At 64.7% G+C, this 57,002-nt stretch carries 53 protein-coding genes and 2 pseudogenes (2 of these 55 running past the window's edge); 36 read left to right on the forward strand and 19 right to left on the reverse strand.

Annotation, left to right across the window (positions count from 1 at the left end; translation table 11 throughout):
- The 4 genes from AC066Y_RS02040 to AC066Y_RS02055 all read left to right on the forward strand — a co-directional run.
- Positions 1-11, forward strand: the 3' portion of a protein-coding gene (locus tag AC066Y_RS02040) for a response regulator (RefSeq protein ID WP_050425909.1). 727 nt of this gene lie to the left of the window's left edge; only the last 11 of its 738 coding nucleotides appear in the window; the start codon falls outside the window, past its left edge; it ends in the stop codon at positions 9-11.
- Positions 12-222: 211 nt separating this feature from the next.
- The gene (gene polA / locus AC066Y_RS02045; protein WP_478272424.1) at positions 223-3,276 is read left to right on the forward strand and encodes a DNA polymerase I; all 3,054 of its coding nucleotides are present in this window, start codon (positions 223-225) and stop codon (positions 3,274-3,276) included.
- Positions 3,277-3,321: 45 nt separating this feature from the next.
- Positions 3,322-3,954 (forward strand): LysE family translocator, encoded by a 633-nt coding sequence (locus tag AC066Y_RS02050; protein ID WP_478272425.1) that lies wholly within the window; start codon positions 3,322-3,324, stop codon positions 3,952-3,954.
- Between the two features lie 80 nt (positions 3,955-4,034).
- Positions 4,035-4,670 (forward strand): LysE family translocator, encoded by a 636-nt coding sequence (locus tag AC066Y_RS02055; RefSeq protein WP_478272426.1) that lies wholly within the window; start codon positions 4,035-4,037, stop codon positions 4,668-4,670.
- Between the two features lie 247 nt (positions 4,671-4,917).
- On the opposite strand, the gene AC066Y_RS02060 is transcribed toward AC066Y_RS02055, so the two are convergent.
- Positions 4,918-5,544 (reverse strand): glutathione S-transferase family protein, encoded by a 627-nt coding sequence (locus tag AC066Y_RS02060; protein ID WP_092122897.1) that lies wholly within the window; start codon positions 5,542-5,544, stop codon positions 4,918-4,920.
- 213 nt (positions 5,545-5,757) lie between these two features.
- Between AC066Y_RS02060 and pyrE the strand changes: the two genes are divergently transcribed.
- Positions 5,758-6,321: an orotate phosphoribosyltransferase gene (gene pyrE / locus AC066Y_RS02065; protein ID WP_173639249.1), complete on the forward strand. Its 564-nt coding sequence runs from the start codon at positions 5,758-5,760 to the stop codon at positions 6,319-6,321.
- A gap of 314 nt (positions 6,322-6,635) precedes the next feature.
- Positions 6,636-7,433, forward strand: a complete 798-nt coding sequence (locus AC066Y_RS02070; protein ID WP_478272427.1) for a DUF2865 domain-containing protein — start codon at positions 6,636-6,638, stop codon at positions 7,431-7,433.
- Between the two features lie 19 nt (positions 7,434-7,452).
- Here AC066Y_RS02070 and AC066Y_RS02075 read toward each other — a convergent pair whose 3' ends face one another.
- Complete coding sequence (locus AC066Y_RS02075; RefSeq protein WP_212317066.1) at positions 7,453-7,884, reverse strand: hypothetical protein; 432 nt, start codon at positions 7,882-7,884, stop codon at positions 7,453-7,455.
- 195 nt (positions 7,885-8,079) lie between these two features.
- Between AC066Y_RS02075 and AC066Y_RS02080 the strand changes: the two genes are divergently transcribed.
- Positions 8,080-8,373 carry a GIY-YIG nuclease family protein gene (locus tag AC066Y_RS02080; protein WP_478272428.1) on the forward strand — a complete coding sequence of 98 codons (294 nt, stop codon included), beginning with the start codon at positions 8,080-8,082 and terminating at the stop codon, positions 8,371-8,373.
- A gap of 277 nt (positions 8,374-8,650) precedes the next feature.
- Here the strand turns inward: AC066Y_RS02080 and AC066Y_RS02085 are convergent, their stop codons facing one another.
- The gene (locus AC066Y_RS02085) at positions 8,651-8,884 is read right to left on the reverse strand and encodes a hypothetical protein (protein ID WP_478272429.1); all 234 of its coding nucleotides are present in this window, start codon (positions 8,882-8,884) and stop codon (positions 8,651-8,653) included.
- 205 nt (positions 8,885-9,089) lie between these two features.
- Between AC066Y_RS02085 and AC066Y_RS02090 the strand changes: the two genes are divergently transcribed.
- The 4 genes from AC066Y_RS02090 (at position 9,090) to rocF (ending at position 13,730) form a co-directional block, all read left to right on the forward strand.
- Complete coding sequence (locus AC066Y_RS02090) at positions 9,090-11,636, forward strand: glycogen/starch/alpha-glucan phosphorylase (protein WP_478272430.1); 2,547 nt, start codon at positions 9,090-9,092, stop codon at positions 11,634-11,636.
- A gap of 19 nt (positions 11,637-11,655) precedes the next feature.
- Positions 11,656-11,871, forward strand: a complete 216-nt coding sequence (locus AC066Y_RS02095) for a hypothetical protein (RefSeq protein ID WP_478272431.1) — start codon at positions 11,656-11,658, stop codon at positions 11,869-11,871.
- Positions 11,826-12,644, forward strand: coding sequence for an acyl-CoA thioesterase (locus AC066Y_RS02100; protein ID WP_478272432.1), 819 nt, complete (start codon positions 11,826-11,828; stop codon positions 12,642-12,644). The genes AC066Y_RS02095 and AC066Y_RS02100 overlap by 46 nt, the downstream gene beginning before the upstream one ends.
- A 108-nt stretch (positions 12,645-12,752) precedes the next feature.
- Entirely contained in the window at positions 12,753-13,730 is a 978-nt protein-coding gene (rocF, locus tag AC066Y_RS02105) for an arginase (RefSeq protein WP_478272433.1), read from the forward strand.
- A gap of 215 nt (positions 13,731-13,945) precedes the next feature.
- On the opposite strand, the gene AC066Y_RS02110 is transcribed toward rocF, so the two are convergent.
- Entirely contained in the window at positions 13,946-15,562 is a 1,617-nt protein-coding gene (locus tag AC066Y_RS02110) for a phosphoenolpyruvate carboxykinase (protein WP_478272434.1), read from the reverse strand.
- A gap of 396 nt (positions 15,563-15,958) precedes the next feature.
- Here AC066Y_RS02110 and AC066Y_RS02115 point away from each other — a divergent pair, with 396 nt between their 5' ends.
- Entirely contained in the window at positions 15,959-16,216 is a 258-nt protein-coding gene (locus tag AC066Y_RS02115; RefSeq protein WP_478272435.1) for a hypothetical protein, read from the forward strand.
- A gap of 225 nt (positions 16,217-16,441) precedes the next feature.
- On the opposite strand, the gene AC066Y_RS02120 is transcribed toward AC066Y_RS02115, so the two are convergent.
- Positions 16,442-17,176, reverse strand: a complete 735-nt coding sequence (locus AC066Y_RS02120; RefSeq protein WP_478272436.1) for a HugZ family pyridoxamine 5'-phosphate oxidase — start codon at positions 17,174-17,176, stop codon at positions 16,442-16,444.
- 238 nt (positions 17,177-17,414) lie between these two features.
- On the opposite strand from AC066Y_RS02120, the gene AC066Y_RS02125 reads away from it, so the two are divergent.
- The 5 genes from AC066Y_RS02125 (at position 17,415) to AC066Y_RS02145 (ending at position 21,411) form a co-directional block, all read left to right on the forward strand.
- Positions 17,415-18,116, forward strand: a complete 702-nt coding sequence (locus tag AC066Y_RS02125; protein ID WP_016843287.1) for a response regulator transcription factor — start codon at positions 17,415-17,417, stop codon at positions 18,114-18,116.
- 110 nt (positions 18,117-18,226) lie between these two features.
- The gene (locus tag AC066Y_RS02130; RefSeq protein ID WP_478272437.1) at positions 18,227-20,035 is read left to right on the forward strand and encodes a stimulus-sensing domain-containing protein; all 1,809 of its coding nucleotides are present in this window, start codon (positions 18,227-18,229) and stop codon (positions 20,033-20,035) included.
- Complete coding sequence (locus AC066Y_RS02135; RefSeq protein ID WP_478272438.1) at positions 20,032-20,472, forward strand: HPr kinase/phosphorylase; 441 nt, start codon at positions 20,032-20,034, stop codon at positions 20,470-20,472. Before AC066Y_RS02130 ends, AC066Y_RS02135 begins: the two co-directional genes overlap by 4 nt.
- Positions 20,473-20,686: 214 nt before the next feature.
- On the forward strand, positions 20,687-21,088 hold the full coding sequence (locus AC066Y_RS02140; RefSeq protein WP_021076632.1) for a PTS sugar transporter subunit IIA: 402 nt from the start codon (positions 20,687-20,689) through the stop codon (positions 21,086-21,088).
- Positions 21,085-21,411, forward strand: a complete 327-nt coding sequence (locus tag AC066Y_RS02145) for an HPr family phosphocarrier protein (RefSeq protein ID WP_456658933.1) — start codon at positions 21,085-21,087, stop codon at positions 21,409-21,411. Before AC066Y_RS02140 ends, AC066Y_RS02145 begins: the two co-directional genes overlap by 4 nt.
- 162 nt (positions 21,412-21,573) lie before the next feature.
- On the opposite strand, the gene AC066Y_RS02150 is transcribed toward AC066Y_RS02145, so the two are convergent.
- The 3 genes and pseudogenes from AC066Y_RS02150 to AC066Y_RS02160 all read right to left on the reverse strand — a co-directional run.
- Complete coding sequence (locus AC066Y_RS02150; RefSeq protein ID WP_478272439.1) at positions 21,574-23,187, reverse strand: glycosyltransferase family 39 protein; 1,614 nt, start codon at positions 23,185-23,187, stop codon at positions 21,574-21,576.
- Between the two features lie 174 nt (positions 23,188-23,361).
- Positions 23,362-24,129: a M15 family metallopeptidase gene (locus tag AC066Y_RS02155; protein ID WP_478272575.1), complete on the reverse strand. Its 768-nt coding sequence runs from the start codon at positions 24,127-24,129 to the stop codon at positions 23,362-23,364.
- A gap of 15 nt (positions 24,130-24,144) precedes the next feature.
- Positions 24,145-25,227 (reverse strand): annotated as a pseudogene (locus AC066Y_RS02160) (caspase family protein); the annotation flags it as partial.
- Between the two features lie 162 nt (positions 25,228-25,389).
- Between AC066Y_RS02160 and lepA the strand changes: the two are divergent.
- Entirely contained in the window at positions 25,390-27,201 is a 1,812-nt protein-coding gene (gene lepA, locus AC066Y_RS02165; RefSeq protein ID WP_478272440.1) for a translation elongation factor 4, read from the forward strand.
- Between the two features lie 206 nt (positions 27,202-27,407).
- Positions 27,408-27,737, forward strand: a complete 330-nt coding sequence (locus AC066Y_RS02170) for a hypothetical protein (protein WP_478272441.1) — start codon at positions 27,408-27,410, stop codon at positions 27,735-27,737.
- Between the two features lie 71 nt (positions 27,738-27,808).
- Here the strand turns inward: AC066Y_RS02170 and AC066Y_RS02175 are convergent, their stop codons facing one another.
- On the reverse strand, positions 27,809-28,255 hold the full coding sequence (locus AC066Y_RS02175) for a methyltransferase family protein (protein WP_478272442.1): 447 nt from the start codon (positions 28,253-28,255) through the stop codon (positions 27,809-27,811).
- A 276-nt stretch (positions 28,256-28,531) separates the two neighbouring features.
- Between AC066Y_RS02175 and AC066Y_RS02180 the strand changes: the two genes are divergently transcribed.
- The gene (locus tag AC066Y_RS02180; RefSeq protein ID WP_478272443.1) at positions 28,532-29,758 is read left to right on the forward strand and encodes an MFS transporter; all 1,227 of its coding nucleotides are present in this window, start codon (positions 28,532-28,534) and stop codon (positions 29,756-29,758) included.
- A gap of 144 nt (positions 29,759-29,902) precedes the next feature.
- Entirely contained in the window at positions 29,903-31,075 is a 1,173-nt protein-coding gene (locus AC066Y_RS02185) for an acyl-CoA dehydrogenase family protein (RefSeq protein ID WP_478272444.1), read from the forward strand.
- Positions 31,076-31,135: 60 nt separating this feature from the next.
- Here AC066Y_RS02185 and AC066Y_RS02190 read toward each other — a convergent pair whose 3' ends face one another.
- From AC066Y_RS02190 to AC066Y_RS02205, 4 genes are all read right to left on the reverse strand, one after another.
- Positions 31,136-31,660: a DUF2867 domain-containing protein gene (locus AC066Y_RS02190; protein WP_478272445.1), complete on the reverse strand. Its 525-nt coding sequence runs from the start codon at positions 31,658-31,660 to the stop codon at positions 31,136-31,138.
- Positions 31,661-32,087: 427 nt separating this feature from the next.
- Positions 32,088-32,519 (reverse strand): DUF2721 domain-containing protein, encoded by a 432-nt coding sequence (locus AC066Y_RS02195; RefSeq protein ID WP_478272446.1) that lies wholly within the window; start codon positions 32,517-32,519, stop codon positions 32,088-32,090.
- A gap of 418 nt (positions 32,520-32,937) precedes the next feature.
- Positions 32,938-34,365 (reverse strand): DUF1254 domain-containing protein, encoded by a 1,428-nt coding sequence (locus tag AC066Y_RS02200; protein ID WP_478272447.1) that lies wholly within the window; start codon positions 34,363-34,365, stop codon positions 32,938-32,940.
- 127 nt (positions 34,366-34,492) lie between these two features.
- Positions 34,493-34,903 (reverse strand): cupin domain-containing protein, encoded by a 411-nt coding sequence (locus AC066Y_RS02205; protein ID WP_478272448.1) that lies wholly within the window; start codon positions 34,901-34,903, stop codon positions 34,493-34,495.
- A gap of 285 nt (positions 34,904-35,188) precedes the next feature.
- Here AC066Y_RS02205 and AC066Y_RS02210 point away from each other — a divergent pair, with 285 nt between their 5' ends.
- Positions 35,189-37,156 carry a methyl-accepting chemotaxis protein gene (locus tag AC066Y_RS02210; protein WP_478272449.1) on the forward strand — a complete coding sequence of 656 codons (1,968 nt, stop codon included), beginning with the start codon at positions 35,189-35,191 and terminating at the stop codon, positions 37,154-37,156.
- A gap of 60 nt (positions 37,157-37,216) precedes the next feature.
- Here AC066Y_RS02210 and AC066Y_RS02215 read toward each other — a convergent pair whose 3' ends face one another.
- The gene (locus AC066Y_RS02215) at positions 37,217-37,543 is read right to left on the reverse strand and encodes a hypothetical protein (protein WP_478272450.1); all 327 of its coding nucleotides are present in this window, start codon (positions 37,541-37,543) and stop codon (positions 37,217-37,219) included.
- An 11-nt stretch (positions 37,544-37,554) separates the two neighbouring features.
- Positions 37,555-37,917, reverse strand: a complete 363-nt coding sequence (locus AC066Y_RS02220; RefSeq protein WP_478272451.1) for an RDD family protein — start codon at positions 37,915-37,917, stop codon at positions 37,555-37,557.
- A 132-nt stretch (positions 37,918-38,049) separates the two neighbouring features.
- On the opposite strand from AC066Y_RS02220, the gene AC066Y_RS02225 reads away from it, so the two are divergent.
- Positions 38,050-38,496: a DUF1801 domain-containing protein gene (locus tag AC066Y_RS02225; protein WP_478272452.1), complete on the forward strand. Its 447-nt coding sequence runs from the start codon at positions 38,050-38,052 to the stop codon at positions 38,494-38,496.
- A 237-nt stretch (positions 38,497-38,733) separates the two neighbouring features.
- Here the strand turns inward: AC066Y_RS02225 and AC066Y_RS02230 are convergent, their stop codons facing one another.
- Both AC066Y_RS02230 and AC066Y_RS02235 read right to left on the reverse strand, forming a co-directional pair.
- Positions 38,734-40,842 carry a putative bifunctional diguanylate cyclase/phosphodiesterase gene (locus AC066Y_RS02230; protein WP_478272576.1) on the reverse strand — a complete coding sequence of 703 codons (2,109 nt, stop codon included), beginning with the start codon at positions 40,840-40,842 and terminating at the stop codon, positions 38,734-38,736.
- A gap of 407 nt (positions 40,843-41,249) precedes the next feature.
- Entirely contained in the window at positions 41,250-41,450 is a 201-nt protein-coding gene (locus AC066Y_RS02235) for a hypothetical protein (protein ID WP_478272453.1), read from the reverse strand.
- Positions 41,451-41,671: 221 nt separating this feature from the next.
- Between AC066Y_RS02235 and mepA the strand changes: the two genes are divergently transcribed.
- The 6 genes from mepA to AC066Y_RS02265 all read left to right on the forward strand — a co-directional run bounded on the left by mepA (position 41,672) and on the right by AC066Y_RS02265 (position 46,907).
- On the forward strand, positions 41,672-42,619 hold the full coding sequence (gene mepA, locus AC066Y_RS02240) for a penicillin-insensitive murein endopeptidase (protein ID WP_478272454.1): 948 nt from the start codon (positions 41,672-41,674) through the stop codon (positions 42,617-42,619).
- Positions 42,620-42,767: 148 nt separating this feature from the next.
- Positions 42,768-43,277, forward strand: coding sequence for a hypothetical protein (locus AC066Y_RS02245; protein WP_478272455.1), 510 nt, complete (start codon positions 42,768-42,770; stop codon positions 43,275-43,277).
- 188 nt (positions 43,278-43,465) lie between these two features.
- Positions 43,466-44,251 carry a molybdate ABC transporter substrate-binding protein gene (modA, locus tag AC066Y_RS02250; protein ID WP_478272456.1) on the forward strand — a complete coding sequence of 262 codons (786 nt, stop codon included), beginning with the start codon at positions 43,466-43,468 and terminating at the stop codon, positions 44,249-44,251.
- 2 nt (positions 44,252-44,253) lie between these two features.
- Entirely contained in the window at positions 44,254-44,949 is a 696-nt protein-coding gene (gene modB / locus AC066Y_RS02255; protein ID WP_478272457.1) for a molybdate ABC transporter permease subunit, read from the forward strand.
- A gap of 2 nt (positions 44,950-44,951) precedes the next feature.
- Complete coding sequence (gene modC / locus AC066Y_RS02260) at positions 44,952-45,623, forward strand: molybdenum ABC transporter ATP-binding protein (RefSeq protein WP_478272458.1); 672 nt, start codon at positions 44,952-44,954, stop codon at positions 45,621-45,623.
- Positions 45,624-45,737: 114 nt separating this feature from the next.
- On the forward strand, positions 45,738-46,907 hold the full coding sequence (locus AC066Y_RS02265; RefSeq protein ID WP_478272459.1) for a hypothetical protein: 1,170 nt from the start codon (positions 45,738-45,740) through the stop codon (positions 46,905-46,907).
- 9 nt (positions 46,908-46,916) lie between these two features.
- Here the strand turns inward: AC066Y_RS02265 and AC066Y_RS02270 are convergent, their stop codons facing one another.
- Entirely contained in the window at positions 46,917-48,710 is a 1,794-nt protein-coding gene (locus AC066Y_RS02270) for a potassium/proton antiporter (RefSeq protein ID WP_478272460.1), read from the reverse strand.
- 221 nt (positions 48,711-48,931) lie between these two features.
- Here AC066Y_RS02270 and AC066Y_RS02275 point away from each other — a divergent pair, with 221 nt between their 5' ends.
- Positions 48,932-50,248, forward strand: a complete 1,317-nt coding sequence (locus tag AC066Y_RS02275) for a mechanosensitive ion channel family protein (protein ID WP_478272461.1) — start codon at positions 48,932-48,934, stop codon at positions 50,246-50,248.
- A 169-nt stretch (positions 50,249-50,417) separates the two neighbouring features.
- Positions 50,418-51,242: a type I methionyl aminopeptidase gene (gene map, locus AC066Y_RS02280; protein WP_092122802.1), complete on the forward strand. Its 825-nt coding sequence runs from the start codon at positions 50,418-50,420 to the stop codon at positions 51,240-51,242.
- A gap of 12 nt (positions 51,243-51,254) precedes the next feature.
- Here the strand turns inward: map and AC066Y_RS02285 are convergent, their stop codons facing one another.
- The gene (locus AC066Y_RS02285) at positions 51,255-51,974 is read right to left on the reverse strand and encodes a DNA-3-methyladenine glycosylase I (protein WP_478272462.1); all 720 of its coding nucleotides are present in this window, start codon (positions 51,972-51,974) and stop codon (positions 51,255-51,257) included.
- 124 nt (positions 51,975-52,098) lie between these two features.
- On the opposite strand from AC066Y_RS02285, the gene radC reads away from it, so the two are divergent.
- From radC to AC066Y_RS02310, 5 genes and pseudogenes are all read left to right on the forward strand, one after another.
- Positions 52,099-52,812 (forward strand): RadC family protein, encoded by a 714-nt coding sequence (radC, locus tag AC066Y_RS02290; RefSeq protein ID WP_478272463.1) that lies wholly within the window; start codon positions 52,099-52,101, stop codon positions 52,810-52,812.
- A gap of 442 nt (positions 52,813-53,254) precedes the next feature.
- Complete coding sequence (locus AC066Y_RS02295; RefSeq protein WP_478272464.1) at positions 53,255-54,649, forward strand: alkaline phosphatase family protein; 1,395 nt, start codon at positions 53,255-53,257, stop codon at positions 54,647-54,649.
- Between the two features lie 22 nt (positions 54,650-54,671).
- Positions 54,672-55,184: a molybdate ABC transporter substrate-binding protein gene (locus tag AC066Y_RS02300; protein ID WP_478272465.1), complete on the forward strand. Its 513-nt coding sequence runs from the start codon at positions 54,672-54,674 to the stop codon at positions 55,182-55,184.
- Positions 55,185-55,450: 266 nt separating this feature from the next.
- Positions 55,451-55,615, forward strand: a pseudogene (locus AC066Y_RS02305) (JAB domain-containing protein); the annotation flags it as partial.
- A gap of 72 nt (positions 55,616-55,687) precedes the next feature.
- On the forward strand, positions 55,688-57,002 hold the 5' portion of the coding sequence (locus tag AC066Y_RS02310) for a tetratricopeptide repeat protein (protein ID WP_478272466.1). It continues 47 nt past the right edge of the window; 1,315 of the gene's 1,362 nt are visible here — the first part of the coding sequence; its start codon is at positions 55,688-55,690; the stop codon falls past the right edge of the window.

Below are 57,002 nucleotides of genomic sequence, written 5' to 3' on the forward strand. Positions count from 1 at the left end.
ACAAGGCGTAGCTCATTCCGGCGCCGTCCCCGTCATCCTGAGGAGCGCGTAGCGCGTCTCGAAGGATGCACGGCCGGCTGGTGGCCGTCGATCCTTCGAGACGCCTGCTTCGCAGGCTCCTCAGGATGACGGGTCTCGAATTCATCGAATTCGTTGTGTGGCACGGGCGGATTCAGCGACACAAAGGCTGTCAATCTCCGCAAAAATCCCTAAGTTTCGGCCATGCCGAAAACAGCCTCCAAAGACCCCGCCAAATCAGCCCCGCAGACCGCAGCCAAGCCCGTCGCCGCCAAGCCCGTTACTACCAAGCCCGCGGCGAAGGGCGACCATATCTTTTTGGTCGACGGCTCGGGCTACATCTTCCGCGCCTATCACGCGCTGCCGCCGCTGAACCGCAAGTCCGACGGGCTGCAGGTCAACGCCGTGCTCGGCTTCTGCAACATGCTGTGGAAGCTGTTGCGCGACATGCCGGAGGACAACCGGCCGACGCATCTGGCGATCGTGTTCGACAAGTCGGAGATCACGTTCCGCAACAAGCTCTATCCCGACTACAAGGCGCACCGGCCGCCGGCGCCCGACGATCTGATCCCGCAATTCGCGCTGATCCGCGAGGCGGTGCGCGCCTTCGAGCTGCCCTGTCTCGAGCAGGCCGGCTTCGAGGCCGACGATCTGATCGCGACCTATGCGCGGCTCGCCACCGAGCGCGGCGCGACCACGACGATCGTGTCATCGGACAAGGATCTGATGCAGCTCGTCAACGACAAGGTCGTGATGTACGACACGATGAAGGATCGCCGCATCGGCCGCGACGAGGTGATCGAGAAATTCGGCGTGCCGCCCGAGAAGGTGGTCGAGGTGCAGGCGCTGGCCGGCGATTCCACCGACAACGTGCCCGGCGTGCCCGGCATCGGCATCAAGACCGCCGCGCAGCTGATCATCGAATATGGCGATCTCGACCAGCTGCTGTTCCGCGCCGGCGAGATCAAGCAGCCGAAGCGGCGCGAGGCGCTGCTCGAGAACGCCGAGAAGGCGCGCATCTCGCGCCAACTCGTGCTGCTCGACGACAAGGTCGATCTCGAGGTCCCGCTCGACGACCTCGCCGTGCACGAGCCCGACTCGCGCCGGCTGATCGCCTTCCTCAAGGCGATGGAGTTCTCCACCCTCACCCGCCGCGTCGCCGACTATGCGCAGATCGACCCCGCCAATGTCGACGCCGATCCCGGCAACAAGAGCGGCGCCAGCGTGTTTTCGCCGCTGCCGCCGTCGGACGTGACGCCGGCGCCCGGAGACGCTCCGACATCGGCCGCGGCACCGCCTGCGAGGGCCAAGCCGACCGGCGCACGCGACGACAAGAACTCCAGCCTGAAGGGCACGCCGGCAACACTGGCCGAGGCCCGCGGCGAGGCGATCCGGAAGACCGGCTTCGATCGCAAGGCCTACCACGCGATCGGCAGTCTCGACCAGCTCAACGCCTTTGTCGCGCGCGCGCACGACACCGGCTACATCGCGATCGAGGCGATGTCGGAATCGATTGACCCGATGCAGGCCGAGCTGTCGGGACTGGCGCTGGCGCTGGCGCCCAACTATGCCTGCTACGTCCCGCTCAGCCACCGGCAGGCCGGTGGCGGCGCCGGGCTGTTCGATGCGGGCCTCGCGCCCGGCCAGATCAAGACCGCCGATGCACTGAAGGCGCTGAAGCCGCTGCTGGAGTCGGCCGGCATCCAGAAGGTCGGCTTCAACGTCAAGTTCACCGCGGTGACCTTGGCGCAGCACGGCGTCACGCTGCGCAACATCGATGACGCCCAGCTGATGTCCTACGCGCTCGATGCGGGCCGCGGCTCGCATGCGCTGGAGGCGCTCGCCGAGCGCTGGTTCGGCCATGCCGTCGTCAGCTATGGCGGCCTCGTCGGCAGCGGCAAGGGCAAGCTGACCTTCGATCAGGTCACGATCGACAAGGCCACCGAATATGCGGCCGAAAGCGCCGACCTGATCCTGCGGCTGTGGCGGGTGCTGAAGCCCCGCCTCGTCGCCGAGCGGATGACGACGGTCTACGAGACGCTGGAGCGGCCGCTGGTGTCGGTGCTGGCGCGGATGGAGCGGCGCGGCATCTCGATCGACCGCCAGGTGCTGTCGCGGCTGTCGGGCGATTTCGCCCAGACCGCGGCGCGGGTCGAGGCAGAGATCCAGGAAATCGCCGGCGAGCCGGTCAACGTCGGCAGCCCGAAGCAGATCGGCGACATCCTCTTCGGCAAGATGGGATTGCCCGGCGGCACCAAGACCAAGACCGGCGCCTGGTCGACCACCGCGCAGGTGCTCGACGAGCTCGCCGAACAGGGCCACGAATTCCCGAGGAAGATTCTGGAGTGGCGCCAGGTCTCGAAGCTGAAATCGACCTACACCGACGCGCTGCCGACCTACGTCAACCCGCAGACCCATCGCGTCCACACCACCTACGCGCTGGCTGCGACCACGACGGGCCGGCTGTCGTCGAACGAGCCGAACCTGCAGAACATCCCGGTGCGCACCGAGGACGGTCGCAAGATTCGCCGTGCCTTCATCGCGACGCCGGGCCACAAGCTGGTGTCGGCCGATTACTCCCAGATCGAACTGCGGCTGCTCGCCGAGATCGCCGACGTGCCGGTGCTGCGCCAGGCGTTCCGCGACGGGCTCGACATTCACGCCATGACGGCGTCCGAAATGTTCGGTGTGCGGATCAAGGACATGCCGAGCGAGGTGCGCCGCCGCGCCAAGGCGATCAATTTCGGCATCATCTACGGCATCTCGGCGTTCGGCCTCGCCAACCAGCTCGGCATCGCGCGCGAGGAAGCCTCCGCCTACATCAAGAAGTATTTCGAGCGCTTCCCGGGCATCCGCACCTATATGGACGAGACCAAGGACTTCTGCCGCCGCAACGGCTATGTGACGACGCTGTTCGGGCGCAAGTGCTACTACCCCGACATCAAGGCGTCCAACGCCTCGGTGCGCGCCTTCAACGAACGTGCCGCGATCAACGCGCGCTTGCAGGGCACCGCGGCCGACATCATCCGCCGCGCCATGATCCGGGTCGAGGACGCACTCTCCGAGAAGAAGCTCTCGGCGCAGATGCTGCTGCAGGTGCATGACGAACTGATCTTCGAGGTGCCTGACAACGAGGTCGCGGCGACGCTGCCGGTGGTGCAGAAGGTGATGCAGGACGCGCCGTTCCCGGCCGTGATCCTGTCGCTGCCGCTGCAGGTCGACGCCCGCGCCGCGAACAATTGGGACGAGGCGCATTGAGCTACGGTCCACACTTCAGGCGATCGCCGGGTCGGAGGGAGGCCGTTGGCTGACCTCCATCCGCTGCTTGCATTCGCATTGACCGCGCTCGTCATCGAGATCACGCCCGGCCCCAACATGACCTACCTCGCCGCACTGTCGCTCTCGAGCGGCATGCGCACCGGCTTCGCCGCGGTCGCCGGCATCGCACTGGGCCTGATGAGCTACGGCGTGATCGCGGCTTTCGGGCTCGCTGCCGTAATCGACAATTCGCCACTGCTCTATGGCGTGTTGCGTTGGGGCGGCGTGCTCTTTCTGCTTTGGCTGGCGTGGGACGCCTGGTCGGGCCATCGCGATGGCGCTTCGGAAGCAGCCGACCGGAACGCGCAGCCGTGGGCTGCCTTCCGCCGTGGCCTGATCACCAACCTGCTCAATCCCAAGGCCGCGGTGTTCTATATTGCCGTGCTGCCGGAATTCGTTCGCCCGGACGCCGGATCCGTCACGTCGCAGACGCTGCTGCTGAGCTTCATCTATGTCGCGATCGCAACGCTGATCCATACGGTGATCGTCACCCTGGCTGGCTCGATGCAGTCGATGATCGACGTCGCCAGCAACCGCCGGGCCATCCGCGGCGGCTTCGCGCTCGCGCTTATCGGCATTGCCATCTGGTTTGCTGTCACGACCGGCCGGCCGCGATAATTGATCGGAGTACAATTCCGACGTGGTCGCGCGGCGAATGACCCGCTAAGAAGAGCGTGTATCCCCTTGCGAGACCCATCATGCCCCATACATCCGCCCTGCTCGGCTTTGCGCTCATCTGCTTCGGCATGGTGCTGACGCCGGGACCGAACATGATGTACCTGATCTCGCGCTCGATCACGCAAGGGCCGGCGGCCGGCATTGTCTCGCTCGGCGGCGTCGCGCTCGGCTTCGTGTTCTACATGCTGTGCGCGGCGTTCGGCATCACCGCGCTGCTGTTTGCAATTCCCTACGCCTACGACGCGCTGCGTTTCGCCGGCGCCGCCTATCTGCTCTGGCTGGCGTGGCAGGCGCTGAAGCCGGGCGGCCGCTCGCCGTTCCAGGTCAAGGCGCTGAAGGTCGACGGCCCGCGCAAACTGTTCGCGATGGGCTTCATTACCAACCTGCTCAACCCGAAGATCGCGATGCTTTATCTGGCGCTGCTGCCGCAGTTCATCGATCCCGCCGGCGGCAGCGTGCTGACGCAGTCGCTCGCGCTCGGCTCGATCCAGATCGTGATCAGCGTCAGCGTCAATGCGATGATCGCGCTCGCCGCCGGCTCGATCGCGGTGTTCCTCGGCACCCGCCCGACCTGGCTCCTGGTGCAGCGCTGGCTGATGGGCACGGTGCTCGCTGGACTCGCGATGAAGATGGCGCTCGAGGCGCGGCGGGCGTGACTTGCTCTCTTACCTCGCCCCGCTTGCGGGGAGAGCATAGGCCGCCTCCGGCGGCCGTCCTCAAGAACGCCGAAGCAAGGCTTCGGCTATGTCGCATCGTCAGATGCGATCCGGGTGAGGGGGAGCCACCGCGAATACAACTTCCAACTTCTTTGCCGAGAGAGCCCCTCACCCCGACCCTCTCCCCGCATCCGCCTTCGCACGAAGGCGGGCTTCGGCGGACAAGAGAGCGGGGCGAGGGAGAAGATCAATCCAGCTTCGCCTCCATGCCCCGCTTCGTCGCCGGGCGGGCCATCAGCGTCTCGTACCAGCGCTTGACGTTGGGGAAGTCGGCCAGATCGACCTTGTGGCGCGGATGGCGCCAGGCCCAGCCGAGGATGGCGAAATCGGCCACCGACAGATCGCCGGCGACGAACTCGCGGCCATCCAGCCGGCGGTCCAGCACGCCGTAGAGCCGCCGCGTCTCGGCCATGTAGCGCTTCAGGCCATAGGCGCGGTCCTGCTCGTTCTCCAGCGCGATGAAATGGTGCACCTGGCCCGGCATCGGGCCGAAACCGCCCATCTGCCACATCAGCCACTCATAGACCGGGATCCGCTCTGCCAGCGGCTTCGGCAGGAACTTGCCGGTCTTCTCGCCGAGATAGAGCAGGATCGCGCCGGACTCGAAGATGCTGACCGGCTTGCCGCCGGGCCCATCGGGATCGACGATCGCCGGAATCTTGTTGTTCGGGCTGATCGCGAGGAACGCGGGCGCCATCTGCTCGCCCTTGCCGATATTCACCGGGATCACCTTGTAGGGCAGCCCCATTTCCTCCAGCGCCACCGAGATCTTGCGGCCGTTCGGCGTGTTCCAGGTGTGCAGCTCGATGGTCATTTCCGCTTCCCGTGCAAGTGTTTGGCCGAGTGTTTGGCGCCTGCTTACGGGGATTGCAACGGCCGCACAACCGCGCTTTCCGCACACGGCTGCGCTGAAAATGGCGGCGCGGGCACTGTTGACGGCGGGATTTACCCGCTGGAATGTGCGGGAGACCGCCGATAGATTGCCGGCCGTTTCAGAAGCCCCAAAGAACCCCCAAGGGAAAAGCCTTTGTCCAAATCAGCCTCCCGTGCCCGCCTCGCCGAGATCATCCGCAAGCGCTCGTTCGGCCGCGGCGAGATCACCTTGGCGTCGGGCCGCAAGAGCGATTTCTATTTCAACCTGAAGCCGACGATGCTCGATCCCGAAGGCGCGGCGCTGCTCGCCGAGCTCACCTATGAGGCGCTGAAGGACGACCGGCTCGATTTCGTCGGCGGGCTCGAGATGGGCGCGGTGCCGCTCGCCGGCGCGATTGCACAGCTGTCCTGGCTGAAGGGTCATCCGATCGCGGCGTTCTTCGTGCGCAAGAAGCCGAAGGAGCACGGCGCGCGGCTCGCCGTCGAAGGGCTCGCCAAGGGCGAGACGCTGGCAGGCAAGCGCATCGTGATCGTCGAGGACGTCACCACGACCGGCGGCTCCGCGCTGAAGGCGGTGGAAGCCGTGCGCGAGGCCGGCGGCGAGATCGCACTGGTGTTCACCATGGTCGACCGCGAGGAAGGCGCGACTGAAACGTTTGCCGAGGCCGGCTTGCCGTTCCGCGCGCTGTACAAGGCCGGCGAGTTCTTGAAGGACTGAGGTCTTTTCTTCCCCCTCGCCCCGCTCTTGCGGGGAGAGGGTCGGGGTGAGGGGCCTCTCTCGTCAATTGCGATCGTCGAGAGACCTGTACCCCCTCACCCGGATCGCATTGCGCTACGCTCCATGCGTTCCGACCTCTCCCCGCAAGCGGGGCGAGGTAAGCGAGGTTCACACAATCTCGACTTCTTCCCGTCACCCTGATCAATCGCTCGTTTACCATCACGCACTATGGTGAATCCGCCGGGGCACCTTGTCGCCGCGGCGAGGCGCGTCGGGTGGAGTTGGCGTTGCGTACAGAGTTGAGTGATCGGCGCATGCGGCGCCGCGTGATGCTTGCCGCCGCTGCGTTTGCGGGTTCCGTCCTGGTCGTGCCCGCTCCCGTCTCGGCCGAAGGGCTGTTCGACTTCTTCTTCGGCGGTTCCCAGAAGCAGCAGGGCCGGCAGGCGCCGCCGCAAGCCAATTTCTTCGCCGATCCGTTCGGTCTCAACCAGCAGCCGGAACGGCAGACATCCGCGCCGGTCTCGGCGCCGCGCGTGGCCGGTTCCGGGCCGGCCTATTGCGTGCGCAGCTGCGACGGCAAGTATTTTCCGCTGACGATGCGCGGCAACGCAACGCCGGCGCAGCTCTGCCAGGCGTTCTGTCCCGCGAGCGCGACCAAGGTCTATTACGGCAGCCATATCGACAGCTCGGCCTCGGCTACGGGTGAGCGCTACGCCGACAGTGAGAACGCCTTCGCCTATCGCAAGGCGCTGCGCGCCGACTGCACCTGCAACGGCCGCGACCCGGCCGGGCTCGCGCCGGTCGACCTCGCGCTCGATGCCTCGCTGAAGGCCGGCGACGTGATCGCGACCACCGACGGCCTCGTCGCCTATACCGGCGTTCGCGTCGGCAACGAGCAGTCGTTCGACTTCACGCCGATCGCCTCCTATCCCGGGTTGACCGCGGCGGTTCGCGCGCGGCTCGGCGAAATGAAGGTTGCGCCTGTCAGCGCCGAGATCGCCAGCGATGCGCCGCTGCCGGAGACGAGCCGCGATGTCGCGCCGTCGGCGCCGACGTCTGTTGTGCCGAAGGGCAATGCCGCAAAGCCCGCCAAGCGGGCCGAAGCGAACTGACGGCTTCGAGCTGCGCCACTCAGCGCGCCACGATCACGCCGATCACGTTCGGCGCGGCCATGTATTTCTCCTCGATCGCGGCCCGCGCGGCGGCGCGGTTCTCCGGGTTGAGGAGACCGCGCTTCTCGGCGAGGATCATCCAGCAATAGCCCCACCAGTCCGTCAGCATGCCGTGATCGTCGACGAGGTCGTAACCCTGCTCGCCGGCGAAGATGCGCGCATGCGCCTCGTCGAGCGAGTCGAGCCAGGCGTGATCCTCGTTCGAGAACAGCTCGTCGCTGAAATCATCGGTGGTGTAGCCCCAGATCGACATGCAGACCGCATTGAACTCGCGGTCGAGCTGGTCGTCGTCGATCGGCTGGCGCCGCGAGGCCTGGTGCAGTCGCGACAGCGACCGCGCGAAATCGGCAATCCGGGTCAGAGCGAATTGGTCAAAGGCGATGGTGGACATGTAGCCCTCGCGGAGACTGAGAGACCATAGATATTGTGTCGGCGCAGGCGCCGAATCACAATGATATATCAAAGACTTGCTAAAGTGTTCTTAATTCGTTCTGATTGGTTTATCGATCGCCCACAGACGTCGTCCTGGCGAAAGCCAGGACCCATTACCCCGACTGGTTATTGTGAAGCGAGCTTGGGCCAAACCATGAGCGCTGCAAGCAGCTACTACGTCTACGTCCTCGCGAGCCGCCATCACGGAACGCTTTACATCGGCGTCACCAGCGATGTTCGCACCCGGCTCGAACTGCATCGCTCGGGCCGCGGATCCAAGTTTGTCTACAAATATCAGATCTTCCGTCTCGTTCACCTCGAGGAATTCGCCATACCGCAGGAAGCCATCGCCCGCGAGAAGCAGCTGAAGTTCTGGAAGCGCGATTGGAAGATCAAGCTGATCGAAGCTGAAAACCCGGATTGGAACGACCTGTCGGGCCTCATCTGACTATTGGGGTAATGGGTCCTGGCTTTCGCCAGGACGACGACGGAGGCGGCAGCGAACATCATCGCTCTGTCACGCGTATGCCCGTCCCAAAAGCAATTCGGGCCGCTGACAATGTCAGCGGCCCGTTGAAAATTGCTTCGGAATGAAATGCGTCGGAGCTGGAAAAATGTGCCCGCCCCACGAGCGACAGCTGTGTTTGTAAAGAACTCGTTAAGTCTTGGAAATCCGTATCACCACGGTGTCCCTGGACGCGCGTGAAGGCGCATTGTGCGACCGTTCAATTCGCTGCGGACAGCAGCTTGTCACCGCAAGCATTCGCGTCAAACTTGCCGCCGCATTGCCGCTTGATGGCGGCGCAGCGCGCGGCCGGCGAGGCGTTCTGGGTCACGCTGAAGCTGCAGCTCAGGCCGTCGGCACTGCGGCCGACTTTGCCCGCCGCATAGGCTGCGCTCGTCGCCGTGATACACACCATGAGCAACGCCGCGGCCGCGATCTCGATCAGGAGTCTCATTACGCATCCGCCAAATCGTCGCAAAATCCCGGCTCTCACGGCCGATCGTAGCACCGGCAATGACGGTTCCGAAGGCCCTGAATCGGCCCGGTCCTTGCATAAAATGTCGGCAGCGCTAGGCACGGCAACGCTTCGGGCGGTTTCGATTGCCGTGCAACGCGGGTATCATCGGGGTGGGGCATGATCCGGACAATATGATCGCATCATGATCCGGAAGTCTGAACGGCAGGGATTGAGCGCTTTGCACGAACAAACAAACTACCCGGCACTGAACCAGCCAATCGACGAGCTGGCGCTGGCCGAGATCAAGGGCGCGATCCTCGCCAAGCTGCGGCTGGCGATCGGCAAGGACGCCGGCATGGCGACCAGGCGCGACTGGTACAAGGCGGCGGCGCTGGCGCTGCGCGACCGTATCGTGCACCACTGGTTGACGGCCGAGAAGCAGACCTACGACGCCGGCTCCAAGCGCGTCTATTATCTCTCGCTCGAATTCCTGATCGGCCGCCTGTTCACCGACGCGCTGAACAATATGGGATTGCTGCCGCTGTTCGAGGCCGCGCTCGGCGACCTCGGCGTCGATCTGTCGGACCTGCGCAAATGCGAGCCGGACGCGGCGCTCGGCAATGGCGGCCTCGGGCGGCTGGCGGCCTGCTTCATGGAGAGCATGGCGACGCTGGCGATCCCCGCGACCGGCTACGGCATCCGCTACGATTTCGGCCTGTTCCGCCAGATCATGAACCAGGGCTGGCAGCAGGAATATCCCGACGAATGGCTCGCCTTCGGCAACCCCTGGGAATTCCAGCGGCCTGAGGTGGTCTACAACGTCCACTTCGGCGGCCATGTCGAGCATGTCGACGACCGCGGCCGCGACCGCGCCACCTGGCACCCGGCGGAAACCGTCGAGGCGATGGCCTACGACACGCCGATCGTCGGCTGGCGCGGCCAGCACGTCAACGCGCTTCGGCTCTGGTCGGCGCACGCGCCCGATCCGCTCCAGCTCGACGTCTTCAACACCGGCGACTACGTCTCGGCCAGCGCCGAGCAGGCGCGCGCGGAAGCGATCTGCAAATTCCTCTATCCGAACGACGAGAGCGCGGCGGGCCGCGAGCTCCGGTTGCGCCAGGAATATTTCTTCGTCTCGGCCTCGTTGCAGGATCTCGTGAAGCGGCATCTCGCCTCCGACGGCGGGCTGCGCAACCTCGCGCAGAAGGCGGCCGTGCAGCTCAACGACACCCATCCGAGCCTTGCGGTCACCGAGCTGATGCGCATCCTGGTCGACCTGCACAATTTCCGCTGGGACGAGGCCTGGAAGATCACGGTCGCGACGCTGTCCTACACCAACCACACCCTGCTGCCGGAAGCGCTCGAGACCTGGCCGGTCGAATTGTTCGAGCGGCTGCTGCCGCGGCATCTCGAGATCATCTACCGCATCAACGTGGCCCATCTCGCGCTGGCCGAGGAGCGCTTCCCCGGCGACATCGAATACCGCGCCTCGGTCTCGCTGATCGACGAGCGCAGCGGCCGCCGCGTGCGGATGGGCCAGCTCGCCTTCGTCGGCTCGCACCGCATCAACGGCGTCTCCGCGATGCATTCCGACCTGATGAAGGAGACCGTGTTCCACGACCTTCATCATCTCTATCCTCAGCGCATCACCAACAAGACCAACGGCATCACCTTCCGCCGCTGGCTGATGCTGGCCAATCCGCGGCTGACCGCGCTGCTGCGCGAGACCTGCGGCGAGGCCGTGCTCGACGACTTCTCACTGCTCGAACGGCTCGAGCCCCACTCGAGCGATCTGGAATTCCAGAAGCGCTTCCGCGACGTCAAGCATCACAACAAGCTGGCGCTGGCGCGGCTGATCGGCGAGCGCAACCACATCAAGCTCGATCCGTCGGCGCTGTTCGACGTGCAGATCAAGCGCATCCACGAATACAAGCGGCAGCTGCTCAACATCCTGGAGACGATCGCGCTGTATCACGCGATGAAGGATGATCCGGCGGCGAACTGGGTGCCGCGCGTAAAAATCTTCGCGGGCAAGGCGGCGGCGAGCTACCGCTACGCCAAGCTGATCATCAAGCTGATCAGCGACGTCGCCGAAATCGTCAACAACGACGCCTCGCTCGGCGGCAGGCTGAAGGTCGCCTTCCTCGCCGACTATAATGTCAGCCTCGCCGAGGTGATCATCCCCGCCGCCGATCTCTCCGAGCAGATCTCGACCGCCGGCATGGAGGCCTCCGGCACCGGCAACATGAAGCTCGCGCTGAACGGCGCACTGACCATCGGCACGCTCGACGGCGCCAATATCGAAATCCGCGACAATGTCGGCGAGGAGAACATCGCGATCTTCGGCCTCGAGGCCGGCGACGTCATGGTCCGCCGCAAGCAGGGGCTCGATGCCAGCGACGTGATCGGCAAATCGCCCCGGCTCGAGCGCGCGATCCGCGCCATCGAGAGCGGCGAGTTCTCGCCGGGCGATCCCGCGCGCTTCGCCTCGATCGGGCACGCGCTGCGCTACCTCGACCACTACATGGTCTCGGCCGATTTCGATTCCTACTACGACGCGCAGCGCGGCATCGACGCGCGCTGGCAGGTGCCGCCGGCCTGGACCCGCGCCTCGATCCTCAACGTGGCGCGCATGGCATGGTTCTCCTCCGACCGCACCATCCGCGAATATGCCGAGGACATCTGGCACGTGCCGGTGCACCCGAGCGCCTCGCCGCAGCTCGACAACCAGCGCGAGGCGAAGGGGTAATCCCGGGACGCGGAAATCGATGACGTCCGACATCATTGAATCCGGCACGATAGCCCGCGATATTGCCAGTGAACCTCACGCAGTCATTGCGAGCGAAGCGAAGCAATCCATCGCCCGGCATATGCGGATCGATGGATTGCGTCGTCGCTTCGCTCCTCGCAATGACGAAGCACATATTCAAGGTCATGCATGCTCACCAAGGCTCCGCACCTTTTCGATGAAGCCACCGCTGTGACTGCCGGCGACAGCCGCTGGCAGGGACGGACCAGCCCGGACTACTGGGCGTTCGTCGGCCCGTTCGGCGGCTGCACCGCCGCGACGATTCTGCGCGCCGTGATGCAGCACCCGCAGCGCGCGGGCGATCCGCTGGCGCTGACGGTCAATTACTGCGCGCCGGTCGCCGAGGGCGTGTTCGATCTCGACATCCGCCTGGTCAGGGCCAATCGCTCGAGCCAGCACTGGTCGATCGAGATGACGCAAGGCGGCGGCGAAGTCACGACGCTGGCGACTGCGGTGTTCGCCGAGCGCCGCCCGTCCTGGTCGCACCAGCCCGCCGAGTTTCCCGGTGCGGTGCCGTTCGAAGAGCTGCGGCCCTATCCGAAGCTCGCGATGACCTGGGCCAACCAGTATGATTTCCGCTTCGCCGAGGGCGAACCGAAGCTCGGCGGCGGCGCCGCGAAGCAGCCGTCGAGCCCCTATTCAAAACTCTGGATCGCCGACCGCGTGCCGCGCAAGCTCGATGCGCTGTCGCTGATGTCGATGTCGGACGCGTTCTTCGGTCGCGTGTTCCACGCGCGGCATGAGCTGGTGCCGTTCGGCACGGTGTCGCTGACGACCTATTTCCACGTCGATGCCGCCGACATGGATGCGGAGGATACCACCCGCGTGCTCGCCACCGCCGACGCCAAGACCTTCCACAAGAGCTACGGCGACCAGCACGGCGAATTGTGGTCGCCGTCCGGCCGCCTGCTCGCCACCACGACGCAGATCGCCTATTTCAAGGCATAAGCGCGGCGCAACTATCCACATGGCCGGATTGGACCGGGTTGCCTATTTCAAGGGTTGAGGGAACATTGGCGCGTCGCTTCTGTTCCACGCCTTTGGGAGCCCTGCCGCATGTCCGAAGCCGACAATTCCAGACCATCGCGCATCGCCTTGCTCGGCGTTCCCATCGAGATCGGGGCGTCGCAGCCCGGCCCGCTGATGGGCCCGGACGCGCTGCGCACCGCGGGCATCGCGCGCCTGCTTGAGCAGCTCGACTTCCGGGTTGACGACCACGGCAACCTTGCGATCCCGGCCGTGGTCGCCGACGGCCCGGCCCCGGCGAATACCAAGTTCTACGACGAGGTGAAGACCTGGACCCGCGCCCTCTCCGAGCGCGCCTACTGGCTGGCGCATTCCGGCGCGATCCCGATCTTCATGGGCGGCGATCACTCACTGTCGATGGGATCGATCAACGGCGTCGCACGCTACTGGCAGGAGAAGGGCCGCCCGCTGTTCACACTGTGGGTCGACGCCCATGCCGACTACAACACGCCGGCCACCACCATCACCGGCAACATGCACGGCATGTCGGCGGCCTTCCTGTGCGGTGAGGACGGGTTGGACGATTTGCTCGGCGGATTGCCGCGCGCCTCGATCCCATCCGATCAGCTCGCACTGATCGGCACCCGGTCGGTCGACCCGCTGGAGCGCAAGCTGCTGCGGCAGCGCAACGTCTCGATATCCGACATGCGCCAGATCGACGAGTTCGGCGTCGCCGTGCTCACCCGCCGCGTCATCGAGCGCGTCAAGGCCAAGAACGGCGTGCTGCATGTCTCGTTCGACGTCGACTTCCTCGATCCGGAAGTCGCACCCGGCGTCGGCACCACGGTGCCGGGCGGCGCGACCTATCGGGAAGCCCATCTCATCATGGAGCTGCTGCACGATTCCGGACTGGTGCGCTCGCTCGATATCGTCGAGCTCAATCCGTTCCTCGACGAGCGCGGCCGGACCGCGCGCGTCGCGGTCGAATTGATCGGCAGCCTGTTCGGCCTGCAGATCACGGATCGGCAGACTCCGAGCAATGCGGTGCTGCCGGAGATGGGGGAGTAGTCCGCGGAGGAACCCAATCCCGTCATCCTGAGGAGCGCCGCAGGCGCATCTCGAAGGATGCACGGCCCGGCTGGTGGCCGTCGACCCTTCGAGACGGCCGCTTCACGGCCTCCTCAGGGTGACGGATCGAAAAGGTGCGCGCTTCGCTGACTACGTCAAAAACAAAAAGGCGGCCACGCGGGCCGCCTTTTCAAATCGCGTATCGCTTGCGCGAACTACTCCGCCGCGAGCTTCACTTCCGGCGCGGCGGCGCGGACTTCGGCGTCGACCTGTGCTTCGAACTTGGCAAAGTTCTTCTGGAACATGCCGACCAGCGCACGCGCGGTCTTGTCGAACTCGGCCTTGTCGGCCCAGGTCTTGATCGGATCGAGGATGTGCGGCTCGACGCCCGGCAGCGAGGTCGGCACCGCGAAGCCGAAATATTTGTCGGTGCGGAAGTCGGCATTGCGGAGCGAGCCGTTCAGCGCCGCGGTGAGCAGCGCGCGGGTCACCTTGATCGGCATGCGGCGGCCGGTGCCGTACTTGCCGCCGGTCCAGCCGGTGTTGACCAGCCAGCAATCGACATTGTGCTTGGCGATCAGCTCACGCAGCATGTTGCCGTAGACCGACGGATCGCGCGGCAGGAACGGCGAGCCGAAGCAGGTGGAGAATTCCGGCTGCGGCTCGTTGCCGAGGCCGCGCTCGGTGCCGGCAACCTTCGCGGTGTAGCCGGACAGGAAGTGATACATCGCCTGCGCCGGCGTCAGCTTGGCGATCGGCGGCATCACGCCGAAGGCGTCGGCGGCGAGCATCACCACGTTCTTCGGATGCGGCGCGCAGCCGGTGCGCGAGGCGTTCGGAATGAAGTCGAGCGGATAGGCCGAGCGGGTGTTCTCGGTCTTCGAGCCGTCGTCGAAATCGGGCACGCGATCATTGGCACCGAGCACGACGTTCTCCAGCACCGCACCGAAGCGCTTGCTGGCGGCATAGATTTCCGGCTCGGCTTCGCCGGAGAGCTTGATGCACTTGGCGTAGCAGCCGCCTTCGAAATTGAAGACGCCGTCCTCGCTCCAGCCATGCTCGTCGTCGCCGATCAGCGTGCGCTTGGGATCGGCCGAGAGCGTGGTCTTGCCGGTGCCGGACAGCCCGAAGAAGATCGCGGTGTCGCCGTCGGGGCCGACATTGGCCGAGCAATGCATCGGCATCACGCCCTTCTCGGGCAGATAGAAGTTCAGCGTGGTGAACACGCTCTTCTTCATTTCGCCGGCATATTGCGAGCCGCCGATCAGGACGATCTTGCGGGCGAAATCGATCGCGACGACGTTTTCCGACTTGCAGCCGTGGCGCTTCGGATCGGCGCGGAAGCTCGGCAGATCGATGATCGTGAGTTCGGGCACGAAGCTTGCGAGCTCCGACGTCTCGGGACGAATGAGCAGCGTGCGGATGAACAGCGAGTGCCAGGCAAGCTCGGTGAAGACGCGGGTCTTGATGCGATGCTTCGGATCGGCGCCGCCATAGAGATCCTGCGCGAACAGCGTCATGCCTTCGGCATGCTTGAGGAAGTCGGCGTGGAGCGTCGCGAACTGCTCCGAGGTGATCGACTGGTTGCCAGCCCACCACATGCTCTTGTCGGTGAGACCGTCGCGGACCGTGAACTTGTCCTTCGGGCTGCGGCCGGTGAACACGCCGGTATCCGCGCAAAGCGCGCCATCGGCCGAGAGCACCGCTTCGCCTGATCGCAACGCGTGCTCGTAGAGCTGCGGCGCGCCATAGTTCCAATGCACGCCCTTGAGATTTTTTAAGCCGAATTTGTCGGCGCCGAAGGCACCGTTATGCACGCCCGTCTCTTGCACGAAGAACCTCCTCGAACCCGCGTATCCTTGTTCGCGCGAACATCGCTAGTCGCGCTCCGCCGCGGTGACCGTCATCAGAATATAGCCTCTCGGCCCCAGTCCGGCGACCTAATAGTGGGGATCGCCGGGCTTGCCAAGCCAGTCGAATGGCTTTTGGTTTATTCCAAGGCGGGCACATCATCGGGCGCAAATACCGCAGCGCGAAACGCTTTCGCTTTGCTTTCGCTTTCTCGTTGTTTTCGCGGCGATCGGGCGACGTCTCGTGGCCTTTCCCGCTGCGAGCAAGGCGTTGCGATGCACAAAGAGTGCCAGCGACTGACGTGTATCCGCGCCGAACAACGCAGCAGGCACGGAGAATGCCGGGTATGCATTTCGCGCTGAGGATGTGTCGTTGCGATGGACCACCGCGCGTTGAGGCGGCGGTGCAGTGCCAAGCCGGTCGTCCACGATCGTGTTGCACGCGGATTGCACCACTGGGTTGGCATTGAGCTGCATGCGATCGAGCCCAATACGCCATCGTCGAAGCTGGATAAAGACAATGCCCGGCAGCAGCGAATGTTCCGCAACGGGCTGCGTTCGGCGGCAACAGGATCACTGATCGTAGCGATCGATGGTAACGCAATCACCGCGTTGCACGTGCGCGTCAGCGGTTGAAGCTCACGATCCGAGCGATTCTCCGGAGCAGCAGCGCCGGGAATTCTCGCAACCCGCATCGCGCCCATCGGCGATCATATCAGCGCCGGCGCGAAATGATCGCGCTGTCAAAGACGCAGCACCCGGCCTCAGCAATCGCAAGCGCAGGCGCACCGTGCGACACCATGCCTCGTCGCGCAGCACCGCCCGTTGGGAGCGAGCCGATCGTGCTCCCTATCCCTCCCTCTATCCCTTGGCGCGCGCCTCGCCGGCGAGCCGCACCAGCATCTTGCGCAGCTCGGTGCCGTTGCTGACCCGCTCGGGGAAATCGAGCCGCAGCGTGTCGCGGCCGGCCTGCATGTCCATGCCGTCGGGGTCGCAGCCGGTGCACAGCCAGTCGGCACTTTCCGCACCGAGCAGCCGCGTGGCGTAGAGGTTCATGGCCTCGCGGTGATCTTCGTTCATATGCGCCACCGCGCCTGGCTCGGCCTCCAGCAGCGCTTCGGCACCACCGAGGTCGGTCAGAAACTGCGCAGGCTTGAGGTCGACGATCCGGCCGAACCCGGCGACCAGATGGGCGCCGCTCGGCCGGATCACGAAAAACGAGAAATCCTTAAATTCTACAAAGGCTTCTGCCGACGGATGGGCGCCAAGGTAACGCCGGCGGACGAGCTCCTGCTCAGCCTCCGCGACCTCCTCCGCCCGGCCGGCCAGCATGATCCGGGCCCCCTCCAGCGGATCGCCCTCGGCGCGCTCGTCCAGCATCAGCGACACCCGGCTGTCGGCCAGGATATTCCTGGTGTGCAGCGCCAGCCGGGAAATCAGCAGGATCGGCGAGCCGTCGGGGCGGCTGGCCAGATTGACCAGCGAGCAATAGGGATCGCCGGTACCGGCCATCAGCGTGGCGAGCGCGCCCTGGCGGCTGCGGCGCAGCAGCGAGTGGGCAAGACGGGCGGGGTCGAAATCGGCGGTCGGTTGCATGGGCCTATCGGGTCATTTTATGGGCGAATCGGGCCGGTTCCGTATGAAAAAAGGGCCTTTTCTCATGGTCTAAGGGTGCTATATGGGGGTCCATCGCTTGGGTCGCAGCGTTTTTGCGGAACTCGGTCACACTTCAGCCCAGCTTGCATTGCTCGTTGACCGCGTTCGAAGCCCATTTCCACGGCGCGTCGCCAGAGTGCCCGCCGCTTAAGCCACTCTCAAATTGTGAAAGCAGCTCATGCCCACAATCGCCTTGGTCGACGACGACCGCAACATTCTCACTTCGGTCTCGATCGCGCTCGAAGCCGAAGGCTATCGCATCATGACCTATACGGACGGTGCGTCGGCGCTGGATGGGTTTCGCACGTCACCGCCCGATCTTGCGATCCTCGATATCAAGATGCCGCGCATGGACGGCATGGAGACGCTGCGCCGGCTGCGCCAGAAGTCCGACCTGCCGGTGATCTTCCTCACCTCGAAGGATGAAGAAATCGACGAATTGTTCGGCCTGAAGATGGGCGCCGACGATTTCATCCGCAAGCCGTTCTCCCAGCGCCTGCTGGTGGAACGCGTCAAGGCCGTGCTCCGCCGCGGCCAGCCGAAGGATCCGACCGCGGCTCCGAAGGAGCCGGATGCCCGTGCGCTCGACCGCGGCCTGCTGCGGATGGATCCGGAGCGCCACACCTGCACCTGGAAGAACGAGCCGGTGACACTCACCGTGACCGAATTCCTGATCCTCCAGGCGCTCGCCACCCGTCCCGGCGTCGTGAAGAGCCGGAACGCGCTGATGGACGCGGCCTATGACGACCAGGTCTATGTCGACGACCGCACCATCGACAGCCACATCAAGCGGCTACGCAAGAAGTTCAAGGTGGTCGACGACGATTTCGAGATGATCGAGACGCTGTACGGCGTCGGCTATCGCTTCAAGGAAGCCTGATCTGCGCTACCGGAGCGGCTTGTTAACTGACAGGCTCCGCACGGCTGGGGTAAGCTCGGGCGACTGTCTGCTTCGCGGGACGACATCCATACCAACCGGCAGCTTTGCCAGTGCTTGATCGAACGCAGCTCGAGCAGGGACTGAACACCGAGGACGCGTCACAGCTCCTCGATCAAGAGGCCGTGGCCGACGATTTGGCGCGCGACAAAGGCTGGCGCCGCCCGCTCGGCTGGGTGCGCCGCGCCGGTCAGTTCTTCTTCGCGCTGTCGTTCTCGAGCCTGACGCGCCGCATCGTCTCGCTCAACCTGGCCGGCCTCGTCGCGCTGGTCGCCAGCATCCTCTATCTCTCGCAATTCCGCGCCGGCCTGATCGAGGCGCGCACGCAGAGCCTTCTCGTCTATGCCGAGATCATCTCGGAGGCGATCGCGGCGTCTGCGACCGTCGAAGGCAATACCGTCACCATCGATCCCGACCGGCTGCTCGACCTCAAGCCCGGCGAGAGCTTCGGCCAGCCGGATGAATCGTCGGATTTCCCGATCAATCCCGAGCGCGTCGCGCCGACCCTGCGCCGCCTGATCGCGCCGACCAAGACGCGGGCCCGCATCTTCGACCGCGACGGCGGCCTGATCCTCGACAGCCGCAACCTGTTCGCGCGCGGCGACGTGCTGCGCATGGAGCTGCCGCCGCCGTCGGAGAAGCCGTCGCTGTATGAGAAGACCAAGGCCACGATCAAGACCTGGCTCAACCGCGGCGACCTGCCGATCTACCGCGAGCTCGGCCCCGAAGGCGGCAAGGGCTATTCCGAAGTCGCGCAATCGCTCGAGGGCATGAAGGGCAGCGCGGTGCGCGTCACCGACCGCGGCGCGATCATCGTCTCGGTTGCCGTTCCGGTGCAGCATTTCCGCGCCGTGCGCGGCGCATTGATGCTGACCACGCAGGGCGATGACATCGACCAGCTGGTGATGTCCGAGCGCCTCGCCATCCTCAAGATCGGCGGGGTCGCTTCCGCCGTCATGATCATGCTGTCGCTGCTGCTGGCGAGCACGATCGCCGGCCCCGTGCGGCGGCTCGCCGACGGCGCCGAGCGCGTTCGTCACCGCATCCAGACCCGCGTCGAGATTCCCGACTTCACCGGACGCCGCGACGAGATCGGGCATCTCTCGGGCGCGCTGCGCGACATGACCAACGCGCTCTACAGCCGCATCGAGGCGATCGAGATGTTCGCCGCCGATGTCGCCCATGAGCTGAAGAATCCGCTGACCTCGCTGCGCTCCGCGGTCGAGACGCTGCCCTTGGCGCGCAACGAGAACAGCCGCGCGCGGCTGCTCGCCGTGATCGAGCACGACGTCAAGCGGCTCGACCGCCTGATCTCCGACATCTCCGACGCGAGCCGGCTCGACGCCGAATTGCAGCGCCAGGACATGGCGCCCGTCGATCTGCGCCGGCTGCTGACCACGTTGACCAGCGTCGCCAACGAGACCCGGCTCGGCCACGACGTCGCCGTCGAAGTCCGCTTCGAGGGCCGTGGACCCAACGACACGCTCTCGGTGCCCGGCCATGATTCCCGGCTCGGCCAGGTGATCTCGAACCTGCTGTCGAACGCGCAATCGTTCTCCAAGCCGGGCGACAAGGTGCGCATCGTCTGCCGCCGCACCCGCGGCGAGGTCGAGATCGTGGTCGACGATGACGGGCCCGGCATCGGCGAGGACGCGCTGGAGCGGATCTTCGAGCGCTTCTACACCGACCGGCCACACCAGGGCTTTGGTCAGAACTCCGGCCTCGGACTCTCGATCTCCAAGCAGATCATCGAGGCGCATGGCGGACGCATCTGGGCCGAGAACCGCGCGGGCCCTGCGGACGAAGACGGCAAGCCCACGGTCGCCGGCGCCCGTTTCGTGGTCAGGCTGCCGACACTATGAGCGACAATTCAAGCGTGCACGCATCCGCCGTTCTGGTCGGCGAGCGTGCGGTGCTGATCCGCGGCCCGTCGGGCGCCGGCAAGTCGCGCCTGGCCTTCGACCTGATTCTCGCCGGGCGCACTGGAGCGCTCCCGCCGGCCATTTTAGTCGGGGATGACCGTGTCCATCTCGACACAGCCGGCGAACAATTGTGGGTTCGCCCGGCACAGCAATTGGCCGGTCTGATCGAGATCCGAGGCCTCGGAATCCGCCATTGCCCGTTCGCAGGCGAGGCCGTGGTCGGCCTGATCGTCGACCTTGCCGCCGACGACGCCGCGCGGCTGCCGCCGCTCGAGGCGCTCAATATCCGCCTAAATGGTGTTTCAATACCGCGAATTCCCGTGCCGGCCGGCTTCCACCCCCTGCCGCTGGTTGTCGCTGCGCTGACGACAACCTGAAAGTTCATGTTCCCGTAATCTTGCGGCCAATTGTGGGAAGGGAATTGGTAACCATATCACATCCACTATCGCGTCGGATTTTGCCGGCGCAGCCTCCCCTCTCTACCGCCAGGAACCGGGAGACTAGCCAAGATGCCCTCTTGCGCAGGGCCTCTGGATGGTCAAAGTGGCGCGTTCGTGCGGTGCACCAAAGGGCGCCCGCGAGGAGTTTCCGATGATTGGTCTAGTGCTGGTGACCCATGGGCGCCTTGCTGACGAGTTCAGAGCCGCGCTCGAACACGTCATGGGTCCGCAGAAACAAATCGAAGCGATTACGATCGGGGCCGAGGACGATTCCGACCTCTGTCGAAGCGACATCATCGAGGCGGTGAACCGCGTCGATAGCGGCGACGGCGTTGCGATCCTCACCGACATGTTTGGCGGCACGCCGTCGAACCTGGCGATCTCCTGCATGAGCCGTCCGAAAGTGGAAGTGCTCGCGGGCATCAATCTTCCCATGCTGGTCAAGCTTGCCAAGGTTCGCGAGGAGCGCTCGCTGCCCGACGCGATCGCGATGGCGCAGGAAGCCGGCCGCAAATACGTCACCATCGCCAGCCGCGTTCTCGCAGGCAAATGAGCGGCGAGGCCCCGGGCGAAAACCATGTCGGCCCGGGCGTGCCAGCGGGCGCCATCTCGCGCGAACTCCTGATCGTCAACAAGCGCGGCCTGCATGCGCGGGCATCGGCCAAGTTCGTCCAGCTAGTCGAGCGCTTCAACGCCGAGATCTGGGTGACGCGCGGCGGCGAAACCGTCGGCGGCACCTCCATCATGGGCTTGATGATGCTGGCCGCAGGGCCCGGCACCACGGTCGTGGTCTCCGCGAAAGGCGACGAGGCGCAGCAGGCACTTGACGCGATCGCCGAGCTCGTCGCCGGCAAGTTCAACGAAGAAGGCACGTAAGACGATCCTTCGCCGCTACTCTCCCCGTCATCCTGAGGTGCGAGCGGAGCGAGCCTCGAAGGATGCACGGCCCCGCCAGTGGCCGTCGATCCTTCGAGGGCCGCTGAAGAAGCGGCCACCTCAGGATGACGGAAACGGCACGGCACCGATGCCCGGAAATGGCTACTTCGCCGGCGGCACCAGATAGACCTTCCACACCGTCGACGGACCGGGATGGCCGTTGAAGAAGCGCATGGTGTTCATCACCAACGGCTCGGCATCCTTGGCATGCTCCGCCATCCATGCCTCGCATGGCTGCAGGAACACCGGATCGGTGGTGTCGCAGACGCCGATGAAGCCGAGACGCTTGGCTTCGTCGAGCGACGTCAGCCCCGACGACCACGCTTCGCCCGGCACCAGCGAGGCCGGATGATCCGGACTGTAGAACGTCATCGGCTCGCCGATGTCGGAGCGTGCGACGACCACGGCCCAGCGCGAATGGAATCTGTCCTGCCAGGTCTGGGTGAGCTCGCGCGCCAATTCAGAGCGCGCGGCGTAGGTCGAGCCGCCGACACGGTTGGAGGCGATTTCCTGCGTGGCGATGCTGGGCGCGGCGATCAGCGTGACGATCGTGGCCACGAACCACACCGCCGTGATCGAGAACAGCGCCATGCGGGGAAAACGCAGCGAGGGGATCGCAACCAATGCAAGCGGCACCAGGAAGAACAGCGGGATGCCCCAATCGGTCTTGATGTAGACGGTGAAGGCCAGTGCGCCGAGCGGCGGCCCGATCGCGACGATCGACTGGATGATCCAGATGTTGAGCGCCTGCGGAAGATTGACGGCCGGATTGGGTCCACGCGACCAGATCCGCGCCAGCACGTCCGACGGCCGCCACGGCACCGAGCCGAGCAGCAGCGCGATGAGGCCCAGCACGGTCGGGATCGCGAGCAGACCGAGATTGTGCACGATGTAGCCGATCACGAGCTGGACGTTGAGCTCGCGGCTCGACAGCGCGTAGACGTCGCCGGCATAGGTGAACGGCACGAAGTTCACCTCCTCCAGCCACACCAGATGCGGGATCATCGTCACGATCATGGTGCCGATCGCAACCCATGGCGCGGGCGAGCGCAGGAATTGCATCCGCTGCGGATGGATCAGCGCGGCAAGCCCGACGGCGCCGATCATCGTCACCACCCAGTACTTGGTCATCAGCGCCAGCATGCCGGCAAAGCCGAGCCAGAGCCCCGATTTGAAGCTGCGCTTCTCGAATGCGTTCAGATAGGCCAGCACCAACAGCGGCAACGGCACCAGCTGCGCGAGGTCGGCGTTGTATTTGAAGCCCTTGAAATTGAAGATCGGGTAGAGCGCGAGCATCACCACCATGAAGAACGCGCGGCGGCGATCGACGACGCGCAGCGCGATCAGCCAGCACACCACCAACGCGAAGCTGACGGTTGCCATCGCGAGCGCGTAGGTCGACCAGTTGGTGACGGGAAATATCCTGAACCAGACCCCTGCGATCCAGCCCGACAGCGGCGGATGCTTGCCATAGCCGAGCAGGAAGCGCTGGCCCCAGGCATAGGCCTCCGCAACGTCCATATGGACGTCCTGCGCAGCCTTGAGCTTGACCAGGATCAGCGTCCACAGCACCGCGTGAACCAATGCGAAGCCGATCACCAGCCACAGGCTGGTCTTGGGATCGGTGGCGCGCGAGGCAATCCAGGCGGCGATCCGCCGGATCGTCAGTCTGCGGGTCGTGCGCCTTGCGGCAGGGAGCGTGGTGGCGGTCGACATGGCCTGTGCCTGAGGCATGACCCGCAAACGTGGAAAGCGGTTTCCCGGTAGGATCATGCCGAATGGAAGCGGAAGGGGCGATGAGTGAGTGCTCACCAGCATTTCGTCGCGCTTTAGCGCGTTTTTGTGACCAGTGTAATCAGCTTGGCGTGAGAATGCCTCAAGCTGGCCTGCTCACTTTTCGAGAAGCTCCGGCCGGTACTCGAAATGCATGGTATCGTAGTGATACCACTTGCCGCCCCAGATGAAGCCGTAACGCTCGAAAATGTCGACGATCTCGCGCGGCATCCGGTTCTTGTAGGGGATGGTTTTGCCCTTGCCCGCCCACAGCCAGTAATCCGAGACCTTCAGGTTGAGGTCGATCGCGGCCGCATAGCCATGCATGCTCATCCGCCCGGTATCGGCGACGGCGCGACAAGATAGCACACCTGCGATCGGAAACGCCGCGGCGCGCAGCGCCGGATCGAGCGCATCGATCTCGGCGGAGACCTGCTTCAGACGCTCGGCGACGCCGTTGACCCGCGTGACCTGAACCGGCTTGCCCCAGGATCGCGGTAGCCAGGTGATCGTCACCAGGTTTCGCCTGACCTCGGCCGTGTTGCAGTCGCCATACATCTTCTTGAAGAAGGCCTCGTTGCGGAAACGGCCGGGATCGACGTTCGGGGCCGGCGGCGCCGATGGCCCGGACGGATAGGGCTGCCGCATCTGGTCGAGGATCGAGGCATTGCGCAGCATCTCATCGAACGGCTTGCCGGAGACGCCGTCGTCGACCGGCATCACCGTGCCGTCGCGCCAGGTGATCGTGGTGTCGTCATGGCCGGACAGCGCATCGGGATAGGCGCGCACCAGGCGGTCGAGCAATTCGCTTCTGCTCTGAGCGTGCGCAAACGGCGGCAGCAGCGCCAGCAAGGCAACGAAGCGGGCCGTGCTGCGCGCGATCATTCGGCGCTTTCCGGCCTGATCGATCAGCGCGACATTCGCGCTCTCGATCGCGTTGAGCGGCGGATCCCATGAGCGGGGCACGTACCACGCGAACCTGCTGAATCGCGCGGTCAGGTCCGGCGCGTTGAAGTAGCGCCCGCGCCGCGCGAAGATTTCATTGCGCGCGATCCGCAGATCGTCCTTGCTGAGGAGCCTGAGATCGCTCTCCGACAGCAGCCGGCTGTCGGAATCCGCGATGATGAAGTCCGATTGCGTGCGCACCGCCGGCGGTGCCGATGGCGGCAGGTTTTGCTGCGGCGGGATCACCGTTGCCGGCGGATCGACGGTTGCAACCTGAGCCGGCGCGTTGCCGGCGAAATAGAACGGGCCGTCGATCGGCGAGGTCGAGACCCAGGGCTGCTGCGCGCTGCCGGTCGCGCGCTTGACGATGAGGCCGACCTGATTGAACGCCTGCAGCACGTCGAGCCCGGGCTTCTGCATGGTGTCGACGAGAGCGCGCGTGTAGGGGCTGTGGCCGTCATCGCCGTCGAGCGCGACGTTGCCCGGCTGGGTCGGGCAGGACAACAGCGTGCCCTCCGGCGCGCGGATCTGGGCGAGGCCGCCGTCGGCGGCCCGCAAGCCGCGCCCGCCGAACGGATTGTTCCGGCAGGCGTCCAGGATCACGATGTTGAGCCGCGTGCCCGCGCCTTCCATCTGCCGCAGCACCAGGCCGACATCGACCATCTGGAAATCGACATCGGCCTCGCGCACAGGGTTCGCCGAGACCGGCACCAGATAATTCGTTCCGCGAACCTGGATGCCATGGCCGGCGTAATAGAACAGCGCGACGTCGGCGCCCATCAGCTGGCTGCCGAAGCGCTGGATCGCGGCATCGAAGCCGGCCTTGTCCAGATCGACCTGGGCGTGCCCGCCGACCAGCGCAAAGCCGAGCCGCTGCAGCGTGTCGGCCACGAGCTGCGCATCGTCCTTCGGATTCTGCAGCCGCGACACGTTCTGATAGGTCGAATTGCCGACCACCAGCGCGACGCCCTTGTCGGCGGCCGCCGGCGCTGCGAACAACACGGCGAGCAATCCGGCGGCGAGAAGGGTCCAGCGCATCGTCAGATCCACGGTTTTGGGCCGAAACACCTAGCAGAAACAGTGCCCGAAAATCGATCACGGCAGATCTGACTGAAACACGGCCGTGATTCGCCGTCACAGCCCTGCAAAATACCGCAATATGGTTGCCCGCGCGGGGGTGCGGATGCTATCCCGCGCCCCATGACAACTGCCCCGATTTCGAACATCCGCAACTTCTCCATCGTCGCCCATATCGACCATGGCAAGTCGACCCTTGCCGACCGCCTGATCCAGATGACGGGCGGCCTGTCGGATCGCGAAATGGCGGGCAAGGAGCAGGTGCTCGATTCGATGGATATCGAGCGCGAGCGCGGCATCACCATCAAGGCGCAGACCGTCCGGCTGAACTACCGCGCCAAGGACGGCAAGGATTACATCTTCAATTTGATGGACACGCCCGGCCACGTCGACTTCGCCTACGAGGTCTCGCGGTCGCTGGCGGCCTGCGAGGGTTCCCTGCTGGTGGTCGACGCCAGCCAGGGCGTCGAGGCGCAGACGCTCGCCAACGTCTACCATGCGCTCGACGCCAGTCACGAGATCGTGCCGGTCCTGAACAAGGTCGACCTGCCTGCGGCCGAGCCCGAGAAGGTCAAGCAGCAGATCGAGGACGTGATCGGCATCGACGCCTCCGACGCCGTGATGATCTCGGCCAAGACCGGCCTCGGCGTGCCCGACGTGCTGGAGGCGGTCGTCACCCGCCTGCCGCCGCCGAAGGGCGACCGCGACGCGACCTTGAAGGCGCTGCTGGTCGACAGCTGGTACGACGTCTATCTCGGCGTGGTCGTCCTGATCCGCGTCGTCGACGGCGTGATGAAGAAGGGCAGCCGCATCCGCATGATGGGCACTGGCGCGGCCTATGACATCGAGCGCGTCGGCTTCTTCACCCCGAAGATGCAGCAGGTCGACGAGCTCGGCCCGGGCGAGATCGGCTTCATCACCGCGGCGATCAAGGAAGTCGCCGACACTCGCGTCGGCGACACCATCACCGACGACAAGAAACCGGTCACCGAGATGCTGCCGGGCTTCAAGCCGGCGATCCCGGTCGTGTTCTGCGGCCTGTTCCCGGTCGACGCCGACGATTTCGAGACGCTGCGCGCGGCGATGGGCAAGCTCAGGCTGAATGACGCCAGCTTCTCCTTCGAGATGGAGACCTCCGCTGCGCTCGGCTTCGGCTTCCGCTGCGGCTTCCTCGGGCTGTTGCATCTGGAGATCATCCAGGAGCGGCTGTCGCGCGAGTTCGACCTCAATCTGATCGCGACCGCTCCGAGCGTCATCTACAAGATGAAGCTGACCGACGGCACCGAGCTCGAGATCCACAACCCGGTCGACATGCCCGACGTGGTCAAGATCGCCGAGATCGAGGAACCGTGGATCGAGGCCACCATCCTGACTCCAGATGAATATCTCGGCAGCGTGCTGAAGCTGTGCCAGGACCGCCGCGGCGCGCAGAAGGAGCTCACCTATGTCGGCTCCCGCGCGATGGTGAAATACGACCTGCCGCTCAACGAGGTGGTGTTCGATTTCTACGATCGCCTGAAGTCGGTCTCCAAGGGCTATGCCTCGTTCGACTATCATCTGACCGACTACAAGCCGGCCGACCTGGTCAAGATGCAGATCCTGGTCAACGCCGAGCCGGTCGACGCCCTGTCGATGCTGGTGCATCGGACCCGCGCCGAGGGCCGCGGCCGCGCCATGGTCGAGAAGATGAAGGAGCTGATCCCGCCGCACATGTTCCAGATCCCGATCCAGGCGGCGATCGGCGGCAAGGTGATCGCGCGCGAAACCGTGCGCGCCTTGCGCAAGGACGTCACCGCGAAGTGCTACGGCGGCGACATCACGCGCAAGCGCAAGCTTCTGGAGAAGCAGAAGGAAGGCAAGAAGAAGATGCGGCAGTTCGGCAAGGTCGACATCCCGCAGGAAGCCTTCATCGCCGCGCTCAAGGTGGATAGCTGAGGCGCCGACACGGACTGTCGCCGGCTTGACGACAACCGCGCCAGTCCCGCCCACCCGAAAATCTCGAAAACAACCCCATGCAAAGTAGCCGGAGGTGGATAGCTAACGCGCTGCCGCTGGCCCACTTGTTGCCCATTCTTGTCCCAGCAACAAAACGCACCATGATTTGAATCGCCACGACGCGGCAGCGCGACTAAGCTTCGATCATGTTGCGCATCCTGTCTCTCTCGATCGTCATCCTCACCTTGCTGCAGCCTGACCTGAGCGCGGCCGCTTCCTCGAAGAAGCGGCAGACCGCCCGCTGGCATGGCTATGGCTTCCTGCCCGGCTACCGGCAGCCGCCCAACCAGACCATTCCGGTGCTCGGTCCCCGCGGCGCCGCCCGCGGCCGGCCGGATTACGCGCCGCAATACTGGTACGGCGGCGACTGGTACTATTTCGGCCGGCCGGGATTCTATCGCGGACGCTACAATGGCGGCAGTTTTGGTCCATGCTGGACCTGGACGCCGATCGGGCGGGCGTGGCAGTGCGGCTAGGCGCCAGCCGGTACCGCACGCCGTCGCAGCCGAGCAACGCGGCGTGAAGGCCGCAAACGAGCTTTGCTCATTCAGACCCAGCGCCGAACCCGCGCGACATAGTCGTCATAGGCCGCGCCGAACTGACGGCGCATCTTGGCCTCTTCGAAGGGAATGTGGACCCAATTGGCGGTCGCGAATACTGCAACTGGCACGATGAACATCGGCCAGGCCCCGACCCACACCGCGATGCCCAGCACGAGCAGCACAAGGCCGGAATACATCGGATTCCGTGTGAACCGGTAGGGACCGCTGGTGACCAGCACGCGATTGGTCGGCGACGTCGGTTCGATCTCGGTGCCTTCGCGCCGAAACAGGACGAACGCCCACACCGGCGCGATGAACGCGATCACCACCAACGCGATTCCGAGCAGCGGAATCGGCAGCCCGGGCAGCGTCGGCCAGCCGAGCCACCAGCTCAGCGTCGCGCCAACAAGCAGATAGATCAACGTCCAGATCGGCGGAGGGAGCTTGAGCATGGTCGAACCCCGTTGCGATAGACGCACAATCAGCGTCTCGGTTGCCATTGCGGCGTAGTGCTACCACACAAACTTGTTCGCTTTGGGTTTTGCCGTGCCGATTCATCCAGCAAATGGAACGCAGCGCAGAAATCGAGGCGGCGCACACTTAATCTGGATCGTGGCGACGCCGCGATGACCAATCTGCGACGGATCATCTCACCTTGCCCTCGTGCACCGGATGAGCCACCATTCCCCGGCCGTCCAGCAACAACACAAACGGGCGGGGGGAAACGCATGAGCAAGGACGCTCGGTTCGACTATGGCTGGGTCGTCGTCGGCGCGGGCGCGCTGATGACCTGCGTCGGCTTCGGCACCATGCTGTCGCTCGCGGTGTTCCTGCAGCCGATCTCGGATGCGATGGGCTGGTCGCGTGCCGGCGTATCGGCCGCCGCGACGTTGGATTTCCTCTGCATGGGTCTTGCGGCGTTCGCCTGGGGCGCGCTGTCCGACCGCTTCGGCACCCGCATCGTGGTGCTGGCGGGCAGCCTGCTGCTCGGGCTTGGCCTCGTGACGGCAAGCCGGGCGCAGAGCCTGTGGCAATTCCAGCTCTGCTTCGGCGTGCTGATCGGGATCGCCGCCGGCAGCTTCTATGCACCGATGATGGCGCTTGCGAGCGCCTGGATCGACAAGCATCGCAGCCTCGCCGTCGCACTGGTGTCGGCCGGCATGGGCGTGTCGCCGCTGACGGTCGCACCATCCGCGAGCTGGCTGATCACGGCCTATGACTGGCGCTTCGCGATGCTCGTGATCGGCATTGCCGCATGGGCGCTGCTGATCCCCGCATCGTTCCTGGTGCGCCCGGCGCCGCAGGGAACGACCGTCGTGATCCCAACGGCTGGCAATGCGCCGCAAGCGGAATGGAGCGTGGCGCAGGCGCTGCGCACGCCGCAATTCATCACGCTCGCACTGGCCCATTTCGCCTGCTGCGCAGCGCATTCGGGCCCGATCTTCCACATGGTGTCCTACGCCATGGTGTGCGGCATCGCGCCGCTCACCGCGGTCACGGTCTACAGCCTCGCCGGCTTCTCCGGGCTCGGCGGACGCCTGCTGCTCGGGGTGCTGGCCGACCGGCTCGGCGCCAAGCCGGTTTTGGTCGGCGGCCTCTTGGTGCAGGCGCTGTCGATCGCGACTTATCTTGCGGTGGCGCAGCTCGGCGAGTTCTACGCGCTGTCGGTGGTGTTCGGCCTCGCCTATGGCGGCGTGATGCCGCTCTATGCCGTGCTGGTGCGCGAGTTCTTCGGCGCGCGCATCATGGGCACGGTGTTCGGCGCCGTGTCGGCTTTCGCGAGTCTGGGCATGGCGCTCGGGCCGTGGGCCGGCGGCTACGTGTTCGACACGTTCCATGGCTACACGTGGCTGCACGCCGGTTCCTTCGCGATCGGCCTTGCCGCGGTCGCGGTGGCGCTGAGTTTCTCCACCAAGCGCCAGCCGACGCTCGATCTCGGCCGCGCCGCCGCCTGAGCGCGATGCATGCGCCGATCGCGCGCGGCCGCGATGGATAGCTGATCTGCATCGGCGCCGCCCCGCCTTGCCCTCTCCTGCCGGATGGGCCACCATCGCCTGCCCCGCCCAACAACAACGTCAGAAGGGGCGCCGAGGAAACGCATGAACAAGCCGCAGGGAGTAGACCTTGTCGAGCGGGCGCGCGCGCTGGCGCCGCTGATCATGAGCGAGGCCGACGAGATCGAACGGACGCGGCGGCTGACGCCTTCCGTCACCGCGGCGCTCGTCGAGAATGGGCTCTATCGCGCGCTGCTGCCGAAGCGTTTCGGCGGCGCCGAGGCGACGCTGGACGCGTTCATGCAGATGCAGGAGGAGATCGCCAAGGCCGATGCATCGACCGCCTGGTGCCTCGGCCAGTGCAGCGTCTGCGCCATGACCGCGGCCTATCTCGAGCCCGATGCCGCCAACGCGATCTTCAACACCGCGCCCGGCATCCTGGCCTGGGGCGCGATCGCCCACGAGGTGCGCGCCGAGCCCGGCGGCTACCGCGCCAGTGCGCGCTGGGATTTCGCCTCCGGCTCGCGACAGGCGAGCTGGCTCGGCGCCCATGTCCGCGTCGTCGAGGCCGACGGCTCGCCACGCAAGAAGGCCGACGGCTCGCCGGAAATCCGCACCATCCTGTTTCCGGTGTCGTCAGCTACGATGTACGACGTCTGGGACGTGATCGGGCTGAAGGGCACCGGCACCGATTCCTATTCGGTCGACAACCTTTTCATCCCTGAGGCATTCGCCGCGCTGCGCGACGACCCCGCCGCGTGCCGCGAGCCGGGGCCGCTCTACAAGCTCTCCACCAACATGGTGTTCAGCATGGGCTTTGCCGCTACCTCGCTCGGCGTCGCGCGCGCCATGCTGGATGCGGCGACCGAGCTTGCGCGGGCTAAGACCCCGCAAGGCCTCAAGGCGATGCGCGAGAACAACGCGGTGCAGGGCCAGATCGGCCGCACCGAGGCGAGCCTGCGCGCCGCGCGCGCCTATCTGTATGCGACGGCGCACGACGTCTGGAGCGATCTCGCCCGCGGCGATCCGATCAGCGAGGCGCATCGCATCGCGATCCGCATCGCCTCGACCTGGACCATCCACCAGTCGGCCGCCGTGGTCGACATCGCCTATCACATGTCGGGGGCAACGGCGGTGTTCGCCAAGAATCCGTTCGAGCGGCGGTTTCGCGACATGCACGCGATCGCGCAGCAGATCCAGGCCCGCGACACCCAGTATGAGGACGCCGGCAAGGCGATCCTGGCGGGCAATCTCGGCGCTCCGCCGACGACGCGCTAAAGCGCGATGGCGTCAGGTTGAACCAGGGCGTGCACTCATCAATCCGCCGCCCTGTCGGCTCTACTGCAGTTGTGTTTGTGCACAGCGCGCCAGGTTGGCCCTGACCACGAGGTGATGAAAAGGCCTGATCGCGTTGAGATAGGTGAAGCCCAAGGCATTGTGGGTATGCACAACGGTTGTCGCGATGAGCAGCGTGCCCGTTGGAGAGTGGCGTCGGAGCAGGGATAGCCGGAAGTCCAGGTGTCGGTCATCCGTACCGAGCACAATTTCGTCCTTGCCCTCCCAGTGCACCGGGAAGAAGTCCACCCGTTCATGGCTGTCGGGGGACGTCCTGACCGTATCGGAGGTTTTGATGCCAAAGGGCGTTACCATGGCGTCGCGCAGCGCGATCAATGCCTTTTGCCACGCGGGTGGATTGACGAGTGTCCGCGTCGCCAGCTCGCGCATGCTCGGCTGTTCCGATGCACTCAAGTCGATGCTGTAGCTATCGAGTAAACTGGCGTTCTCGTACCAGCTCGCAACGACACTTTCCGACGGCGGCGTCGTCCGGCGTACCCGCGGTTTTCGGTCTAAACCGATGCTCATGACGATGTCACCTATGCGAGCGGCCAATAGGAAGAGCTACTCTCAGTTTTAGACGCGGTGATTTCCCTACGCTGAGCTCGCAACTCGTCGCCGGTTTGCAGGTCTTCAACTCTACGGTGATCGGCGCGGGGTCTCAAGGCCGATCTACGCGTCAAAGAATTGATCCCACGAACGATAGAGAGATCAATGTTCGAGGCACGTTCACACTCAAATCGCGAAGGACTGATTGCGGCTAGCTGCATTGAGAAGGACGGACGTCCGCTTTGCGTCAAAAGCGGTTGATCACTTCCGAACCCAGGGACTTCCGGTTCACTTCGGAGAGCCGGCCTTCTCGAAGATCATTCAGACCGTCAGCTATGGGACCATCAACGGAAATGCCTCCATCGCCTGTTGAACAAGGGATGTGGCGGCGAAGGATCAGTTAGGCTCAATCGTAATTGTTGGGATCCATGATCGCTATTCGGATCTCCCGAGCGAAGCTGACGAGAGAAACCCCAAACAATATAAGTGCTAAGGTAAACAACAGAGCAACGCCTCTTTCATGAGGCAGCTCAAAAAACGCATCTACAAATGCGACGATCATGAGAAGAATGGTGACGAGCGCACTTGCTACCGCCCAAAAGAGCGCTCGATTGATGAGCGCCGCACGGCGGTTGAGTTGCGACATATCGGGGTAAACCCGCTCCTTAGTCGGCTCGGCGCCTTCATGAAACCCAACAACGCGACACCTGTCGATGATCCGGTTGAGGCGTGTCACCAAAACAGATATGAAGCCGGCAACTGCGCCCAGAATGAATGCTGGTGCAATCGCGTGACTGATGACTTGGGAAAGCTGCGTGACTGATGGCGTTTCAAGCATGCGCGCCGGTCATCCCCGCACAGCACTACAGGTGTTGCGGGTGCAATCCCGGTAAACACCCCGGCACTCCGGGGATGGTATTTGCTTCAAGGACAGGCAGTCGCGATATCGTGCGCGGCAGGTATTCATGCATTGCTGTTTGGCAGTCTGAGCCGCAGCGAATATGAGAGGGGCGAGATCGGCGTCCCTCGCATTGAGTGTTCTCGCACACCATGGCTGAAGAACTGCGAAGACCACGGAGACGACAGCAAACTGCTTACTACAATTCATGGCTCAGCCCCTTTAGGTCGAACAATGCGGCGATCAAATACCGGTCGTAGTTCGCGATTGACGTACTGCCCTTATGTTAGGCAGCAACAAAGGTCTCACCAAGACGAGGAGTACGGGGTCTGCCGCGACCCCGTGCTCACTCCCCACATCACACCTTCTTCACCGGCGGAATCTTCCATGATCCGTCGATAATCGAAGGATCGCTTTCGTCGGGCCAATACATCCGCAGCATCAGGATAAAATCGCCGGGAGGTGCGGGAAGCCAGTTCGACTCCTTGTCGGCACCGGGCGAGTCTTTCTGAATGTACAGATCGGTCGATCCGTCCGGGTTCGATTTCAGATTTTGCCGCGCGCTGATCGAGTAACGATTGAGCGGATTGTTTACGAAGAAGTAGCCGGCATCGTACATCGTTAACGACCAGAAACCCTCCGCAGGTGGCAGTTGGCCTTCGGAGAAGCGCATTACGTATTTGTTCGCGCCGTTGTACTTCTTGCCTTCTCCGTCCTTCATCGAGGTCGGGTAGACCGCATCCTGCGGCCGGTTGGCACCGAGCCCGATAGCGGTGACGAGCGCCCGCATCAGATAATCGGTACCATAGATGCCGGTCTTGGTCGTATAGGCCCAGCCGTTCTCGTCCTTGACGTCCTTGTTGATCTTGAACTGCAGCATGATCCGGTCGAAGCCGACCTCTGGCACGCGTTTGACGAAATCCGCCTTGAGCTTAGTCGCATCGAAGTCCTGACCGGGAACGATGCCAATGCTCGCAAACTTGGCGAGCTGAGGTGCGTCCACTGCCGCTGGCGGATTTTCTTTCATGAGCTTGCAGAGCAGCGTGAAGTACGCCACAGCGTCCATGCGGTTGACCTGCTCGCGCACGGCCGTCTTCATGTCGATCGATGGATCGACGCTCCCTGCGGGAGGCGTGTAGGGTTTGCCGTACGAGCTAAGCGGCACGAGCTTAAACTCATCCTGCAGCTTGTGGACCTCGGCATAATCTTCAGGCGTGCCGGTGCAGTAGATGCGGCCTAGTAGCCAGACAATGTTGGTCGGAGATTTGTACTCCTTGACGCCGGCGGGCAGTGTGCCCTTCCATCCGGGGCCAGTTACCGCGTAGGTCTGCGCACCGGTACCGGTGGTACGCTTACCCGGCACCTGAAACACAGTGGTCCAACCATCCAGCATCGGGAAAAGCGCATAACGTCCGTTCATATCCGGAATGCTGAGTACCCAAGGCTCCTTGCCGACATCGAAGAACGCGGTCGTGTATAGCGTGTCGGCATTCGGCGCCGTTACGTCCCGGAACGAAGCATCTGGATACTGGCGTAGCTTGATGATTTGGCCCATCGGCCCGCGCGTTCCGATCGGGTCCGCCACGTTGGTTATGACCCTCCGCGTCGTCTCCATCGTGACCAGTGGATAGCCAAAGATGTAGGCGTCGGTGGCAAGTATGAAATCCTCAAGTCCTTCCCCGATCCCAAGAAAAGAGCCGAGTTCGGCCCGGCTTACGGTGCTTGCGGATGTTCCGGCTAGCAGGCTGAGACCGCCAAGCGTTGCGGCGCGGCGAGTGATGCTCATCACAATCCTCCAGTTGGGTTGCTGGCTCTCCGATGCTTTCAGCTCTCCCAAAGGTTACACCGTATCATGGCCTCGACCTGTGCGATATGCCCTTCCGGACAGCTTTGACGTCCGATCAGGGGCAAACTCACAGAGCAGCTGACCCTCGAAATAGGTCCGTACCCAATGCCGAATCCCAAGGCTGGCAAGGCCAGCCTTGGCATCGATCCAAGGTGCAAATCAGACCGGCGTCGCGAGCGGTTTGCCTTTTCTCCACGATGTAATTGATCAATAGCCTAGTTTTCATCTCTGCAGGCTTGCCGCCGGCATGCGGGGTTTGAGGCGGGATCTGAAAGGCTTCGCCGGCCTTGAGTATGCGCGTCGGTTGGCCCTCGACCGGAAGTTCGCCCCCGCCACCTTCCATGACGTAACTCGACTCGATTCCCGGATGCGTGTGGCGTGCTACCCCGCTGGCGTTTATGACGCGCCCTAACGACCGCGAGGACGCTGCGCTCCTCTCTCGCTCGTGGAGGGCTGGGGGTAGCGCCGCGAATGCCATCGTGGACAGCCCCGCGCGCCGCGCTCCTGACGACGCTCCGCGTCGCTCGGGGCGCGTCGGCCTAAGAGCGAGCTTCGCTGGTCTCGACCGCCCGCAAGCAACGGAGGCGAAGCGAGTCTGCGGTCCGACTGCTTCAACCCAGTCTCATCGCGCTTTAGCGAACAGTACGAAAGTAGCACCGGCGGCCATGATCGCGGTTCGGATACCGGCGCCAACAACATCCGGTTGTTAAGCTTTTTGTGGGACTTTGCGGCCGGCGCTAATGCCTGGAGTTCCACTGGCCCCATGTTCAAGCTTCGATCGATTGCCGCCCGCCTGATCCTGGCGATTTCACTGACCGTTGCAGTCGCCTGCGCCATCCTCGGCAGCTTCTGCATCAGCCAGCAGCGCACGCTGACGCGGCTCGCGCTCGATCAACAGCTCAAGCTGCAATATGACAGCGTGATTGCAGCGATCGAATACGAAGGCCGCGCCGCGCTTGCGGTCTCGGCCGTGATCGCCGCCCTGCCGCCGGTCGAAGATGCCATCGCCAGGGGTGACCGCGATGGCCTCGGCAAGCTGCTCGGCGCCGCCTCGGCGTCGATGAAGGCGCAAGGCATCCCGCTGATCTCGTTCTGGCAGGCGCCGGCGACCAGCTTCTACCGGGTCCACGCGCCGAAACTGTTCGGCGACGACGCCTCCACGCGTCGTACGACGGTGGTGGAATCGATCAAGGCCGGCAAGCCGATCGTCGGCGTCGAGCCCGGCCGCGAAGCGCTTTCGATCTTCGGCATGACCCCGGTCATGCATGACGGCAGGACGCTGGCCAATGTCGACGTCGGCGCCGCCTTCGGCAAGGAATTCGTCGACCGCGCCAAGAAGCGCTTCGGCATCGACCTCGCCGTGCATTCCTTCGACGGCCAGACCTTCAAGCGGCTGTCCTCGACCTTCGGCGACACCGTGGTCGCAACCCCGGACGAGCTCAAGAGCGTGATGAACGGTGCAGCACTGCTGCGCGATGCGAAGCTCGACGGCCATGCGGTGGAGCTCTATCTCGGGCAGATCAGGAATTATGCCGGCGAGCCGGTCGCCGTGCTCGAGATCATCAAGGACACCAGCGACTATGAAGCCGCCGCGGCGAGCGCGCAGCGCAATCTGATCCTCGGCACCGTCGCGATCCTGGCCGCGGCCGTGTTGCTGGCGTTCCTGCTCGGCCGCGGCCTGTCACGGCCGCTCACCGCGATCACCGCGGTGATGAACCGGCTGTCCAGCGGCGACACCAGCGTCACGATCCCCGGCAGCGAGCGGCGCGACGAGCTCGGCACGATGGCCAAGGCGGTCGACGTGTTCCGCCGCGGCATGCTCGAAACCTCCTCGCTGCGCGATGCACAGGAGGCCGACAAGGTGAAGGCCGCGGCCGACAAGCAGGCGCTGCAGCGGCAGATGGCCGACCGCTTCGAAGCCGACGTCAAGGGCATGGTCGCCGCCGTCGCGCAGTCGTCGAGCGCCATGCAGCGCGTCGCGGGCGAGATCACCACCAGCGTCAACGGCACCTCCGAACGGACCGCAGCGGCAGCCGCCGCGTCCGAGGAGGCGTCGGCCAGCGTCAATGCGGTCGCGGCCGCCACCGAAGAGCTGGCCTCCTCGATCACCGAGATCGGCCGCCAGGTCAGCCATTCCAGCCGCGTTGCCGACAACGCGGTGGCCAAGGCGACGGAGACCACCGAGATGGTGACGAGCCTCGCCGCCTCCGCGGAGAAGATCGGCGACGTGCTGCGCCTGATCAGCGCGATCGCCAGCCAAACCAATCTGCTGGCGCTCAACGCCACCATCGAGGCGGCGCGCGCCGGCGAGGCCGGTCGCGGCTTTGCCGTGGTCGCCGCCGAGGTGAAGGAATTGGCGAGCCAGACCGCGAAGGCGACCGACGAGATCGCCGGCCAGGTCGGCGCGATCCAGTCCGCCACCGGCAACTGCGTCAGCGCGATCGGCGACATCAGCGGCACCATCCGCGAGATTTCGGGCATCGCCACCGCGATCGCGGCCGCCGTCGAGCAGCAGGACTCGGCGACGCGGGAGATCGCCCGCAGCGTGCAGCAGGCATCTTCCGGCACGGTGGAGGTCTCCGCCAATATCGCGGGCGCCAGCGAAGCCGCCGGCCAGTCCCGCGCCCTCACCGGCAATGTGCTGGATACGTCGAGCCAGCTCGGCGATCACGCCTCCGCGCTGTCGCACAGCGTCGACACGTTCCTCGCCGGCCTGCGCAACGCGGCCTGAGCGGCGGCGCAGCGATCGTCTGCCTCGCTGACGGCGGCCTCGACGACGTTCAAGGCGCTGTCATCGTGAGGCGCGACTGACCCGCGCCCCGGGCAGCTTGCCCCTCCAGCCCAGCGCGATGACCGCCGCCATTCCCAGCAGCAGCACAACGCTGAGCAGGAGGTCGACGATCTCTTGCGCATGGGTACAGGAATTGAACGCACAGCCTCGCAACAGCATGTCGGCAATCACGCCGAGCAAGGTGACGATGAGGAAGATGAGCGGCAGATACAGGCAGATCAACAATATGCGCTGCCAGCGCGCCGGCATGAGGGACGCCCGCGTCTCCTCGACGCGCTCGATGATGAATTGGCCCGGCCGCGCCCTCGCTGGATCGCGGATCTGCACCGTCGACCGCGTCACCGGATCGTGGAGTACCAGCCGAGAAAGCCCTTGATCAGGAGCCGAGCGCACGCCTTCAGGAAGCCGACATTGCCGCCGGTCGCGTCATCGACGACGCGCAGATTGCTGAGATGATGCCCGACGGTCCCGCCCGTGAATGACACCAGGACCGGTTCGTAAAGCACCAGCGCCGCGATCACCACGATCCCGAGCGCACGCGAAACGGAATCGATGGCGACCACGGACACCACGAGCAAGGCGGCGGATATTGCCACCAGCGTGACGATCCAATCGATGAAGATGCCACGAAAGCGGCGGGAGAACCGCGCATAGAGCGGCGGTACCGCCGCAACAGGTGGTACGGTGCTGCTGATGCTCATCGGGCTCATCTCGTTCTGGCACCCCGGCCGTTAAGACGAAACGGCGGCGGTGAAGGTTCAACCCTGGGCTTTCACGCCGTTGGCGATTGCTCTAGTTTCCGTGCAAGCGCACCAAACAACCATGACCGGGCGATGAAGAAATCGAACGCCAGAGTGACGAGGAAACCGCGGCCGCGCAATCCCGCCTCGGCAGATGCGCTGTTCGACGCTTACCCTGCCCCGGTCAAGGCCAAGCTGCTGGCGCTGCGGCGCCTGATCTTCGAGACCGCGAAGGCCACCAGGGGCGTCGGCGCGCTGGAAGAGACGTTGAAATGGGGGCAGCCGAGCTACCTTACGCCGGAGACCGGCAGCGGCAGCACGATCCGGATCGATCAGGTGAAGCCCGCCGCCGACCAGGTCGCGGTCTATTTCCATTGCCAGACCAATCTGGTCGAGACCTTCCGCGAGCTCTATCCCGAGCTCAGCTACAGCGGCAACCGCGCGATCCTGCTCGATGTCGCGGGGAGGCTTCCGGAGGCGGCGCTGCGCCACTGCGTGGCGCTGGCGCTGACCTATCATTTGAACAAGAAGGCGACGTAGCCCGTGATGAGGTTAGGTCGAGGAGCGGCGGCGGTGTGCGCCCTCGCCCCGTTCTTACGGGGAGAGGGTTAGGGTGAGGGGCCGTCTCCGCACATTCGGTGATAGCTGCGTTCGCGGAGACTCCCCCTCACCCGGAACGCATCTGACGATGCCTTCCGGCCTCTCCCCGCACGCGGGGCGAGGCGAAGCGGGGTTCGACGCTTGGTCCGAGATAACATCATCTCACTTTAGACTTCACTACGCCGCCGTCGCGACGCGCTGCGCCTTCAGCAGGCTGATGACCTCGGCGTTCGGCCGGGCGCGGCTGAACAGAAAACCCTGGCCCTCGTGGCAGCCCTCGGCGCGCAGGCAGCTCAGCTCCGCCTCGGTCTCGACGCCCTCGGCCGTGATGGTGACGCCGAGCCCCACGCCGAGGCTGACGATCGAGCGCACGATCGCCTGCGCGTCCGGGTTCGCGCCGAGGTCGCGCACGAACGACTGGTCGATCTTGATCTTGTCGAACGGAAAGCTGCGCAGATAGCTGAGGCTCGAATAGCCGGTGCCGAAATCGTCCATCGACATCCGCACCCCGAGCGCGCGCAGCGCATGCAGCGTCGCCAGCACCTGGCTGCTCTTCTCGAGCAGCAGCGTCTCGGTGATCTCGAGCTCGAGCCGCCGCGCCGGCAGGCCGGATTGCCGCAGCGCGTCGGTGACCAGCGCCAGCAGATTGCCGGTGCGGAATTGCAGCGGCGACAGATTGACCGCGACGCGGACGTCGTCGGGCCATTGCGCCGCGTCCATGCAGGCGCGACGCAGCATCAGCGCGCCCAGCGGATTGATCAGGCCGGTCTCCTCGGCCACCGGGATGAACTCGCCGGGCGAGATCATGCCGCGCTCCGGATGCGGCCAGCGCACCAGGGCCTCGAAGCCGGTGATGCGTCCGCTGGCGAGATCGACCAGCGGCTGGTAATAGGGCCGCAGGCCCTCATTCTGGATCGCGCCGCGCAGATCGATCTCGATCTTGCGGCGGCTCTGCGCGCGCGCATCCATCTCGGCCTCGAAGAACGAGAAGGTGCCGCGGAATTCGCTCTTGGCGCGCGACAGCGCCATGTCGGCGCTCTTCAGGAGCTTTTCGGAATCCTCGCCGTCGCCGGGCGACATCGCGATCCCGATGCTGGCGCCGACCACCACCGAATGGCCGTCGAGCAGATAGGGCTCGCCGATCGCATCCAGGATCCGCCGCGCCAGCAGCACCGCGTCCTCGGGCCGCATCACGCCGCCCTGCACGATGGTGAATTCGTCGGAGTTGAGCCGGGCCAGCGCGTCTTCCTCGCGCAGCGTCGAGCGCAGGCGCTTGGCGACCCCGCGCAACAGTTTGTCGCCGATGCCGTGGCCGAGCGTGTCGTTGACCGCCTTGAAATTGTCGAGCCCGAGCATCAGCACCGCGACCTTGTCGGTCGAGCGGCGGGTGTGCTGCAGCATGTCCTCCATCTGCTGGCGCAGCAGATTGCGGTTCGGCAGGCCGGTCAGGCTGTCGTGCTGGGCCATGAACGCCAGCCGCGCCTCGGCGCGCTTGCGCTCGGTGATGTCCATCAGCGCGAGCAGCATCGCCGGCTGGTCGCCATGCATCAGCTGGCGCGAATAGATCGCAAGGTCGATCAGCGTGCCGTCCGCGCGCACATGCTTCCAGGTCCGCGCCGCCTGCTCGTCGCTGCTGCGGCCTGCGGCCCAGGGCAGCTCGGCATCGAACGCCTGCAGGCTCTTGATCGTCATCTTCTCGAATTCGGCACGGACATAACCATAGTGCGCGATCGCGGCGTCGTTGACCGCGAGGATCTTTTTGCCGTCGAGCGCGCACAGGATCATCGGCACCGGATTGCCGTCGAACAGCAGGCGGAACGACGCCTCGCGCTGCTTCAGTTCGGTGATGTCGACGCGCAGGCCGACGATGCCGCCATCCGAGGTCAGCCGCTCCTCGATCAGCACCACGCGGCCATCGGCCAGCACCTGCTCGTGCCGCTCGCCCGGCCGGTACATCTTCTCGAGCCGCTCGGCGATCCACTCTTCCTCGCGCCCGGCGGCCTCGGGATAGTCGCCGCGCGCAACGCCGACGCGGATGGTGTCTTCCAGCCGCGCACCCTGCTCGAACAGGTCGGAACTGCGCTTGTAGATTTCCGAGTATTTCTTGTTCCAGAGGGTGTAACGGCCTTCGGGGTCCAGGAACACGATGCCTTGCGGCAGGATGTCGATCGCCTCACGTAGCCGCGCATTGGACTTGCGGGCCTCGGCGATCGCGGCATCGGCCTGCGCGCGCTGGCGCACCAGTTCGCCGATCTCGACGGCGGTCCGGCGCGAACTGCCGGACATCTTCGGCATCGGTCTCACCCGGCGGCCCTGAGGACCGGACAGTTTGGCCTGCTTCGGTTTCTTGATCTTTTTCGGCCGCATCATCGGTATCGCACGCCCCACGCGCATTCCAGTTCGGCGACATTTCTGCGATAAGTGTCTGAAAAATTGGTATCTCTCGGCGAATGGCTGCGCTGCCTGAGAAAGCCATACCTGCCTGCTTTGCAGGCGAGCTCACGCCGAACGCGAGGGGCCGGCGCTGCGCAAGCGCCGCTGCGCGCAGATTTGCGGCGTGGAAGCGCCGGAGCGTGGTGAAGGAAGGGTAAACCAGCGTCCGCCTGCACAGTGAATGCGCCGAAAACGCTGCGAGCGCATCAATGTTTGCCAGCGTGTGACAAGGTTATCACGCGGTAAAGGCGCGACCGGATTCACGCCGTGCTGCGACGCCAGTTGGTGATCTCGATCCGCGTGCCGTAACCGCGGCGACCGGTCGACACCGGCCAGTTATAGCGCGTTGCGCCGTCGACGCTCACCGCCATGCGCTGCGATGATTTGTCGATGTGAACGACGATGTCGGCTTGCGCCGGAGAGAGTGCCAATGTCGACGCGGCAATCGCGGCGGCAAACACCGGCCGTACGCAACATACGCTCGTCATCATAACGCCTGCCTGAAATGATTGCGCGCATGATGTCGCCTGCAACGCGCGCTTGTAAAATGGCGTGGATCACATGCGAGCCGGCAAGCCGCGGGTCATCTTGATCGGCCTTGTGGGCGATCAAGCAAATGGGATGAAAGCGCGGTTGGCCTGCCTCGAATCCATGTTAGCCTTGCGCAGACAGAGTGATCCGAATGACACCCCGCCTGCGTCTGATCCCGCTCCTGATCTCCGCCCTCGTCGCCTGCAGCATCTCCGCACGTGCGCAGGACAAGGGCTCGCTCAATCCGCAGCCATTGCCGCCGCTCGCTAACCCCGGCGATCCAACGATCGGGGCGAAGCAGCTGTTCGCGCGCAAGGTGTTGCCGGCGGCACTGCCGACCCAATCGATCGGCGGCTACACCAAGGGCTGTCTCGCCGGCGCCGCGCAGATGCCGCTGAACGGCGACACCTGGCAGGTGATGCGCCTGTCGCGCAACCGCTATTGGGCTCATCCCGCCATGATCGCTCTGTTGAAGCGGCTGGCGGCCAACGCGCACAAGGACGCCGGCTGGCCGGGCATCCTGGTCGGCGACATCGGCCAGCCGCGCGGCGGCCCCGCACTCTCCGGTCACGCCAGCCACCAGATCGGCCTCGACGCCGACATCTGGCTGACGCCGATGCCGGATCGCAAATTGTCGCGCGAGGATCGCGAGGAGATGTCGGCGGTGATGATGGTGCGCGACGACCGGCTCGATGTCGATCCGCGCGTCTTCACGCCCGGTCATGTGCTGGTCATCCGCGATGCGGCGCGCGAGCCGGCGGTGCAGCGCATCTTCGTCAACCCGGCGATCAAGAAGGCGCTGTGCCGCGAGGCCAAGGGCGATCGCCGCTGGCTGTCGAAGATCCGGCCGTGGTGGGGCCACGACTATCATTTCCACATCCGCATGCGATGTCCGCCCGGCAGCCCGGCATGCGAGGGACAGAAACCGCAGACGGAAGGCGAAGGCTGCAAGCCGTCAGATCTCGCCTTCTGGTTCAAGGATTCGGTGCTGCATCCGAAGCCTCCGCCGAAGCCGCCGAAACCGCGCCCGCCGATGACGCTGGCGCAGATGCCGGCGGCCTGCAAGACGGTGCTGAACGCAACCGACGCCAAGCAGTAATATTCAGAGCAATAACATCTTTGTCAGGCGGCTTTTCCGGCCGGCTTGAACTGCGTTATGATCTCGCGTCGTCGCGCCGTAAGCGCGTTCGAGCGATGGATCGGGGCCGCTGATCTCTTTCATCCGTCACAATTGCACTGGACCAGTCATGCGCAAATCGCTCCTCGCCGCATCGCTCCTGCTTGCCTCAGTTCCCGCCTTCGCGGCGGAAGAGCCGAGCGGCTGCGACAAGTTCAAATGGTCGATCGACCGCGCACGCGCCGCGCTCACCGCGCCCGATCGCGCCAAGCTTGCCTCGGGCAGCGAACAGGCCGCACTGCCGCCGACCGCCATCACGCTGGCGCTGGTTGCGCCCGGCGAGGCCAAACTGCCGACGCCGCCGGAGCGCGCGCCGAAGGACGGCACCTTCGCCGGCTTCACCAGCTTCAAGGCCGCACCGAAGGCCGGGCTCTACACCGTCAGCCTGTCGGCCGGTGCCTGGGTCGACCTGGTGCAGGACGGGCATTTCCTGAAGCCGAAGGCCTTCAGCGGCGCGACCGATTGCGACGGCATCCGCAAGACCATGAAATATGACCTTGCTGCCGGCCCCTTCGTGCTGCAGGTCAGCGGCTCAAAGGAGAACTCGCTGTCGATCGCGATCCAGCCGTCGGATGAATAGCACGAGCGGTTAGACAAACGGTCGCCTTTACCGTAAGTCCCAGCCTGCTATGTTTGCAGTGCGATATCCCCGAGGACCGTAAGTCCGTCGGGGACCCGCGGAACAGCGCTTCCGTCCGTCGCGCCCAGAACCCACCCAACGCCTGATTCGCGCGCCCGTTTGCGCTCGAGCTCGCACGGAGCGCTTCCATGTCACGACTTGCCGGACTTTTCACTGCCTTCGTCATCCTGCTCGGCGCGATCCATTCGCCCGCGAGCGCCGAAGACAAGACGCTCACCGTCTTTGCGGCCGCCTCGATGAAGAACGCGCTCGACGAGATCGATGCGGCCTACACCGCCAGGGCCGGCGTCAAGATCAACGCCAGCTATGCAGCAAGCTCGGCATTGGCAAGACAGATCGAGCAGGGCGCGCCGGCCGACGTGTTCGTCTCCGCCGACACCGACTGGATGGACTATGCGATCAAGCAGAAGACCATCAATGAGCCGACCCGGGTGAACCTGCTCGGCAACTCGATCGTGCTGATCGCGCCGAAGGATTCCATGATCGGCAATGTCAGCATCGGACCCGGCTTCGATCTCGCCAGGCTCGCCGGCGACGGCAAGATCGCCACCGGCGACGTCAAGGCGGTGCCGGTCGGCAAATACGCCAAGGCCGCGCTCGAGAAGCTCGGCGCCTGGCAGGCGGCGGAGCCGAAATTCGCGATGGCCGAGAGCGTGCGCGCGGCATTGACGCTGGTGGCGCGCGGCGAAGCCGTGCTCGGCATCGTCTATTCGACCGACGCCAAGGTCGAGCCGGGCGTCAAGATCGTCGGCACCTTCCCGGCCGACACCCATCCCGCGATCATCTATCCGGTCGCGGCGACCACGACCGCCAGGCCCGAGACCGCTGACTATCTCGCCTTCCTGCGTTCTTCCGCGGCGAAGACGATCCTCGAGAAGTACGGCTTCAAGTTCCTGATCAGCCCGACGACGTGAGCGTGTTCGAGATCTCGCCGACCGAATGGACGGCGATCCTGCTGTCGCTGCGGGTCGCCGTCATCGCAACGCTGGTGGCGACCCCGTTCGGCATAGCGGTCGCCTGGCTGCTGGCGCGGCGCGATTTCTGGGGCAAGTCGCTGCTCGATGCCGTCGTGCATCTGCCGCTGGTGCTGCCGCCCGTCGTCACCGGCTATCTGCTGCTGCTGACCTTCGGCAAGCGCGGACTGGTCGGCGGCTGGCTGGCCGATCATCTCGGCATCGTCTTCGCGTTCCGCTGGACCGGTGCTGCGCTCGCCTGCGGCGTGATGTCGTTTCCGCTTCTCGTGCGCCCGATCCGGCTTTCGATCGAGGCCGTCGACCGCCGCCTCGAGCAGGCCGCCGAGACGCTCGGCGCCGCGCCCTGGCGGGTGTTCGCAACGGTGACGCTGCCGCTCGCGCTGCCGGGCGTGCTGGCCGGCATGGTGCTCGGCTTTGCCAAGGCGATCGGCGAGTTCGGCGCGACCATCACCTTCGTCTCCAACATCCCCGGCGAGACCCAGACCATTTCATCGGCGATCTACTCGCTGATCCAGACGCCTGATGGCGACACGGCCGCAGCGCGGCTCGTGATCATCTCGATCGTGCTCGCGGTTGGCGCACTGGTCGCCGCCGAAGTGTTTGCGCGCCGCGCCACCGCGCGCCTGCACGGACAATAGCGATGCTGCGCGTCGACATCACCAAGCAGCTCGGAGAGTTTTCGCTGGCGGCGTCGTTCAGCAGCGAGGGCCGCGTCACAGGCCTGTTCGGCGCGTCCGGCGCCGGCAAGACGTCGCTGATCAACATGATCGCCGGGCTGGTTCGTCCTGATCGCGGCACCATCGTGATCGACGGCGAGACGGTCGATGACACGGCAGCCGGCATTCACGTCCCGACCTGGCGCCGGCGCATCGGCTACGTCTTCCAGGACGCCCGGCTGTTTCCGCATCTCGATATCAGGCAGAACCTCGATTACGGCCGCCGCATGAACCGCCTCACCGAGGATCCTGCGCAACACAAGCGCGTCGTCGATCTGCTCGACATCGGCGCCCTGCTCGACCGACGCCCCGGAAAGCTCTCCGGCGGCGAGCGGCAGCGCGTCGCGCTCGGCCGCGCATTGCTGTCCAAGCCGCGGCTATTGCTGCTGGACGAGCCGCTGGGCGCGCTCGACGAAAGCCGCAAGCTCGAGATCCTGCCCTATCTGGTGCGGCTGCGCGACGAGGCCGGCGTCCCGATGGTCTATGTCAGCCACGACGCGGCCGAGCTTCGCCAGCTCGCCACCCAGATCGTGATGCTGCGCCGCGGCCAGGTCACGGCGTTCGGCGGTGTTAAGGTGTTGACGGGCGGCGCCTAGCTGGCCGTTTTTCCGAAAGTCGGCATAAGATAGCCCATCTTGTCTGCTAGGCCCGGATCGGGACATCCGATCGGGCATGGGGAAAGGTGCACTTTGCGACTGACTGGCTGGGTATTGCTGCTGATCGGCGGGCTGCTGTGCGCCACGATTTCGTGGGCCGCGCTCGGCTTCCTGCTGATGGGCATCGGCCTGATCTCGCTACAGGTCGCCGAGCGCCGCCGACGCCTCGGTGATGATGCCGTGCCGGCCGGGGCTGGGGGATTTACCCCGCCGCGCCTCAGTCCCGGGCTACAGCCGCCGATCCTCGCCCCGGTCACCGGCCAAGACACTGACCAGGACACCGGACCGCAACGCCAGCCGCGCCGGGTGGCCTGGCCCGACAAGAACGCGGACACGCCCTATGACCGGCAGGCTTGGCGCCGGCTGGTCGAGAGCGATCCCGATCTCGCCCAGCTTGCCAAGGTGCTGGCCGACTACGGCCCGCAATATGTCGACGAGCTCGCGGCCAGCTATCTCGCCGCCCCCGACAAGAGCCGCCTGGGCGCGATCGTCGACGGCATCATCGCGCGCGCCCGTGACGGCCAGCCGGCCCCGCCGCCCGCGGTCGAAGCATCGCAGCCACCGCCGCTGACGCCAGCCCGACCGGAGCCAAAGGCCGCCCCCGCCGCCAAGCCGGCGGCTTCGCCGAACAATCCCGCCAATGCACTGGAAGCGTCCCTGCTCGCCACGGTCGAGGAGGCTTCCGCCAGGGTCGCCGCCGAGCGCGCGGGTCTCTTCAAGCCTGCCAAGGACCCTGGCAAGGCCACCGACAGCCAGCCGTCGACGGCGAGCCAGCGGGAGCCGCTGTTCGGTCGCGCCCCCCGTGATGCGAAGCCCGCCGAGCCGCCGCCGATGCCGGCGGCGACGCCCGCCGACCTCGAAGCATCGTTGATCACGGCCATCAGCGAGGCCGCCGCCAGGCGGGCGGACACGTTCAAGCCGGAGCCGGAGCCGGTGTCGGAGCTGCCGAAGCTGCCACCAGCGAAGGCCGAGATCGGCGCCAATCCGCCAAAGCCCGTTCCGCCTCCGCCCGCCACCACGCCGCCCGCGAAGACGGCGCCTACAAAAACAGCGGCCGACAATCTGGACGAGACGCTTCTCGCAGCGCTGGCTGAGATTTCCGGCCAGAAGCTCAAGGGCGGGCCCAAGGCGGACGCTACGTCCAAGGACCCGCCGGCGGACGACGGCCTGTCCGACATGATCAAGAAATTCGCCCCGGATTCGAGCTTCCTGCGCAAGCAGTGATGGCGCGGCTCAGACGCCGGCGACCGACGCCCAGATATCGGCGAGCTTGCGCCGGATGGTCTGCATCCGCGTCTGCGGCACGACCTTCTCGTCTTCCTCCGGCAGGCGCAGGCCGACGACATTGACGCGGCCGCCGCTGATGCTGCGCGCCACCAGCACGATCTCGTCGAGCGCGAGCTCGGCACCTTCCTTCGGCGCGCGGTCGAGATTGACGTCGAAATAATCCGCGAGCGTCAGCTTGGCCTGGTGCTCGTCGACCTTGACGCCGTAGATCTCGGCGAGCTCACCGAGGGTATGCTCGCCGGACACCATGAAGTCGCCGAGCAGATGCGGATCGGGCGCGCTCGACGGCGCCATGTCGACGAAGAAACGATCGAGCGCCTCGGCGCGCTCCGGCGGCGCCAGCAGATAGATGTAGTCGCCGGGCGTGACCGGATCGGCCTCGACCGGCGTCAGGATCCGCTCGTCGCGGATCACCAGCGTCGGCTTCGACCACGACGGGATCAGGCCGCGGCGGAAATACAGGCTCTTCGGCCGCACCGGATAACCGACCAGCTGCTGCTCGAGCTGGCCGGGCAGGTCCAGTTCGACACGGCGCGGACCGCGCTCGGCGCGCGGCAGCGCGACGTGCAGCCGCCGTGCCGCCGGCGCCAGCGTCCAGCCCTGCAGCAGCAGCGAGATGATGACGACGACGAAGGCGACGTCGAAGTAGAGATAGGCCTTCGAGAGGCCGACCAGCATCGGGATCGAGGCCAGGAAGATCGCGACCGCGCCGCGCAAGCCGGTCCAGGCGATGAAGACCTTCTCCCGCCAGTTGAACTTGAACGGCGCGAGACAGATCAGCACCGCCAGCGGCCGCGCCACCAGCATCAGCGCGAATGCCACCAGCACCGCGCCGCCGGCGCTGGAGAGCAGGCGATGCGGCGACACCAGGAGGCCGAGCAGCACGAACATCACGATCTGCGCCAGCCAGGTCGCGGCGTCGAGGAACGTCACCACCGAATTATGCGCGCGGGTCGGCCGGTTGCCGATGATGATACCGGCGAGATAGACCGCGAGGAATCCCGAGGCATGCACGATCTGGGAGCCGCCGAAGATCACCAGCGCCGCGGTCGTGACGAACGGCGCATGCAGGCCCTGCGGCAGCGCGACGCGATTCAGCGCGATCACCACCAGCCGGCCGCCGATCACCCCGATGATGGCGCCGAGCACGGCTTCCTGGATGAACTCCATCGCGATGTGCGAGGCCGAGCTCTGGCCGATCGAGATAAACTCGACCAGCATCAAGGTGAGGAAGATCGCGAACGGGTCGTTGGTGCCGGACTCCGCCTCCAGCGTCGCGCCGACCCGCGGCCGCAGGCGCAGGCCCTGGGTGTGCACCAGGAGGAACACCGCCGCGGCGTCGGTCGAGGCCACGACGGCGCCGACCAGCAATGACTCGGTCCAGTTGAGGTCGAGCACATAGCGGGCGACCGGCGCCGTGATCAGCGCGGTCAGCAGCACGCCGGCGGTCGCCAGCATCATCGAGGGCGCCAGCACCGTGCGGATGCTGGCAAACCGCGTCTTCAATCCGCCGTCGAACAGGATCAGCGCCAGCGCCACCGAGCCGACCAGATAGGTGGTGCGGACGTCGTCGAACTGCAGCCGGCCGGGGCCGGAATCGCCCGCCAGCATGCCGACCAGCAAGAACACCAGCAGCAACGGGGCGCCGAACCGCAGCGCCAGCAGGCTGGACAGGATGCCGGCCATCACCAGCACCGCGCCGAGCAGGATCGCTATACTGACGGAGTCGAGGGATGCCATGCGCCTTCGGAGATCTCAAATACTTGCAATTGCATCCTTATCGTCGCCACACTGGGACGCCAACCGATTTCTGAGATAAGCGGCAATGTGCCCGGTCTTTCCTCCCCTAGGTCGCCTCGACACTGTGTTGTATCGATGGTCGCGTGCGCGCCTTTGTGGGAATCTGCGTGGGCATTCGAATCACATTTGCCTGACCCGCGCTTCAAGTTGAGATTTTGCCGATGGACATGAGCTGGAAGGACGTCCTGGAATCGATCCAAATGGCAGCGCGCTCGGTCGGCGCCGAGATCGCCTCGCCCTGGTTCTATCTGCAGTTCGGCATCATCCTCGCGGCCGCGGGCCTCGCCTACGCCGCCGATACCGCCATTCATGCACGGGTCAACATGTCGTCGCTGGCGAGCCGCTGGCCGCTGCCGCTCCGGCACTTTGCCCGCGTGATGGTATCGAGCGCCTCCACCGCCGTGTTCGCGATCCTGATGGTGATCTCGCGCATCGTGATGTGGCACGCGACCTGGCCGAGCCGCAGCTATCTGATCGCAGTCTCCGCCAAGCTGGCGCTGGCCTGGCTCGTGATCCGCCTCGTGACCTCGGTGATCGACAACGCCTTCATCGTCAAACTGGTCTCGGTCGCGGCCTGGGTGGTCGCCGCCCTCAGCATCATCGGCCAGCTCGACTGGGCGGCCGATACGCTGGATTCGTTCGCGGTCGTCGTGGGCGGTCTGCGGCTGACGCCGCTGCTGCTGATCAAGGCCGGCGCGGTGCTGATCCTGGCGCTGTGGCTGAGCAATATCGCCAGCAATTTCATCGACGGCCAGATCACCCGCTCGACCGACCTGACCCCGTCGATCCAGGTGTTGCTGGTCAAGATCATTCGCATCGGCCTGATGGTGGTCGCGGTCGCCATTGCCTTGAGCGCCGTCGGGATCAACCTGTCGGCGCTGGCGGTGCTGTCCGGCGCCGTCGGCGTCGGCATCGGTTTCGGCCTGCAGAAGATCGTCGCCAATTTCATCTCGGGCATCATCCTGCTGGTCGACAAATCGGTGAAGCCCGGCGACCTCGTCACCATCGGCGACAGCCAGGGCCGCATCAGCGCGATGAAGACCCGCTACATCTCGGTCGCCGCCGGCGACGGCCGCGAGTTCCTGATCCCGAACGAGGACCTGGTGACGCAGAAGGTCACCAACTGGACCTACACCGACAAGAATACGCTGGTGAAGATCGCTTTCGCCGCCAATTACGACGCCGATCCGAGGCTGGTCTGCAAGCTCGCGATCAATACCGCGACGGCCCACGCCCGCGCGCTCAAGGGCAAGCCGCCGAACTGCATCCTGACCGAATTCGCCGAGCTCGGCATGAAGTTCTCGCTGACCTTCTGGATCGCCGATCCCGACGGCATGGACAATGTGAAGAGCGACGTCATGCTGTCGCTGTGGGATGCCTTCAAGCAGCAGGGCATCAAGGTGCCCTACCCGGTGCGGGAACTCCGGATCCGCGGCGGCGCGCTGCCGGTCGAGAGCGCGGTCGAGGTCTCCAGCTAGCGCCTCCGTGCGGCTTTTTCGGACAAGCGGCCGCGGCTGTTCCGGATTTGGCCCGAAAAATCAAGCCGTTTGAGCATTGTCCCCATGCCCAACCTTGGCTTGCGCCGGGCGCGCCGATCATTAAATTAGGGTCTGAAATCAGCCCCTTGCCCGCAGAAACATCCCGACCATGAGCTATATCGACGCCACCGACACCTCGCTTCGCAAGACCGGCCAGATCAAGCTGCACGGACCGAGCGGCTTTGCCGGCATGCGCAAGGCCGGCGCCCTGGTGTCGAAATGCCTCGACGCACTCACCGACATCGTCAAGCCGGGCGTCCCGACTTCGGTCATCGACGACTTCGTCCGCAAGTTCGCCTTCGACCACGGCGCCTATCCGGCGACGCTGATGTATCGCGGCTATCGCTACTCGACCTGCACCTCGATCAATCACGTGGTCTGCCACGGCATGCCGGGCGACCGCCCGCTGAAAGAAGGCGACATCGTCAATGTCGACGTCACCTTCATCGTCGACGGCTGGTACGGTGATTCCAGCCGCATGTATGCGATCGGCGCCATCGCGCGGAAGGCCGAGCGGCTGATCGAGGTGACCTATGAGGCGATGATGCGCGGCATTGCCGCCGTCAAACCCGGCGCCACCACCGGCGATATCGGCCACGCCATCCAGAGCTTCGTCGAACCGCAGGGCATGAGCGTGGTGCGCGACTTCTGCGGCCACGGCCTCGGCCGCCTGTTCCACGACGAGCCGAACATCATCCATATCGGCCGCCCCGGCGAAGGCGCGCCGCTGAAGCCCGGCATGTTCTTCACCATCGAGCCGATGATCAATCTCGGCAAGCCGCATGTGAAGATCCTGTCCGACGGCTGGACCGCGGTGACCCGCGACCGCTCGCTGTCGGCGCAGTTCGAGCACTCGGTCGGCGTCACCGCCGACGGCGTCGAGATCTTCACGCTGTCCGAGCGCCACGGCGAGAAGCCGTGGGTTCAGGTGTAAGCGGCGGCGCGATCAATAATCGCTCCGCGTACGCCTCTCAATCTCCTCGGGCGTGTGGTTCTCGCCGACCGACATCGCGCAGATCCGCGACAGATGCAGATAGGATAGCCCGGTCTCCTCCGCCCAGGCGTTGAACTGCGCCTGCACCTTGGCGAGATCGCGCTTCGACTTGACCTCCTCGGCGATATCGAGGCCGGCATCGCGCAGGCAGGCGACGACGTCGCGCGAGGTGACGAAACCGTCCCAGCCGAGGAAGCGCAGCAGCATCTGCCCGGTGTTGCCGCCGAGCCGGCTGCCGCGCTTGGTCAGCAGATCCAGCAGCCCGATCTCGTCCGATGACGGCCACCCCGCGAGGAATTTGCCGAAGCTGCCGTGCTCGCGCGCGATCTCCTGTACGAAGCGGCCATTGTCGCGCACCGACATGATCTTGGCGCCGTTGCGCACGATCCTGGTGTCGCTGGTCAGCTTCTCCCAATATTCGTCGGGCTTGAAGGCGAGCTTGGCGGGCTGGAAGCCGAGAAATGCATCCTCGAAGCCCGGCCATTTGGCGTCGATCACGCTCCAGGCGAAACCCGCGCAGAACGCGCGCCTGGTCATCTCGGCCAGCACGCGGTCGTCGCCGAGCTTTGCCAGCGCCTTGGCGCCCGCCGGCGGCCGCAGCAGTTTCTCGAGCGCCTTCGGCCCGCCCTTGCGCTTCTCCGCGCGCGAGCGGATCACCTTGAATGATGTCACGCCGCCCTCCCCCTTTTTGATCCTGAACGTTGCAGGTAACGGTAATTCGCCCGTCGCGCGGTGGCAAACCGGGACATTGCATCGCCCCTTGCAAAACGCGGCAGGCACGGCATGGTTGTGACCGATGCCCGCCAAACCCGACGCCAGCAACGACGACACCGACGAGACGCCGCATTATCACGGCCATCGCGAACGGCTGCGCGAGCGCTTCTACGCCGCCGGGCCGGACGCGCTGACCGATTACGAGCTCTTGGAGATGGCGCTGTTCGCCGCGATCCCGCGCCGCGACACCAAGCCCTTGGCCAAGGCGCTGTTGAAGAAGTTCGGCTCCTTCGCCGAGGTCGTGCATGCGCCGGTGGCGCGGCTGCGCGAGGTCGACGGTGTCAAGGATGCCTCGATCAATCAGCTCAAGCTGCTCGCCGCGGCAGCGGCCCGGATCGCCAAGGGCGAGATCAAGCGCAGCATCGCGCTGTCGTCCTGGAACGACGTCATCGACTATTGCCGCACCAGCATGGCGTTCGCCGACAAGGAGCAGTTCCGCCTGCTGTTCCTCGACAAGCGCAACCAGCTGATCGCCGACGAGGTGCAGCAGACCGGCACCGTCGATCACACCCCGGTCTACCCCCGCGAGGTGATCAAGCGCGCGCTCGAACTGTCCGCGACCGCGCTGATCCTGGTGCACAATCATCCCTCCGGCGACCCGACGCCGTCGCAGGCCGACATCCAGATGACGAAGGCGATTGTCGAGATCGCAAAGCCGCTCGGCATCGCCGTGCACGACCACATCATCGTCGGCAAGAACGGGCACGCGAGCTTGAAGGGTATGAAGCTGATTTGACGCCTGGGCAAGCCGCCCACTGTTGCAGACCCCGTTTAATATCGGTGTTTGGGATAAAGCGGAAGTCATTTGCCCGGCATGCCGTTTCTCACTTTGACGCGAAACGGACCTTCGAAAGGGCCGCGTGTCGCCTACGCTAAGCCAGCGGAGTGATCGAATCGAGCGGGGAGGACAATCCAGTTCGGTGATCGATGTTTTTGTCGACGAACTCGACCTGTCCGAGCTTTGGTTTCAGCAAGGGCCCCGAAGCGGCTGGCTGCCCCTCGTATCATCCGTCTGTGTTGCTGAAGCTCTACGCAGCGCAGAAGAGCTGATTGCAGCTCTCGTCTCCTCACCGATTTCAACGCCCTAGACCATCGTGACCGGTGTGGTATCATCAGGTTGCACTCGTCGTGCTTTCGTCCTGTGACTTTCCTATCCCTTGAAAAAGGAGGAACTGCACATGAGATCGTCAGTACGAAAGCGATGGCACCTCATTGCCCCCGGGCTGGGCCTTGCGTTGCTGGCCGCCGTAGACCAATGGGCGTGGGCGGCAGACCCACAGACACGGGGGCCGGAGCGGATCGAGCACATTTTGGTCATCTACTTGGAGAACCGTAGCTTCGATAACCTGTATGGCCATTTCCCCGGAGCCAACGGACTGCAGGACGCCAGCAAGACGGCGACGCAGACCGATCCGCAAGGGCAGGTTTACGTCACCTTTCCGCCGGTAATGAGTGATCGCACCAAGCCCCCTGAGCCTGACAAACGCTTTCCCGCGGACCTTCCCAACGCGCCGTTTCTTATAGACCGTTACGTGCCGATCCACGAGAAGCACGCGGATGACCTAGTGCGCAGCTACTATCGGCAGCAACAGCAGATCCATGACGGAAAGATGGACCGCTTTGTCGCCATTTCCGGCTCGGGCCTGACCATGGGCTACCATGACACAAGTCAGACGGCCTTGTACCGCTATGCCGAGCGCTACACGCTGGCCGACAACTTTTTCCACGCAGCATTCGGAGGCTCATTGCTGAACCACTTTTGGCTGATTTGCGCTTGCACACCGCGTTTCGACAACGCGCCGCCGGCCATTCGAGCGGTGTTGGATGAGAAGGGTAACCTGGTCAAGGACGGCGCGGTCACGCCGGACGGCCGGGTCGTGTTTACGGTCTTCACAGTGTATGCGCCCCATCCCTCTAGTGTGAAGGATGCCAGTCTGCTGATGCCCCCTGAGACAATGCCGACCATCGGAGACCGCCTCACGGAAAAGGGCATCTCCTGGGCCTGGTACTCCAGTGGCTGGAACGATGCCTTGGCCGGCAACGCGGACCCGTTATTCCAGTTCCCTCACCAGCCCTTTGCTTACTTCAAGCAGTACGCGGACGGCACTGAGGCCAAGCGCGAACACTTGAAGGACGAGGCCGACCTAATCAAGGCAATCGAGAGCAATAGCCTGCCGGCTGTGGCGTTCTACAAGCCGATTGGGCCCAAGACCCAGCATCCTGGCTACGCCGATGTCGCGTCGGGAGACCAGCACGTCGCCGACATCATTTCGAAGATCGAACAAAGCCCGCTGTGGTCCAACACGGTGATCGTTGTGACCTATGACGAGAATGGTGGTTTCTGGGATCATGTGCCGCCTCCAGTCGTGGATCGGTGGGGGCCTGGACTACGCGTCCCGACCCTGATCATTTCTCCGTTCGCCCGACGCGGCTTCGTGGATCACACGTTCTACGACACCACCTCGATCTTGAAGATGATCGAGGTCCGTTACGGTCTGACGCCTCTGGGGGAACGCGACGCCCACGCCAACGACCTGCTCAACAGCCTCGACCTGTACGGCCCCGCCCACTGATCCGTCGGCGCAACCGCCGTATTTGTGGCGGGGGGCGCGTGATGGCCTTCGGAGTGAATCAACTAGGCTTTGGTGTATTTGTAAAAAAGGCGCTGCAAAGCCGGACATTGGTTCGGTTGACGCGTTCAAGCACGCTTTTCTGAAAGCCCATTCGATTGCCTCCTTCAATTCGCAAAGCCGCGGGCCAACGAACCCTTACCAACCTCACGTCTTTGAACAACTTGGCATTAGCACGGACATGAACCCGAAGATTATACGTGCCGGCACCCCGAAACCTAGTCAGGTGTCTTCGGCGCCAATTTTCGAACTGGTTGCGAGCGGCGATGCGGAAATTGGTCTCGCTACGATAAGCGAGATTCTCCAAGCGCCTGGTGTAGAACTCGTCGGACCCGTTCCCGCTGAAATCCAGAGCTTCATCATCTTTACGGCGGCCATACCGGTCAATGCGAAGGACACGGCAGCGGCTAAGGCTTTCGTCGATTTTCTCACTTCTTCAAAGGCGACTGCGATCCTGAAATCAAAAGGGCTGGAATAAGGCTGATCGGAATGCCCCAAACGTCGGCAAATGGCCTTAGGCGACATCGGCTGGCGAGGGCAAGATATCGGCAAAACGGGACAAGCAGACCTCTTGCTCAACAGAATTGATGACGCGCCGTGAGCGAAAATGACTTAACGTGGGCGTGCAGCATGCTGCGGGATCATCACGAACAGGCCCTTCTTACCGATCCCAATCGCCGTCCCCTCTCCTCGCGAGCGACAGTAAAAATCCCCCGGGATCAAAGCGATAGCCCGCAAAGTGGTTTGCTGCGCAACCATCCCTCCGGCGACCCGACGCCGTCGCAGGCCGACATCCAGATGACGAAAGCGATTGTCGAGATCGCAAAGCCGCTCGGCATCGCCGTGCATGATCACATCATCGTCGGCAAGAACGGGCATACCAGTCTGAAGGGCATGAAATTGATGTAGTCTCGCCGCGTTGAGACGCGTCACACCACCGCCGGTCCCTGCCCACATCGAGGCGCCTCCACGGAGATGATCATGTCGAATGGTCCCAGCGCGGTTCTCTCTTTCGACGAGATCGACGCGATTGCACGTGACGCCGTTGCAGAAGGACAGGCGGACCGCAGGCAGGCTGCATCGCAGAAGATCCAACCGCTACGAAAGGCCCAGCGCCACCAGCCTGAGGCCGCGATGGCGTTGTTATGGATTGTCGACGAACGAAGCCTCGCGAGGGAAGAGGCGGCCGACATTCTTGCGGAGATAGCCGACGCCCACGATGACGACATCGCTATCCTCTCGAGGCTCGGCCTGTGCCTCGAAGCCGTTCGCGACATCGACGATCTGAATGCGCCGCCGCCGGAACACCCGGTATTTCAGACGATGGTCGCAAAGCTGGGCCGCCTCGCTAGGCGCTACGAGGGGCAGCCTGAACAGGAGCTCGTCCTGCGCGGGCTCGCCACGTCGGCGCGAATGATGGCGCGCCAGCACGATGCGATCGCCGAGGACAGTCTTCGGAGACTGATCGGAATCGATCCGCAAAAGAGCGCATATCATTACAATTTGGGGTTGTTCTACAAGACGCGCGGCAGATTCGCCGAAGGCGTGGCGGCAAACCGCGCCGCTGCAAGCCTGTCACAAGAGGCTGTCGACAGCACCGAATGGAACCTCGGCATCTGCGCCACGGGCGCAAGGGACGCCGCGACCGCGTTGGGCGTGTGGAAGCGCATGGAGCAGAAGATCAAGCCTGGACGCTTTGGGTTGCCGGAGGGTGGATATCCGGCTTGCAAGGTGAGGCTTGCCGCGCGTCCCCTTGCTGAGCGGACGGCAGATCGTGATGACCCAGGCGAGGAGGAGACCGTCTGGATCGAACGGTTGAGTCCGTGCCATGGCATTATCCGCAGCGTGCTGTACCGCGATCTCGGCGTCGACTATGGCGACGTCATCCTCATTGACGGCGCCCCGATCACGCATCACACCTATGGCGAGCAGCAGATACCGGTCTTCCCGCATCTGGCAACGCTGCTGCGCCGGAATTACCAGTTCTTCGCTTTCGCGGGCACGCAGCAGACGGCACGGCAATTGGCCGACATCAGCGAAGAGTTGGACGGGGACGCCGTGATCTCTTCGAACTCGGAGAGCTTCAGGATCATGTGCGCAAATTGTTGGCGCAACCCCGATATCGATCACGCTGAGCACGAGACAATGGAAAAGCACGTCGTCGCCGGTCGCATTGCCGCGTCTCCCGACATCGCGCCTGCCCAGCTTCTGGACATGATCGACAAGGCGATCGCAGAACGCGGAAGCTGCCAGCTTTATGCACCCGATCTTTGCGCTGCAGCGGGACAATCGGCGC

It is taken from the genome of Bradyrhizobium sp. USDA3010 (assembly GCF_056429065.1).

Excerpts from the sequence above, each read along its gene's own strand:
- polA (WP_478272424.1), top strand. The coding sequence starts at position 223 with ATGCCGAAAACAGCCTCCAAAGACCCCGCCAAATCAGCCCCGCAGACC.
- AC066Y_RS02055 (WP_478272426.1), top strand. The coding sequence starts at position 4,035 with ATGCCCCATACATCCGCCCTGCTCGGCTTTGCGCTCATCTGCTTCGGC.
- AC066Y_RS02060 (WP_092122897.1), bottom strand. The coding sequence starts at position 5,544 with ATGACCATCGAGCTGCACACCTGGAACACGCCGAACGGCCGCAAGATC.
- AC066Y_RS02070 (WP_478272427.1), top strand. The coding sequence starts at position 6,636 with ATGCGGCGCCGCGTGATGCTTGCCGCCGCTGCGTTTGCGGGTTCCGTC.
- AC066Y_RS02075 (WP_212317066.1), bottom strand. The coding sequence starts at position 7,884 with ATGTCCACCATCGCCTTTGACCAATTCGCTCTGACCCGGATTGCCGAT.
- AC066Y_RS02080 (WP_478272428.1), top strand. The coding sequence starts at position 8,080 with ATGAGCGCTGCAAGCAGCTACTACGTCTACGTCCTCGCGAGCCGCCAT.
- AC066Y_RS02085 (WP_478272429.1), bottom strand. The coding sequence starts at position 8,884 with ATGAGACTCCTGATCGAGATCGCGGCCGCGGCGTTGCTCATGGTGTGT.
- AC066Y_RS02090 (WP_478272430.1), top strand. The coding sequence starts at position 9,090 with ATGATCCGGAAGTCTGAACGGCAGGGATTGAGCGCTTTGCACGAACAA.
- AC066Y_RS02095 (WP_478272431.1), top strand. The coding sequence starts at position 11,656 with ATGACGTCCGACATCATTGAATCCGGCACGATAGCCCGCGATATTGCC.
- AC066Y_RS02100 (WP_478272432.1), top strand. The coding sequence starts at position 11,826 with ATGCTCACCAAGGCTCCGCACCTTTTCGATGAAGCCACCGCTGTGACT.
- rocF (WP_478272433.1), top strand. The coding sequence starts at position 12,753 with ATGTCCGAAGCCGACAATTCCAGACCATCGCGCATCGCCTTGCTCGGC.
- AC066Y_RS02115 (WP_478272435.1), top strand. The coding sequence starts at position 15,959 with ATGGACCACCGCGCGTTGAGGCGGCGGTGCAGTGCCAAGCCGGTCGTC.
- AC066Y_RS02120 (WP_478272436.1), bottom strand. The coding sequence starts at position 17,176 with ATGCAACCGACCGCCGATTTCGACCCCGCCCGTCTTGCCCACTCGCTG.
- AC066Y_RS02125 (WP_016843287.1), top strand. The coding sequence starts at position 17,415 with ATGCCCACAATCGCCTTGGTCGACGACGACCGCAACATTCTCACTTCG.
- AC066Y_RS02135 (WP_478272438.1), top strand. The coding sequence starts at position 20,032 with ATGAGCGACAATTCAAGCGTGCACGCATCCGCCGTTCTGGTCGGCGAG.
- AC066Y_RS02140 (WP_021076632.1), top strand. The coding sequence starts at position 20,687 with ATGATTGGTCTAGTGCTGGTGACCCATGGGCGCCTTGCTGACGAGTTC.
- AC066Y_RS02145 (WP_456658933.1), top strand. The coding sequence starts at position 21,085 with ATGAGCGGCGAGGCCCCGGGCGAAAACCATGTCGGCCCGGGCGTGCCA.
- AC066Y_RS02150 (WP_478272439.1), bottom strand. The coding sequence starts at position 23,187 with ATGTCGACCGCCACCACGCTCCCTGCCGCAAGGCGCACGACCCGCAGA.
- AC066Y_RS02155 (WP_478272575.1), bottom strand. The coding sequence starts at position 24,129 with ATGATCGCGCGCAGCACGGCCCGCTTCGTTGCCTTGCTGGCGCTGCTG.
- lepA (WP_478272440.1), top strand. The coding sequence starts at position 25,390 with ATGACAACTGCCCCGATTTCGAACATCCGCAACTTCTCCATCGTCGCC.
- AC066Y_RS02170 (WP_478272441.1), top strand. The coding sequence starts at position 27,408 with ATGTTGCGCATCCTGTCTCTCTCGATCGTCATCCTCACCTTGCTGCAG.
- AC066Y_RS02175 (WP_478272442.1), bottom strand. The coding sequence starts at position 28,255 with ATGCTCAAGCTCCCTCCGCCGATCTGGACGTTGATCTATCTGCTTGTT.
- AC066Y_RS02180 (WP_478272443.1), top strand. The coding sequence starts at position 28,532 with ATGAGCAAGGACGCTCGGTTCGACTATGGCTGGGTCGTCGTCGGCGCG.
- AC066Y_RS02185 (WP_478272444.1), top strand. The coding sequence starts at position 29,903 with ATGAACAAGCCGCAGGGAGTAGACCTTGTCGAGCGGGCGCGCGCGCTG.
- AC066Y_RS02190 (WP_478272445.1), bottom strand. The coding sequence starts at position 31,660 with ATGAGCATCGGTTTAGACCGAAAACCGCGGGTACGCCGGACGACGCCG.
- AC066Y_RS02195 (WP_478272446.1), bottom strand. The coding sequence starts at position 32,519 with ATGCTTGAAACGCCATCAGTCACGCAGCTTTCCCAAGTCATCAGTCAC.
- AC066Y_RS02200 (WP_478272447.1), bottom strand. The coding sequence starts at position 34,365 with ATGAGCATCACTCGCCGCGCCGCAACGCTTGGCGGTCTCAGCCTGCTA.
- AC066Y_RS02205 (WP_478272448.1), bottom strand. The coding sequence starts at position 34,903 with ATGGCATTCGCGGCGCTACCCCCAGCCCTCCACGAGCGAGAGAGGAGC.
- AC066Y_RS02210 (WP_478272449.1), top strand. The coding sequence starts at position 35,189 with ATGTTCAAGCTTCGATCGATTGCCGCCCGCCTGATCCTGGCGATTTCA.
- AC066Y_RS02220 (WP_478272451.1), bottom strand. The coding sequence starts at position 37,917 with ATGAGCATCAGCAGCACCGTACCACCTGTTGCGGCGGTACCGCCGCTC.
- AC066Y_RS02225 (WP_478272452.1), top strand. The coding sequence starts at position 38,050 with ATGAAGAAATCGAACGCCAGAGTGACGAGGAAACCGCGGCCGCGCAAT.
- AC066Y_RS02230 (WP_478272576.1), bottom strand. The coding sequence starts at position 40,842 with ATGTCCGGCAGTTCGCGCCGGACCGCCGTCGAGATCGGCGAACTGGTG.
- mepA (WP_478272454.1), top strand. The coding sequence starts at position 41,672 with ATGACACCCCGCCTGCGTCTGATCCCGCTCCTGATCTCCGCCCTCGTC.
- AC066Y_RS02245 (WP_478272455.1), top strand. The coding sequence starts at position 42,768 with ATGCGCAAATCGCTCCTCGCCGCATCGCTCCTGCTTGCCTCAGTTCCC.
- modA (WP_478272456.1), top strand. The coding sequence starts at position 43,466 with ATGTCACGACTTGCCGGACTTTTCACTGCCTTCGTCATCCTGCTCGGC.
- modC (WP_478272458.1), top strand. The coding sequence starts at position 44,952 with ATGCTGCGCGTCGACATCACCAAGCAGCTCGGAGAGTTTTCGCTGGCG.
- AC066Y_RS02270 (WP_478272460.1), bottom strand. The coding sequence starts at position 48,710 with ATGGCATCCCTCGACTCCGTCAGTATAGCGATCCTGCTCGGCGCGGTG.
- AC066Y_RS02275 (WP_478272461.1), top strand. The coding sequence starts at position 48,932 with ATGGACATGAGCTGGAAGGACGTCCTGGAATCGATCCAAATGGCAGCG.
- map (WP_092122802.1), top strand. The coding sequence starts at position 50,418 with ATGAGCTATATCGACGCCACCGACACCTCGCTTCGCAAGACCGGCCAG.
- radC (WP_478272463.1), top strand. The coding sequence starts at position 52,099 with ATGCCCGCCAAACCCGACGCCAGCAACGACGACACCGACGAGACGCCG.
- AC066Y_RS02295 (WP_478272464.1), top strand. The coding sequence starts at position 53,255 with ATGAGATCGTCAGTACGAAAGCGATGGCACCTCATTGCCCCCGGGCTG.